The following is a 57,671-nucleotide window of genomic DNA, read 5'->3' as shown; positions in this document are numbered from 1 at the left end:
TGCTCTACAAGGACAAGAAGCTCACCCCGGAAGAGGCCGCGAAGGTCAAGTTCTGGGCGACCGAGCGCGAGTGGGAGGTGCTCGATCTGGGCGTGCAGCTGCACGGCGGCTATGGCTACATGCTCGAGTACCCGATCGCCCGCGCCTGGGCCGACGCCCGCGTGCACCGCATCTACGGCGGCACCAACGAGGTCATGCGCGAGATCGTCGCGCGGCAGGTGACCGGCCGCAAGTAGACCAGCCGATGAGGGATACCGCGGCCGGCCGGCTGCGGCATCCCTCGACTGCCCTGTGCGCGGCGAGCGGGCGGCGCCTTTCGCTGAGTTCTGATCCGGCACAGGAAGAACACTCAGCCGGCACTGGGGAGTCTTTGTCATTACGGAGCGCTTACTTGGGGAAGAAGGTCCCGCAGCGAGAGCGCTGACACAATCCTGGCGCTCGGCGCACGAGCTCAAGCCGGGAGGCTCAGCATGAAAACTCATTCCTCCGGCGCCTGGCGCCGACTCCTGATACCAGGAGTGATCGTCGCCGCCGCATCCATGGCATTGGTCGGGTGTTCAGGCGGATCGGCGAACAACCCGACGTCTGCCCCCAACGCGAACGCACCGGGCAAATCGGCCGACACGATCTCGTGGGCGCTGCCGCCTGGGACCGTGCCGAACTGGATCTGGCCGTTCTCGCCTATCGCCGACTTCTCGGTGACCAATGCCGAGATGCAGTCCATGATGTACCGCACGCTGTACTGGTTCGGAGACAACGGCAAGACCGGTGTCGACGACTCGCTGAGCCTCGCGAACGAGCCGACGTACAGCAACGGCGGCAAGACCGTGACGATCACGCTCAAGCCGTACACCTGGTCCAACGGCGAGAAGCTCACCGCGCAGGACGTGCTGTTCTGGATCAACATGGACAAGGCCGAGAAGGCCAATTACGCCGGCTACGCACCGGGACAGTTCCCCGACAACATCGTCAGCGCGAAGGCGCCGAACGACACGACCGTGGTGCTGACGACCGACAAGGCATACAGCCAGCAGTGGTTCCTGTTCAACCAGCTGAGCCAGATCACCCCGATGCCGGCGGCCTGGGACATGAGCAGCGCCACCACCAAGGGCGATTGCGCGACGAACGTCAGCGGCTGCAAGGCCGTGTTCACGTATCTGACCGCGCAGTCGAAGGACCTGCCGGGCTACGCCACCAGCAAGATCTGGTCGGTCGTGGACGGACCGTGGAAGCTGCAGAGCTTCAACTCGGACGGCCACGTCACGTTCGTGCCGAACCCCACCTACTCCGGCCCGCAGAAGGCGCAGGTCAAGGAGTTCAAGATGGTGCCGTTCACCACGGACACGGCTGAGTTCAACGTGCTGCGCGGCGGCAGCACGCTGGATGTCGGCTACATCCCGACGCAGGACATCGCCAAGGCCAAGCCGGCGAACACCTCGCCCGCCACGCCCGGCCCCAACCCGCTGAGCGCGAACTACGAGCTGCTGCCGTGGTTCCTGTACGGGTTCAACTACTTCCCGATCAACTACAACAACCCCACCGTGGGGCCGATCTTCAAGCAGCTGTACATCCGTCAGGCACTGCAGTCGGTCGTCGATCAGAAGGGCATCATCTCGTCCACCGCGAAGAACTACGGCGTCGAGACGACGGGCCCCGTCCCGCTGTTCCCGGACAGCCCGCTGGTGTCGCAGACCGAGAAGAACAATCCGTATCCGTTCAGCATCGCGGGCGCGACGAAGTACCTGACCGACAACGGCTGGAAGGTCGTACCCGGTGGCGTGACCACGTGTGTCAAGCCGGGCACCGCGTCCGGCGACTGCGGTGCGGGCATCGCCTCCGGAGCCAAGCTGACCTTCGCGCTGCCGTATGCGAGCGGCAACGCGACGATCGACACCGCGATGGCCTCGTTCAAGTCGAACGCGGCGCAAGTCGGCATCACCCTGAACCTGAAGCCGGAGCCGTTCAACACGGTCACCGGCGCGACGGTGCCGTGCTCGGGCAAGACCTGCACGTGGGAGATGGGCAACTGGGGCGGCGGCTGGGTGTACGCACCCGACTTCTATCCGACCGGAGAACTGCTGTTCGCCACCGGTGCCGGATCGAACTCGGGCAGCTACTCCAATCCGCAGCTGGACAAGCTGATCGCTGCGACGAACACGCAGAGCGGCACGGCGGTGATGCAGGCGTATGAGGACTTCATGGCCAAGAACGTTCCGGTCATCTACCAACCGAACTACACGTATTCGCTCACCGAGATCGCCAACGGGCTGAAGGGCTACACGTCCAACAACCCCTATGGCTACATCACCCCGGAGGACTGGCACTACTGATGATGCAGTGACGACGAGAGCACGGACGGGCAGGGGGCGCAGGTGATGGTCGGATACATCGTCCGTCGCCTCCTGCAGGCCGTGCTCGTCGTCTTCGTGGTGACGATCATCGTCTTCCTGCTGCTGCACTCGCTGCCCGGCGGGCCGGCCCGGGCCATCCTCGGGCCGCGCGCGACGGCGCTGCAGGTCCAGCAGTTCAACGTCGCCAACGGCCTGAATCAGCCGCTGGTGGTGCAGTACTTCACGACCGTCGGCGGCTGGCTCCGCGGCGACTTCGGATTCTCCTATGTGCTGAACCAGTCGGTCGGATCGCTCCTGGTCGAGCGACTGCCGAAGACCATCATCCTGGCGGTGTTCGCGCTGATCCTCACGGTCATCGTCGCCATCCCGATCGGCATCTATCAGGCCGTGCGGCGCAACCGCACGTTCGACTACGTCGCGACCGGGCTCTCGTTCATCTTCTACGCGGCCCCGACGTTCTTCCTCGGCCTCATCATGATCGAGGTCTTCTCGTCGTACCTGGGCTGGTTCCCGCCCGAGGCACCCCAGTCCAACGGCGTCGTGCCGATCTTCCAGGACTTCAGCGCCATGGTCCTGCCGATCGTGACCCTCGCCCTGCTGGGGATCGCCGGGTTCTCCCGCTACATGCGCTCCTCGGTGCTCGACAACGTCAGCCAGGACTACGTGCGCACGGCGCGCGCGAAGGGCGCCTCGTCGTCGCGAGTGCTGTGGCGGCACGTGCTGCGCAACGCCCTGATCCCGATCATCACGCTGCTCGGCCTGTCGCTGCCGGCGCTGTTCGCCGGGGCCCTGATCACGGAATCGATCTTCAACTTCCCCGGCATGGGGCTGCTGTTCTGGCAGGCGGCGCAGCAGTCCGACTACCCGGTCGAGATCGGCGTGGTCATCATCACGGCGTTCGCGACCGTGATCGGCAACCTCCTGGCCGACGTCTCGCTGGCGGCGATCGATCCGCGGGTGACTTTGTGAGGATGGCGCCATGACGACACAGGTGGGCGGGATCCCTCCCGCCGAACCGGCACCCGGTGCGGGTGCCGCAGCCGTGCCCGGGGGGGCATCCCTCGCCGCCGGGGGCGCCATCACGGGACGGCCGAAGAGCCTGCTGCGGCTGGGCTTCGAGGTCTTCGTCGAGAACCGGCTGGCGATCGTGGGGCTCGTGGTGGTCGCCCTCGCGGTGCTGTTCTGCTTCGTGGGCCCGCTGATCTACCGCACCGACCAGGTCACCGTCGTCCTCACCTCCGCGAACCTCGCGCCCGGGGCGGGGCATCCCCTCGGCACCGACGGGTCGGGCTACGACGTGCTGGGCCGCCTCATGGTCGGCGGGCAGACCTCGCTCATCGTCGGCTTCGCCGCCGCCGCCATCGCCACGATCGTCGGCACCGTCTGGGGTGCGATCGCCGGCTTCTTCGGCGGCATCGTGGACGGTGTCATGATGCGCATCGTCGACGCCATCCTGGCGATCCCGATCCTGTTCCTGCTGCTGTTCCTGGTCACGATCGTGCGCCCGTCTCTGCCGGTCATGATCTTCGTGATCGGGCTGACGGCGTGGCTCGTGCCCGCCCGGCTCGTGCGCGGCGAATCGCTCACCCTGCGGGTGCGGGAATACGTGCAGGCGGTGCGCGTGATGGGCGGGTCGTCGTGGCGCTCGGTCACTCGGCACATCATGCCGAACGTGATCGGCACCGTGATCGTCAATGCCACCTTCCAGGTCGCCGACGCGATCCTGCTGGTCGCGTACCTCGGCTATCTGGGCCTGGGCATCTCGCCGCCGGCCACCGACTGGGGCGGGATGCTCAGCAACGGGACGCAGTACGTGTTCCTCAACTACTGGTGGTTGATCTACCCGGCCGGGTTCGCCATCATCCTCGTCGTGGTCGCGGTGAACCTGGTCGGTGACGGCCTGCGCGACTCCGTCGAGGTGCGCCTGCAGCGTCGCTGACACGGGCGCATCGCAAGGGGGATGATGAGGACATGGCGCTGTTGGAGATATCCGGCCTGAGCACGGACATCCATCTCAGCAAGAGCGTGGTGCATGCGCTGAACGACGTGTCGTTCTCGGTGGATGCCGGTGAGACCGTCGGGCTCGTCGGCGAGTCCGGGTGCGGCAAGACGATGACGGCGATGTCGATCGAGCGGCTGCTGCCGCCGGGCGGTCACATCGTCGGCGGCAGCGTCGTCTTCGACGGACGGAACCTGGTCACGCTGCCTGAGAGCGCGATGCGCGGGATCCGCGGCGGCGACATCGGCATGATCTTCCAAGACCCGATGACGAGCCTGAACCCGGTGCAGACCATCGAAGAGCAGGTCACCGAGCCGCTGCTGCTGCACCGCGGCATGTCGGCGGGACGGGCCCGCGCCCAGGTGCTCGAGATGCTGGATCTGGTCGGCATCCCGAACCCCGTCCAGCGCATGCGCAGCTACCCGCACCAGCTCTCCGGCGGGCAGCGCCAGCGCGTCATGATCGCGATGGCGCTGATCTGCCGGCCCAAGCTGCTGATCGCCGACGAGCCGACCACGGCGCTGGATGTCACGGTGCAGAAGCAGATCCTCGAGCTGATCGACTCGCTGCGCGAAGAGCTGGGTATGGCCGTCATCCTGGTCACCCATGACCTGGGCGTGATCGCCGGCCGCGCCGACCGGGTGGTCGTGATGTACGCCGGCAAGGTCGCCGAGACCGCCGGCACGCACACGCTGTTCCATGCGCCGCGGCACCGCTACACCGAGGCGCTGTTCGAGGCGCTGCCCGAGCGAGCCGCCGGCACCGGCGAGAGGCTGTACTCGATCCCGGGCCTGCCGCCGGACCTGGTCGATCCGCCGCCGGCGTGCCGGTTCGCCCCGCGCTGCCGGTTCGCGATCGATCGCTGCCGTGGCGAGGTGCCGCAGCTCGAAGACGTTCCCGCCGACGACGGCCCGCACCGGTTCGCCTGCTTCGTGCCGCGCGAGGAGCCGATGCCCGCGCCCGTGCAGATCATCCTGGAGCGCTCGCCGGCCGAACCCGCCGCGCACAGCGACGACCGGGAATGGGTCGCGCCGACCCGGTTCATCCCGGACGACGGCCCGCCGCTGCTGCAGCTGGACAAGCTGGTCAAGGACTTCCCGGTCACCCGGGGTGCGCTGCTGCGGCGCAAGATCGGGGCGGTCAGCGCGGTCGCGTCGGCCAGCTTCACGATCTCGCGCGGCCAGACCGTCGGGCTCGTGGGCGAATCGGGCTGCGGCAAGACGACGCTGGGCCGTCTGATCGTCGGGCTGGAGCTGCCCACCGATGGGCGCATCCTGTTCCGCGGCCGCCCGCTCGCGCATCGGAACCGGGCCGACCGGCGGCAGAACCGGCGCGACGTGCAGTTCATGTTCCAGGACTCGTACGCCTCGCTCGACCCGCGGATGCGGGTGCGGGCCATCCTGCGCGAGCCGCTGGAGATCCAGCATGTGGGCGCCGGGCGCGACCGCGACCGGCGCGTGGACGAGCTGCTCGAAGACGTCGGCCTGCCGCGCCGCGCGGCCGAGCGCTACCCGCACGAGTTCTCGGGCGGGCAGCGCCAGCGCATCGGTCTGGCGCGAGCGCTGGCGCTGCAGCCGGCGCTGATCGTGGCCGACGAGCCGGTCTCGGCGCTGGATGTCTCGGTGCAGGCGCAGGTGCTGAATCTGATGAAGCAGCTGCAGCGCGAGCGCGAGCTGACCTATCTGTTCATCAGCCACGACCTGTCGGTCGTGCGATACCTGTCGGATGTCATCGCCGTGATGTACCTCGGCAAGATCGTCGAGATCGGGCCGGCGGCCGAGGTGTACGCGGCACCCCAGCACCACTACACGCGCGGCCTGATCGACACGATTCCGGTCGCGGATCCCGTCGCCGAGCGGGCCAAGGCCAAGCTCGGCGTGCGCGGCGAGCTGCCGTCGGCGATGAACCCGCCCAGCGGCTGCCGGTTCCGCACCCGCTGCCCTGCGGCGCAGGAGATCTGCGCACAGGTCGAGCCGCGGCTGCGCATCGGCGGCGGCAGCGCGCAGGACGGCCCCGCGGCGCCCCCCGGTGTGCGGCCGCATCTGGTCGCCTGCCACTTCCCGCTGCAGATGGCGGCGGCGGGCCTGACCCCCGGCCGCCCCGCCCTGCCGCTGCCGCCGACCGGGCTCGGGCCGGTGCGCACGACCGGGCACGGGCCGCGCTGAGGCGCGGCGCGGTGCGGCCGCGTGGGATGCAGAGTGCGGGTCGGGCCATCCCCTGCTCGGCGCGCAGCAGTCAGCCGCCGGCGGCGACGCCTCGACGGGGCTCAGGGCCAGAGTGCCCAGAACAGGGCGGCCGACGCGGCCAGCAGCAGTACGACGAACACCATGTCGCGCACCCGCCACGGCACCTGGTGGCGCTCCGTCCGGGTGGGGAACGCGCCGAAGGCGCGGGCATCCATCGCCATCGCCACCCGCTCGGCGTGCCGGATCGCGCCCGCCAGCAGCGGCACCACATAGCCGAGCACCCGCGCGGGTGCGCCGAACGGATTGCGGGGCTCGGCGGCCGAGCGCACCCGGTGCGCCTGCCGGATCGTCTGCAGCTCGCGTCGGAACCGCGGCACGAACCGGAACGACGCGATGGCCGTGTAGCCGATCCGGTAGGGCACCCGCAGCTGCTGCACGAGCGAGCGCGCCAGGTCGGGCCCGGTGGTGGCGACCCCGGCGATCAGGGCGAGCGCGATGATCGCGGCCAGCCGCAGCCCGGTCGCGAAGCCGACCTGCAGGGCTCCGGCATACAGCGTCCATCCACCGATCCGCAGCACCGCGACGGACCGGTCGACGCCGGCCGGGTCGGTCCACAGCGAGAAGCCGAGCCCCATCACGGCGACCAGCACCGGCACCGCGACGAACATCAGCAGCGCGAGACGGCCGGTCATCCGCGCACCCACGAGCACGATCAGACAGGCCAGCGCGAGGAACGCGATCGGTGTCGCGGCGTCGCGCACGAACACCAGCAGCACCATCGCCGGAGCCGGCGCCAGCAGCTTGGCCAGCGGATTCACCCCGTACAGGAACCGCACCGGCGACGCGGGGGCGATCGGCGCGTACGGGTCGACGGGCAGGGATGCCGTGGTCATGCCCCGCCTCCCTCGTCGCGGGTGGGCTGGATGCTGCGGCTCGCCGGGTCGGTGGCGCCGGCGGACGTGGCGTGGGCCGGGCCGGCGGGGTCGGGTGCGTCGTGCGGCAGGTCGGCGAGCCGCGAGATGCCGGCCAGCTCGGGGTGGCCGCGCAGCCCCGACAGCGCCGCGCGCAGCGGCGGCAGGCGCAGCCCCGCAGTATCGATCAGGGTGCGGGCGGCGAAGACCTGGCTGGTCGGGCCATCCGCCAGCACCCGGCCGCCGCCGAGCATGATCGTGCGGCTCGCGTACTCGGTCACCAGCTGCATGTCGTGGGTGACCACGATCACGGTCGTGCCGTGGGCGCCCAGCCGTGCGAGCAGCTCGAGCAGCTCGTCGGCGCGAGCACGGTCCTGCCCGAACGTCGGCTCGTCGAGCACCAGCACCGGCGCACCGGAGACCAGGGCGGTGCCGACCGACAGCCGACGCTTCTGTCCGCCCGACAGCAGGAACGGGTGCACATCCGCCCGACTGGTGAGGCCGAATCGCGCCAGCACGTCGGCGACGCGCGCCTTGGCCTCGCCTGGCGGCAGATGGCGCAGGCCGTGCGCGAGCTCGTCGTGCACGGTGTGCGCGATGAACTGGTGCTCGGGGTTCTGGAACACGAATCCGACCCGTTCGGCCACATGCCGGGCCTTCATCCGCGTGATGTCGACTCCGTCGATGCGCACCGTGCCGCGCGGCGGACGGATCACCCCCGCGATCGCCTGCACCAGGCTCGTCTTGCCGGCCCCGTTCGCGCCGGCCACGGCGATGAACTCGCCGGGGTGGATGTCGAGGTCCACGTCGCGCAGCACCTCGGCGTGACCGTGGCGCAGCGTCAGCCCGCGCACCGTGATCAGGGGGTCGCCGGCCGCGCCGTCGTGAGCCGCCGGCGCGGCGGTGGCAGCCGGCGCGGCGGTGGCAGCAGGAGATCCCGGCGGCGGAAGGAGATCCGGGCGGGAGACCTCCTGCTCTGGCAGGACTCTCCTTCCTTCGCCGAGTGGGGCATTGCGCACGGCTGGGGCAGAGCTCGCGGCCGGGGCGGGCGCCGCCTCGAGCGCGGCGCGCAGCTCGGCGGGGGTCAGCGGCAGCGGGTCGAGCGGGTATCCGGCGCCGCGCAGCCGGAGCGCTGCGAGCGCCGAGGTAGGTAGCCACACTCCCAACGCGTGCAGCTCGGCCGCGCGGCGGCGCAGGATGGCATCGACCGTGCCGTCCGCGACGGTGCGGCCCGCGGCATCCAGCACCACCACCCGGTCGACGAGCCCGATCGCCGCGTCGAGGTTGTGCTCGACGAGCACGATGGCGCGGTCGCCGGATGCCACGACCTCGGCCAGTGCTGCATAGACCTCGTCGATGCCGGCGGGGTCGAGGTTCGCGGTGGGCTCGTCGAGCACCAGCAGCGACGACCCGAGCGCGAGCGCCGCGGCGATCGCGAGGCGCTGCCGGCCGCCGCCCGAGAGGCCGTCGGGGTTCTCGTGGCGCCGGTCCCACAGGCCCACGCGCCGCAGCGCCGCCTCGGTGCGGCCGAGCACCTCGGCGACCGGCAGCCGCATGTTCTCGGGTCCGAACGCGACCTCGTCCAGCACTGTGCCGGTGACCAGCTGCGCGTCGGGGTCCTGGAAGACCATGCCCACCCGCGTCGACAGGACCGAGATGGGCGTGGCCGCGGCATCCAGCCCGTCGACCGTGACCGTGCCGGACACCTCGGCCTCGATGTCGTGTGGAATCAGCCCGTTCAGCGCCCGCGTCAGCGTGGACTTGCCCGACCCGCTGGGGCCCAGCAGCAGCACCACTTCACCGCGGCGCACCTGGAACGACGCGCCGGCGGGGGTGAACGCCATCTCTCCGGCGTAGCGGATCGCGACGTCCCGCACGAGCAGCAGTGGGTCGTTCATCGCCGCCCGATGCCGGCCTGTCGCAGTCCGCTGCCGATCGCGAGGGCGAGGGCCGTCCAGGCGACCGGGCCGAGCACCGACAGCACCAGGTACGAGATCTGCGCCCACGGGGCCAGCGAGCCGAGGTTCACCACCAGCGCCACCACTGCCGCGACGACGAGGCCGATGATCACCGCCGAGATGAAGAACCGCCACGCCCGCCACACGCGGTAGCGGGTGGCCGCCGCCACGAGCTCCTGGATGCCCCCGAACAGCACCGCGGTGCCCAGAAAGCGTCCGGCCCACTGCGGCGCCATCGCGCCGGCCACCAGCGCCGCGAGCACGTGCGACATCAGGGCCACCCACGGCAGGCGCAGCACCTCCTGCGCGATGATGCCGGGGATCACGTGCGCGCCCAGCACGAACCCGTACACGATCGGGATGGTCGCGATCACGACCGGCGTCACCCAGCCGGCGATGCCGCCGACGATCCCTGCCGCGACGCCGATCGCCGCGCACACCAGCAGGGTGCGGGTGGACAGGGCGGCGCGTGCGGGCATCGGCCCAGCTTACCGGGTCAGGTGAGGCCACCCTAAGTCGTTCGGCCGCCCGGCCGGCGTCGCCCACCAGCGCCGCGCGGCGTCCCCCACTTCGTGAGAATCGGCATCCTGGCCGAGACTCCGGGCGACGCCGCGATTCTCGGACGGGTGCCGATTCTCAGTGTGGGCGTTCGTTCTCGGTGAGGGCGCGCGTCTCGGTGGGCGGGTTCGCGGGCTGCCGACCTCAGCGGCTCTCGGGCCAGTCCACCACGAGCCCCGGCACGTCGTGCTCATGCAGGTAGCGCACGACCACGGGGCACAGCGGCACGACCGTCTCGCCGCGGGCGGCCACGTCGGCCATCGCCTCGGCGACGAGGATGCCGGCCAGTCCGCGCCCGCGGAAGCTCGGGATCACCATCGTCTCGGGAAAGCGCAACCGTCCCGGCTGCTCGATGCGGAACTCGGTGAATCCGGCGAGCTCCTCGTCGACGCGCACCTCGTAGCGGTGGTATTCGTCGCTGCGGACGACGGTCACGCCCGAATCGGTCGACATGGCTCAGACCGTCTCGGCCGGCCACTGCACGGCCAGGCCGGGCACGTCGTGCGTGTCGAGGTACCCGTGCACCACCGTGCACAACGGCACGACGATCTCACCACGGGTCGCGACATCCGCCATGGCCCGCTCGACGAGCACGACCGCCAGCCCCTTGCCGCGGAACGCCGGATCGATCACGGTGTGCGGAAACCGCAGCACACCGGGCTCGCGTTCGTGGAACACGGTGTACCCGCCCAGCACGTCGTCGACGTGGATCTCGTAGCGGCGCTCATCGTCGTTACGCGTCACGCGCAGCTGCGGCTCGGGCATGGCATTCCTCTCGTCCCTTGTCTCTAACGTACGGCGCGGACGGTGTGTTCCGCGAGCGCGGCACCCGATGCCGCACCCCGCAGCAGCTCCGCCGTCGGCGGCGCCGATCGCCCGCGTGGGTCGCCGGGGCACAGCCGCCGCCGATGCGGAGCACCGACGTGCGGCAGACTCAGAGGGTGACCGACACCCTGCTCGACCGATTGCACGGCGCGGCCCGTGCCGACCTCGACGCCGTCTACGACGCGTTCGTCGGATGGGCCGAAGGCCTCGGCCTGTCGCTGTACCCGGCGCAGGACGAAGCGGTGATCGAACTGGTCTCGGGCTCGAACGTGGTGCTGTCCACGCCGACCGGCACCGGCAAGTCGCTGGTCGCGGTAGCCGCGCACGCGGCAGCACTGGCCGCCGGCACCCGCAGCTATTACACCGCGCCGATCAAGGCGCTGGTCAGCGAGAAGTTCTTCGCACTGGTCGACACGTTCGGCGCCGAGAACGTCGGCATGGTCACCGGCGACTCGTCGGTCAATCCGGACGCCCCGATCGTGTGCTGCACGGCCGAGATCCTGGCGAACATGGCGCTGCGCCATGGCGCCGACACCCCGGTCGACCAGGTCGTGATGGACGAGTTCCACTACTACGGCGACCCCGACCGCGGCTGGGCCTGGCAGGTGCCGCTGCTGCTCCTTCCGCGTGCGCAGTTCCTGCTCATGTCGGCCACCCTAGGCGACGTCGCCGACATCGCCGCCGACCTGTCCGCCCGCACCGGCCGCGCCACGGCCCTGGTGACCGGAGTGGAGCGGCCCGTCCCGCTGAACTTCGCGTACGAGCGGCGGCCGGTGCACGAGGTGGTCGAGGCGCTGCTGGAGAACACCGAGATCCCGGTCTACATCGTGCACTTCTCCCAGGCCGCCGCCGCCGAACGCGCACAGGCGCTGTCGAGCATGAAGGTCGCCACCCGCGCGCAGCGCGACGAGATCGCCGATGCGATCGGCGGATTCCGCTTCTCGACCGGGTTCGGCAAGACGCTGTCGCGACTCGTGCGCGCGGGCATCGGCATCCATCATGCCGGGATGCTGCCGCGGTACCGCCGCCTCGTCGAGACGCTCGCGCAGCGCGGCCTGCTGCGGGTGATCTGCGGCACCGACACCCTCGGCGTCGGGATCAACGTGCCGATCCGCACGGTCGTGATCACCGAGTTGGCGAAGTTCGACGGCACCCGGATGCGGCAGCTGACCGCTCGCGAGTTCCATCAGGTCGCCGGCCGCGCGGGCCGCGCCGGCTTCGACCCCTACGGCAACGTCGTCGTGATGGCGCCGGAGTGGGAGATCGAGAACGCCGCGGCCCTCGCGAAGGCCGCGGACAACCCCGCCAAGCGCAAGAAGATCGTGCGCAAGAAGGCGCCGGTCGGCGCGATCAACTGGGGGCAGGGCTCGTTCGACCGGCTCGTGGCCGCCGTTCCCGAACCGCTCGTGCCGCAGTTGCCGCTGACGGCGGCCATGCTCATCAACGTGATCGCACGGGGCGGGGATGTCTTCGCGCACGTGCGATCGCTCGTCTTCGACAACCACCAGACACGGCCGCAGCAGTACGCGCTGGCCCGGCGCGCGCTGGCGATCTTCCGCACGCTGCGCGACGCCGGCATCGTCGAGGTCGCGAGCACCGGGGGCATCCGGCTCACGGTCGACCTGCAGCCGAACTTCGCGTTGAACCAGCCGCTGTCGCCGTTCGCGCTGGCGGCGATCGACCTGCTCGACCCGGACGACGCGCCGGATGCTGCGGGCAGCGGCCACTACGCGCTCGACGTCGTGAGCGTGATCGAGGCGACGCTCGACGATCCGCGCGCGATCCTCGCCCAGCAGGAGCACAAGGCGCGCGGCGAGGCCATCGGCGCGATGAAGGCCGAGGGCCTCGACTACGACCAGCGCATGGACGCGCTCGACGAGATCACGTATCCGAAGCCGCTGGACGAGCTGCTGCGCCAGTCGTACGAGGTGTTCGCGTCGAGCCAGCCCTGGGTGCGCGACTTCGAGCTGAGCCCGAAATCGGTCGTGCGCGACATGTTCGAACGGGCGATGTCGTTCGCCGAGTTCGTCTCGTTCTACCAGCTCACCCGCAGTGAAGGGCTCGTGCTGCGGTACCTGTCGGACGCGTATCGGGCGATCCGGCAGACCGTGCCGCTGGAGGCGCGCACGTCTGAGCTGCTGGACGTGATCGAGTGGCTGGGCGAGCTGGTGCGTCAGGTCGACTCGAGCCTGGTCGACGAGTGGGAGGCGCTGATCCATCCGGTCGCCGAGGCGGATGCCCCGGTGGTGCCGCCGGCGCCGACCTCGGTCGTCGCCAACCGGCGCGCGTTCACGGTGCTGGTGCGCAACGAGCTGTTCCGGCGGGTGCAGCTGGCGGCGCGGCAGCGCGACGACGAGCTCGTGGAGCTGGATCCGGATGCCGGCTGGCCGGCCGCGCTGGACGGGTATTTCGCCGAGCACGACTCGATCGGCATCGACGGCCGGGCGCGCTCGCCGCGGCTCTGCGCGATCGACGAGGACGACGCCGCCGGCGTGTGGCGCATCGAGCAGACGATCGACGATCCGGCCGGCGACCACGACTGGCGCATCCGGGCCGAGGTCGACCTGGCCGAGTCGGCGGATGCCGGCACCGCCGTCGTGCGGGTGGCCGAGGTCGTGCGGCTGTAGCCGCTCCGGTGGGGCGGGGTGGGGTGGGGGCGTGGGACGCGACGGCTTAAGTCGTCGCAAATGGTGGCGTGGATGCCGGTGAACCCGCCATATGTGACGACTGAAGGTCGGCACGCGGCTACGCACTGAGTTCAGTCGTCGCAAATGGTGGCGTGGATGCCGATGAACCCGCCATATGTGACGACTGAAGGTCGGCACGCGGCTATGCCCTGGGTTCAGTCGTCGCAAATGGTGGCGTGGATGCCGGTGAACCCGCCATATGTGACGACTGAATGTGGGAGTGGCCATGGCGCGGAGGAATCGATCGCACGTGCTGACAGCACAGCCTAGGGATGCCCGTGGTGGAAGTGTGTATGGAACGGGTAGACCCTCTACCGTGAGCTTGAACATCAAGAACGACGCGGTGCACGCGGCGGTGCGAGAATTGGCGCGCCGCCTCGCCGTCAGCCAGACCTCCGCCGTGGAATTCGCCGTGCGGGCGAAGCTCGCCGAGCTGGGCTCCGGGCAGCAGCGCGAAGACCGGGTGCGTCGCATCCGCGCCGCAGCGACGGCCGCGCAGGAGGCGTTCCGCGGGGTCGATCTGCGTGCCGCCCGAGGCTGACCTCTATGACGAGGCGACCGGGATGCCGCGGTGATCCGACACCTCGGCGCTCATCGCGATACTGCAAGGCGAGACCGCGGCGGCGGATGTGCTGACCGCCCTCGAACGGTCCGAGACCGCCGCGATATCGGCGGCGACGCTGGTCGAGGCATCCATCGTCGCCGGCAGCCGACACGATCCGGTGCGCTCGGCACGGTTCGACGCGCTGGTGGATGCGCTCGACCTCGAGGTCGTGGCGGTCGACGCCACGCAGGCGCAGATCGCGCGGCGCGCCCATCGGGACTACGGGCGCGGGTCGGGGCATCCGGCCCGCCTGAACTTCGGCGACTGCTTCGCCTACGCGCTGGCGACGGCGCGGCGCGCACCGCTGCCTACGTGGGCGACGACTTCGCCCGCACCGACATCCCTTCCGCGCTCGCGGGCGGCTGAGGGCGCTGCAGCGCGCGGATCACCGGAGCGCGGGGCGCGCGGATGACGTCGCATCGTCGGGGCGCGCGGATGTCGCCGCCGCGCGGCACAATGGGCGGATGCCGACCTATCTCGCGTTTCTGCGGGCCGTGAACCTCGGAGCCACGCGCGCCTTCCCGAAGGACGACATCCGCCGCGTCGCAGAGCAGGCCGGCTGCACCGACGTGCAGACGCACATCAACAGCGGCAACGTGCGGCTGCGCTCGCCGTTGCGGTCGCGCGCGAAGATCGAGTGCGCGCTCGAGGGGGCGTTCGCCGCCGATCGCGGCTTCGAGGTGCCGACCGTGGTGTTCGAGGCATCCGAGTTCGCCGCCATCGCGCGTGACGTCGACGAGCTCGCCGTGGCGCACCCCGAGATCGTCCGGCACTACGTCTACCTGCTCAAGGACGAGCTCGATGCCGAAGCGCTCGCCGCGGTGGCGGCGACGAAGTCGGATGCCGGTGAGATGGTCGTGCGCGCACGTGCCGCCCACGCGCTGCTCGGCGCCGGCTACCAACCCGGCGCGGTCGACCCGCTGAACGCCGCGAAGCTGCTCGGGGTGGCCACCAGCCGCAATGCGACCGTCATTCGCGCGATCGCCGCGAAGTGGTGCTGAGGGCCTGCATAGCGCGTCGAGCAGCGGCGGCCGATCGTGGCAACGGTCGTGCTTGCCCCCGCAATTCCATCCGCATGGCTGGACGCAGGGTGGGGGATACTTGATGCCGGAAGGTTCACGTGTCGCCGGAGTATCTTCCGCAGGGGATGGCCTACCCCGAATCCTTTGGGATTCTCATCGATGGCCCAGGCTATCTGCCGTTCGCAACCGGATACGAGAACCTCCAGCGGCTTGCACGCATCCGGAACACTGCCCGGCGTGCTGAGACCGAGGCCGCGATGGTGGCTGTGGGGCTTGATCCGACATTGCGACAGCGCGTGCGGAACTACTCACTGGGCATGAAGCAGCAGCTCGGAATTGCGCAAGCGATCATGGAAGACCAAGAGGTGCTGCTCCTTGATGAGCCGTTCAACGGCCTCGACCGCAGCAGTGTCGCTGAGATGCACGCGCTGCTGAGGCGTCAGCGGTCAGAGGGTCGCACGGTTCTGTTCACAAGCCATATCGGCGCGGATGTCGATGAACTCGCAGACACGGTGTACGAGGTGGATCGAGGAGGGCTCGCCCGCGTGCGCTGACCCCTGGGCTGTGGATGCCGCGGCGTCGGTGGGCGCCATTAGCCTGGAGGGGTGAGCATTCCCGCCGGTGACCCCTACGCAGACGTGCCGTGGGCGAGCACGGATGCTCCGCCGGACGAGTGGGCCCCTCCGGAGGAGGACGAGGGGTGGATGCCGCCGGCCGGTGGGCGGGTTGCCCCGGCATCCCGTTCTCAGCGCGGCGGGCCCGTGGCATCCGATAGGCGTGACTTCATCCCCACGCCCCCTCCACGCGCCGCTGACGCGTCGCGCGGAGCCTCCGGGCGCGTGGGCCCAGGCGCAGACCCGCTGCACGTGCTGCACGAGGTGTACGGGTACGACGCGTTCCGCGGCGATCAGGCCGCGATCGTCGAGCATGTCGTCGCCGGTGGTGACGCGATAGTGCTGATGCCCACCGGCGGCGGCAAGTCGGTCACCTACCAGGTGCCGGCGCTGGTGCGGCCCGGCACGGGACTCGTGGTCAGCCCGTTGATCGCCCTGATGCACGACCAGGTCGACGCGCTCGTCGCCAACGGCGTGCACGCCGGATATCTGAACTCGACGCAGACGCCCACCGATCGGGCCGTCGTGGAGCGGGCCTACCTGGCCGGCGAACTCGACCTGCTCTATGTCGCGCCCGAGCGACTCAACGTCGCCTCGACCACCGCGCTGCTGTCCCGCGGCCGGCTCAGCGTCATTGCGATCGACGAGGCGCACTGCGTGTCGCAATGGGGGCACGACTTCCGTCCCGACTACCTCGCGCTCGGCGACCTGGGGCAGCGCTTCCCCGGCGTGCCGCGGATGGCGCTGACCGCGACGGCCACCCGCGAGACCCACCGTGAGATCACGGAGCGGCTGCGGCTGCAGGACGCGCGGCAGTATGTCGCGAGCTTCGACCGGCCCAACATCCAGTACCGCATCGAGCCGAAGGTCGACGCGCGCCGGCAGCTGGTCGCGTTCATCCGGTCGCAGCCCGAGGGCGCCGCCGGCATCGTCTACACGCTCAGCCGCAAGAGCGTCGAGCAGACCGCCGAGCACCTGCGCACGCAGGGCATCGACGCGCTCGAATACCACGCCGGCCTGCCCGCCGGGGTGCGCGCGCGGCACCAGGCGCGATTCCTGCGCGAGGACGGCGTGGTCATGGTCGCCACGATCGCGTTCGGCATGGGCATCGACAAGCCCGACGTGCGCTTCGTCGCGCACATCGACCTGCCGAAATCGGTCGAGGGCTACTACCAAGAGACCGGCCGGGCCGGCCGCGACGGCGAACCGGCCGTGGCCTGGCTGGCCTACGGCCTGGGCGACGTCGTGCAGCAGCGGCGGTTCATCGACGCATCCGAGGGCGACCGCACCTTCAAGCGACGCCTCGGTCAGCACCTGGATGCGATGCTCGCCCTCTGCGAGACGGTGGGATGCCGCCGCCAGAACCTGCTCGGCTACTTCGGCGAGGCATCCCAGCCCTGCGGCAACTGCGACACGTGTCTGACCCCGCCCGACACGTTCGACGGGCTCGTGCCGGCGCAGAAGCTGCTCTCGACGATCGTGCGGCTGCAGCGTGAGCGCGGGCAGGCGTATGGCGCGGGGCACCTGATCGACATCCTGCGCGGCGCGACGACCGAGCGCATCGTCCGGTTCGGGCACGAGCGGCTGGCGACGTACGGTCTGGGCGCCGACCTGTCCGACCAGGACTGGCGCAGCGTCGTGCGGCAGCTGCTTGCGCGCGGGCTGCTCGTGGCCACGGGGGAGTACGGCACGCTGGCCCTCGGCGAGGGCGCGGCCGGCGTGCTGCGCGGGCAGATGCCGGTGCCGCTGCGTCGGGATGTGCTCGGCCGCACCACCTCGACGAGGGTGCGCAAGTCGTCGGTCTCGGATGCCGTCGACCCGGCCGATCGTGAGCTGTTCGAGGCGCTGCGCGCCTGGCGGTCCGAGCAGGCGCGGGAGCAGGGCGTGCCCGCGTATGTGGTGTTCAACGACGCCACCCTGCGCGCGCTGGCCGAGCACCGGCCCGGCTCGGTGGATGCGCTCGAGGGCATCACCGGCATCGGCGCCAAGAAGCGCGAGGCCTACGGCGCAGCCGTGCTCACGGTGATCGCCCGGGCGTAGCCCGCGCGCAGGCCACGCCGAGGTGGCCCCTTATCCGCCGAGGTGGTGCGCTTCGCGCCGAGAAGGTGCGTTGCGCGCCGAGAGGGTGCGTTGCGCGCCGAGAGGGTGCGTTGCACGCCGAGAAGGTGCGTCGCACGCCGAGAAGGTGCGTCGCGCGGGAGGGACCTTCTCGGCAGAGGAGGGACCCGCTGTTTCGGTTCGGGCACGGGCTCCGCCTGTAGCCCGGGTGCGCCGGTCAGGTCGGGCCGGTCGGCTGTCGGTCGGAGGTGCGCCGGGGGCCGGACGGCGGGCCTGCCGTCTGCTGCGGGTCGCGGACGGGTGTGGCCTGTCGGCAACCGGTTGTCTTATGAAGTGGCGGATCGCTCAGCAGGATCGAGATGCCGTATGGCAATCGGTTGACAAACCTGCTGCGAACGCGGATGATGGACACATGCCGAAGACGTCTCCGGAGCTGGCACTGCTGCCGACCGATCCCCACGTGCGCGATGTCGCGTTCGACCTGTACGGTGAAGTCGCCGATGCGCCGATCATCTCGCCGCACGGTCACGTCGACCCCGGCATTCTGCTGCGCGACGAGCCGTTCACCGATCCGGCCGAGCTGCTCATCACGAAGGATCACTACGTCACCCGGCTGCTGTTCGCCTCGGGCGTGCCGCTGGCAGAGCTCGGCGTCGGACCGGATGCCGCGGCCGACCCGCGCGAGATCTGGCGCGCGCTGGCCGCGAACTGGCACCGCTTCGCGGGCACCGCGTCGGCGTACTGGCTCGGATATGAGCTGCGCACCCTGTTCGACATCTCCGACGAGCCGTCGGCGGACAACTCCGACGACCTCTACGACCGCATCTCGGCGCGACTGCACGAGAGCTCGTTCCGGCCCCGCGCGCTGTTCGACCGGTTCGCGATCGAGGTGCTCGCCACGACCGACGACCCGCTCGACGACCTCGCCGCGCACGCGGCGCTGGCCGCGGACCCGTCGTTCACGGGACGCGTGCTGCCGACGTTCCGTCCGGACGCCTATCTCGACCCCGAGGCAGACGGGTTCGGCGACCGGGTGCAGCGGCTGATCGAGACGACGGGCCAGCCGACATCCTTCGCCGGATATCTGCAGGCGCTGCGCACGCGCCGTGCGCATTTCGTCGGCCACGGTGCGGTCTCCGCCGACCACGGCGTCTACGAGCCGTATACGACCGACCTCGACCCGATTGCCGCCCAGACCCTGTTCCAGGCCGCCCGCACCGGGCGGCTGGACGCCGCCGGAGCCCGCGAGTTCCGCGGCCACATGCTCTACCAGATGGCGAAGATGAGCGTGGATGACGGGCTGGTCATGACCATCCACTCCGGCGTGCGGCGCAACCACCACCGCCCCACGTTCGCGGCGTTCGGCCCCGACACCGGGCACGACATCCCGGTGCGCACCTCCTACACCGAGAACCTGCGGCCCCTGCTCGAGTCCTTCGGCACCGCGCCCGGTCTGCACATCGTGCTGTTCACGGTCGACGAGACCAGCTTCTCCCGCGAGATCGCGCCGTTGGCCGGCTTCTACCCGAGCCTGTACATCGGCGCGCCGTGGTGGTTCCTGGATGCCCCCGACGCGATCACGCGCTTCCGCTCCGCCGTCACCGAAACCGCCGGCTTCTACCGCTCCAGCGGATTCATCGACGACACTCGCGCGTTCCTGTCGATCCCGGCACGCCACGACGTGTCGCGGCGGGTGGATGCCTCGTTCCTGGCCCGTCTGGTCACCGAGGGCCGCGTCTCGCTGCCCACCGCCCGGCGCATCGCCCGGGACCTGGTCGATGCGATCCCCCGCGAGGTGTTCAAACTGTGAGCGACCCAACCGGCGCCCGCCCCCTGACCCGCAGCGCGGTCGGCGCCCCCGCCGCCCCGGTGCGCATCGTGCACCTGGGCCTGGGCGCCTTCCACCGCGCCCACCAGGCCTGGTACACCCAGCGCGCCGGCGACGGCTGGGGCATCGCCGCCTTCACCGGCCGCTCGCCGCGCGCGGCCGAGCCGCTGGCCGCCCAGGACGGCGTGTTCGCGCTCGTCGAGCGCAGCGCGCAGTCGGATGCCGTCGAGGTCATCACCAGCATCAGCGAGGCGCGCGACGGCGCCGATCTGCAGCGCCTCGGCGAGCTTCTCGCCGATCCGCAGGTGGGCGTGGTCACCCTTACCATCACCGAGGCCGGCTATCGGCTCGGACCTGACGGACAGCTCGATCAGGATGACGCGGACGTCGTCGCCGACATCCGCGCCCTGCGCCGGACATCTCTGTCCTCATCCTCGGCTCAGCCGAGGGGATCTCGCGGGGCGAGGACCGAATCGGCCGAATCCGCCCTCGGCTCGGCAGATCTCCTCGCCTCAGCCGAGGGCGTGGCCCCGCCGGAGGGCATGGCCCCGCCCGAGGGCGTGGCCCCGCCCGAGGGCGCAGCCCCGGACGGGGGGATGGGCGAGAAGGATGCCCCGACCACCCCCCTGGGCCGCCTGCTGCTGGCCCTGCAGGCCCGGCGCGCGGCGGGCGCGGGGCCCATCGCCGTGGTCTCGTGCGACAACATCCCCGCCAACGGCGCCGTCACCGCCCGCGCCGTCACGGCCCTCGCCGCCCGGGTCGACGCCGACCTGGCCGCCTGGGTGCGGGAGAACGTGTCGTTCGTCGGCACCAGCGTCGACCGCATCACCCCCGCCCACACCGGCGAGGTCGACGCCGTGATCGAGGCCGGCTGGCACGACCGGGCCACCGTGATCACCGAGCCGTTCACCGACTGGGTGCTGCAGGGCGACTTCCCGGCCGGGCGGCCGGCGTGGGAGCGCGGCGGCGCCCGCTTCGTCGACGAGATCGGCCCGTGGGAGGACCGCAAGCTCTGGCTGCTCAACGGCGCGCACACGATCCTGGCCACCGCCGGCCCGGTCCGCGGGTACGACACCGTCGCCGCGGCCTTCGCCGACCCGGACTGCCGCGCACTCGTCGACGCGTTCTGGGCCGAGGCCGTCACCTGCCTGCCCGCCGGCGTCGAGCACGTCGAGTACCGCCGGCAGCTGGCCGAGCGGTTCGCGAACGCGCGCATTGTGCACCGGCTCGATCAGATCGCCGGCGAGACCACGACGAAGATCCGCTACCGCATCGTCCCGATCGTCACGCGGCTGCGTGCGCGGGGGGAGGATGCCGCGGCCTGCGCCGATGCGCTCGCCGCGTGGATCGCCGTCGCGGCGGACATTCCCGCCGCCGACCGGGAGAGCCAGGCGGTCGCGGCTGCGGCGTCCTCGGCCGATCCGATCGGGGAACTGCTGCGACTGGTGGGCGCCGACATCGACGCCGACTTCGTCGCACGGGTGCGCGGCACCGTCGCTGCGACCGTGTGAAGACGGACAGAAAGGTCACCATGCTCACGCCGAAGATCACCGCCACCCGGGAACTCGTGTCGCTGAACGGGCTGTGGGACTTCGCCGTCGACGACGGCAAGGTCACCGCGCCCTGGACGGGACGGCTCGGCACCCGCCTGCAGGCACCGGTGCCCGCCAGCTACAACGACCTCTTCACCGACCCGTCGATACGCGACCACGTCGGGTGGGTCTGGTACCAGCGCACGGTGCGCGTCCCGCGCGGCTGGGCCGGCGAGCGCGTCATCGTCCGCGTGGATGCCGCAACCCACCACGGCGTCGTCTACGTGAACGACCAGAAAGTGGCCGAGCACGAGGGCGGCTACCTGCCGTTCGAGGCCGACGTCACCGACCTCGTCGACGCCGGAGCGGAGTTCCGTCTCACGATCGGAGTCGACAACCGGCTCACGCCCGACACGATCCCACCGGGCACGGTGACCGTCCGCTCCGACGGGCGTGCGACGCAGACCTACATGCACGACTTCTACAACTACGCCGGCCTCGCCCGGTCGGTGTGGCTCGCCAGTCGCCCGGCCGTGCACGTCGCCGATGTCACGGTCGTCACCGACATCGACGGCGCCACGGGGGTCGTCGACTACCGCGTCGCCGTCGAGGGGGACGCCGACGTGCGCGTGCGCCTCATCGACGAGGACGGCCGCGAGGTCGCCGCATCCGCCGGTGCCAGCGGCGTCCTCCGCGTCGCGGACGCGCACCTGTGGCAGCCCGGTGCCGCCTACCTGTACCGGCTCGACGTCGAGGCCGTCGTCGACGGCGCCGTGGTCGACGAGTACCCGCAGACCGTCGGCATCCGCACCGTCGCCGTCGACGGCGGCCGATTCCTCATCAACGGGGCGCCGTTCTACTTCACCGGGTTCGGCAAGCACGAGGACTCCGCGGTGCGCGGCAAGGGGCACGACGACGCCTACCTCGTGCACGACTTCCAGCTGATCGAGTGGATCGGCGCGAACTCGTTCCGCACCTCGCACTACCCGTACGCCGAAGAGGTCATGGACTTCGCCGACCGGCACGGCATCGTCGTCATCGACGAGACCGCCGCGGTGGGGCTGAACAAGAAGATCGGCGGCGGGATCGCCGACATGCTCGGCGGGGCCGGCGACAAGGACTTCGCCGACGGGTTCGGGCCGGCGATGCAGGACGCGCACCGGCGCGAGATCCGCGGGCTGATCGCCCGCGACAAGAATCACCCGTGCGTCGTGATGTGGTCCATCGCCAACGAGCCCGACACGATGAGCGAGGGCACCGACACGTACTTCGAGCCCCTGTTCGCGCTGGCCCGCGAACTCGACCCGACCCGGCCGGTCACGTTCGTGAATGTCATGATGGCGCCGCCGAACGTCTGCCGCGTCTCGAAGTTCGCCGACGTGCTGTGCCTGAACCGCTACTACGGCTGGTATGTCGACGGCGGTGACCTCGTCGCGGCCGAAGAGCACCTCGAGCAGGAGCTGCGCGGCTGGGAGCAGATGTACGGCAAGCCGATGATCATGACCGAGTACGGCGCCGATACGATCGCCGGCTACCACTCCGTGTGGGATCAGCCCTGGACCGAGGAGTACCAGGCCAAGATGCTCGACGTCTACCACCGCGTGTTCGATCGCGTCGAGACGATGGTCGGTGAGCAGGTGTGGAACTTCGCGGACTTCCAGACGTCGTCCGGATTCTTCCGCGTCGACGGGAACAAGAAGGGCGTGTTCACCCGAGACCGCAAGCCGAAGGCCGCCGCACACGCGCTGCGGGCCCGGTGGACCGCACTGAAGGGCGCAAGAATCGATGCGGACAGGAAGGAACCATCATGATCATCGACAAGGCAGACGTGGTCGTCACGAGCCCCGACCGCAACTTCGTCACCCTCAAGATCACGACCGACGACGGCCTGACCGGCCTGGGCGACGCGACCCTCAACGGCCGCGAGCTGGCCGTGGTCGCCTATCTCACCGAGCACGTCGTGCCGCTTCTGATCGGCTCGGATGCCGCGAAGATCGAAGACACGTGGCAGTTCCTGTACCGCTCGGCGTACTGGCGTCGCGGTCCCGTGACGATGGCCGCGATCGCCGCCGTCGACATGGCGCTGTGGGACATCAAGGGCAAGGCCGCGGGGATGCCGGTCTATCAGCTGCTGGGCGGCGCCAGCCGCACCGGGCTGCTGGCCTACGGGCATGCTTCCGGCAAGGAGCTGCCCGAGCTGTTCGACTCGGTGCGCGAGCATCTAGAGAAGGGCTACCGCGCCATCCGCGTGCAGACCGGTGTGCCCGGGCTCAAGGCCATCTACGGCATCGCCTCGCAGGGCGCCGAGCAGGGCGAGCCCGGAGTGCGCTATGACCATGAGCCCGCACGCCGCGGCGCCCAGCCCGTGCAGGAGGACTGGGACACGCGTGCCTATCTGCGCCACGTGCCCGGCGTGTTCGAGGCCGTGCGCAATGAATTCGGCCCCGAGATCCCGCTGCTGCACGACGGCCACCACCGGATGACGCCCATTCAGGCGGCGAAGCTCGGCAAGTCGCTGGAGCCGTATGACCTGTTCTGGCTCGAGGACTGCACCCCTGCCGAGAACCAGGAGGCGCTCCGGTTGGTGCGCAGCCACACCACGACGCCGCTGGCCATCGGCGAGATCTTCAACACGGTGTGGGACTTCAAGGACATCATCCGCGAGCAGCTGATCGACTACGTGCGCGGTGCGGTCACGCACATGGGCGGCATCTCGCCGCTGAAGAAGACCCTCGACTACGCCGCGATGTATCAGATCAAGTCCGGCATGCACGGTCCGACCGACGTCTCGCCGGTCGGCATGGCCGCCGCGATGCATCTGGGTCTGGCCATCCACAACTTCGGCATCCAGGAGTACATGGAGCACGGTCAGCGCACGAACGAGGTGTTCGAGCAGTCGTTCAGCTGGCAGAACGGGATGCTGCACCCGGGCGACAAGCCGGGCCTGGGCGTCGAGCTGAACCAGGACGAGGCCGGCAAGTACCCGTACGAGCAGGCGTATCTGCCCTACAACCGGCTCGCCGACGGCACCGTCCATGACTGGTGAGCCGCTCCTGACGGGCCCGGTCGGGGATGCCGCATGACCGGGGAGGGCCCGGGCCCGGCGATCGTCGTGATGGGGGTGTCGGCATCCGGGAAGTCATCGGTGGGCGTCGCACTCGCCGACCGATTGGGCATCCGGTTCGTGGATGCCGACGATCTGCACCCGCAGGCCAACGTCGTCAAGATGGCGGCAGGGATGCCGCTGGACGACGCCGACCGGGCGCCCTGGCTGGATGCCGTCGCGACGCGGCTGGCCGCCGGCGGGATCGTGGTGGCATGCTCGGCGCTCAAGCGCGCCTACCGCGACGGGCTGCGCTCATCCGCACCCGATACGGTATTCGTGCACCTCACCGGGTCGGGTGAGCTGCTCGCACAGCGGGCGGCGGCCCGGCACGGCCACTTCATGCCGGCGAGCCTGCTGGCATCGCAATTGGCTACGCTCGAGACTCTGGGCGTGGACGAGCGCGGCTTCAGTATGGATGTCGCGGACTCGGTGCACGAGATAGTCGAACAAGCAGTGGATCGGATCGCATGGGCACGCAGTCGGTGACCGAGCAGGGGGACGACCCCGCCGAGACGATCCTCGCGCGCATTCGCGCCCGGGGCGGCGCCGCCACGATCTATGACATCGCGGAGCTCGCCGAGGTGAACCCGTCCACGGTGTCGCGGGCGCTGGGCAAGCCGGGCCGGATCAGCGCGGCCACGGCCGCGCGGGTGCACGCCGCCGCCGAGCGGCTCGACTTCCGGATCAACCCGATGGCACGGGCGCTGCAGACCGGCAAGACCCGGATGCTGGGGCTCGTGCTGGCCGATATCACCAACCCGTTCGTCTTCGGCATCGTGCGCGGCGCCGAGCTCGAGGCCGCCGCCGCGGGCTACACGCTCGTGATCGCCGAGTCGCAGGAGTCCGGTGAGAACGAGGCGGAGGCGATCGAGCGGCTGCTGCCGAGTGTCGACGGGCTCGTGCTGGCCACGACCCGTCTGGGCGCCGGCGCGATCGGTCGGCTGGCCGCACGCAAACCGGTGGTGCTGATCAACCGCGCCGTCGAAGGCGTGCAAAGCGTGCTGCCCGACGTCGAAGCCGGCGTGGAGGCGCTGATGAGTCACCTGGCAGGGCTCGGCCACCGCTCGGTGGCGTATCTGGCCGGGCCCGACTCGTCGTGGATGAGCGCACGGCGGTGGTCGAGCATTCTGGCCGCCGCCGAGCAGCGCGACATCGCGATCGTCGAGATCGGTCCCGGCGTGCCCACCATCGAGGGCGGCCGCGAGGCGCTGCGGCGGGTGAACGCGGCACGGGTGAGCGCCGTGATCGCCTACAACGACCTGATGGCGCTGGGCCTGATGCAAGAGGCCGCCGCACGCGGTGTCGTGGTGCCCGACCAGCTCAGTGTGGCGGGCTTCGACGACATCTTCGGCACCGAGCTGATCACCCCGCCGCTGACGACGGTGCATGCCGACCTCATCACGGCCGGCCGTCGTGCCGTGCAGGAGCTGCTCGAGCCGGGGACCGCCGTGCAGATCGAGCAATCGGACGACCTGCTGCCCACCCGGCTGATCGTGCGCGGCTCGACCGGCACGGCGTGATCCCGGCCGACCGGACCGGCCGACGGGCGCGCCGCGGTGTGGGAGGCGCACAAACCCGGCGTCACCCAAGCCGCCGCCCGGTTGTGGCAATACCCCAACCGAGTTTCACCTGCGTTGTCGAAGATCTACTGTCGAGGTGACTTCTGCGAAAGGTGAACCATGGCCGACGTCGTCCGCCCCAAGCGACCCGCAACCAGCAGGCACACGCCGGCCGGCGGCGCGCCGACCGCACCGCACTCGGCGGCCGAGGCCGACGAGCCCCGCATCGACGTCGCGCACGTGACCGACATGCTGCTGGGCACCTGGGCCGACACCCGGCGCCGGGTCCGCGAGATGATCAAGGATCCCGCGTACTGGAAGATCGACGGTCACACCGTGGCCGAGCAGCGCGAGCGGGTGCTGGGCCAGCTGCAGCTGCTCGTGGACGGCGGGGTCGCGGGCCGGGCGTTCGCGCCCGAGTACGGCGGCCACAACGACAACGGCGGCAACGTCGCCGGTTTTCAGGAGTTCGTGCTGTCCGACCCCAGCATGCAGATCAAGGCCGGCGTGCAATGGGGGCTGTTCGGCTCGGCCATCGAGCAGCTGGGCACCAAGAAGCACCACGACAGGTGGCTCGACGACGTGCGCACCATGAAGGTCGTCGGCGCGTTCGCGATGACCGAGATGGGGCACGGCTCGGATGTCGCGGCCATCGGCACGACCGCAACGTACGACGCGGCCACCGAGGAGTTCGTCATCCACACGCCCTTCCGGGCGGCCACGAAGGAGTTCCTCGGCAACGCCGCCCTGCACGGCCGCGCGGCGACGGTGTTCGCACAGCTGATCACCGGCGGCGTCAACCACGGCGTGCACTGCTTCTTCGTGCCGATCCGCGACGAGGCCGGCCAGAATCTGCCCGGCGTGACCAGTGAGGACGACGGCGTCAAGGGCGGCCTGAACGGCATCGACAACGGCCGGCTGGCATTCGATCACGTGCGCATCCCGCGCGAGAACCTGCTGAACCGCTATGGCGATGTGGCACCCGACGGCACCTACACCAGCGACATCCCGAGCACCGGCCGCCGGTTCTTCACGATGCTCGGCGCGCTCGTGCAGGGCCGCGTCTCGCTGGACGGCGCGGCGACCACCGGCACGGCCCTGGCCGAGTACATCGCAATCACCTACGGCAACCAGCGCCGCCAGTTCACCTCGGGCGCCGGCACCGACGAAGTGGTGCTGCTGGACTACGGCGCGCACCAGCACCGGCTGCTGCCCCGACTCGCACAGACCTACGCCCAGTTCTTCGCGCACGACCAGCTGCTGACCACGTTCGACGGCGTCTTCAGCGGCGAGCACGACACCCCCGAAGAACGGCAGAACCTCGAGACCCTCGCCGCCGCGTTCAAACCGCTGTCGACGTGGAATGCGCTGGCGACCATCCAGGTCTGCCGCGAGGCGTGCGGGGGCGCCGGCTACATGGCCGAGAACCGGCTGGTCGGGCTGCATCACGACCTGGACGTGTACGCGACGTTCGAGGGCGACAACACGGTGCTGCTGCAGCTGGTCGGCAAGCGACTGCTCAGCGACTACGCCGAGCAGTTCGCCGGCAAGGATGCCGCATCCCTGGCCCGCTATGCCGTGGGCCTGGCGGCGGGCAAGATCTTCCACGGAGCCGGCCTGCGCCGACTCGGGCAGTCGTTCGCCGATTTCGGCTCCACGGCCCGATCGGTCGAGCTGGGCCTGCGCGCCGAGCAGCAGCACGAGCTGCTGGCCGGCCGCGTCGAGCAGATGGTCACCGACCTCGCCACGGCGTTGCGGCCGGCCGCGAAGCTGGAGCCCGCGGAGGCGGCGGCCCTGTTCAACGAGCACCAGTCCGAGCTGATCGAGGCCGCTCGGGCGCACGGCCAGCTGCTGCACTGGGAGGCCTTCGCCGAGGTCGTCCGCACGGTCGCCGACGACGGCACCCGCCAGGTGCTCACCTGGCTGCGCGACCTGTTCGGGCTGTGGCTGATCGAGCAGCACCTGGCCTGGTATCTGATCAACGGCCGGCTCTCGACGCAGCGCGCGGCCTCGGTCACCCGCTACATCGACCGGCTCTGCGGGCGGCTGCGCCCGCACGCGCAGGATCTGGTGGATGCCTTCGGCTTCGCCCCCGAGCACGTCCGGGCCCCGATCGCCTCGGGCGCCGAGAACGATCGCCAGAACGAGGCGCGGGAGTACTACGCCGCGCTGGAGGCATCGGGCCGGGCCCCGATCAGCGAGAAGGCGATGCGCAAACAGCAGAAGCCGGCGTGAGCCCGGCCGTACCCGACCGTGCATCCCAGTTGATTGGAACCATTCGGATCACGAACGTGCCGGCCAAGCGAGAGGGCCGGCTGCGGAGGGGTGGCGATCCATGGCATTCTGGTTGTATAGGTCTAGTGCCTTCAGATCATCGATGAGTTTCGTGATCGGGATTTGATCCATGAGGGCGGTGAACGCCAGTCGGCCACGCGCCGCGGCGGCCGACCTGTCATCGATTGTGCGTAAGGCCTGGGTGCGCATGTGGTCGGTGAGGTCATTGAAGTAGTAGGCGACGGATCCTGAACCGAACGCGGTCGCGACGAGGTCTTGGGCGAAGCCGATGGATGGTTTCCGCCTCTGCGCCCAATACTCGGTGTCGGGCGTGGTCAGAGGGACGTCATTAAGGCGACCGAGGATGTCATAGGCAGCGACGGTCAGGTCCCCGAATGGATCATCACCGCTGTGGCCGCCGAGAATGTCGCCCGCTTGGCCGTGCAGGAGGGCTTCGAGGGCATCGATGTACAGCATCGGTACCTTGTGGGTGTCAAATATGTCGCGGATGACGGGGCTGATGAATAGACCAGCGGGCCCGTGAAGGCTGGTCCATATTATTCGACGGAAGCCTTGGCGAATCAGAGACTCGGACAGCGCGTACAGGTAGTCGATTGACGACCGCACGCTGACCTGGGTGGTGCCGCGACCGGATGCCGTCGCCCCGGCATATAGGTATGGCAGGTTGTGTAGGACGAGGCTGTCGGTTTTATCGGCTAATTGGAGTGCCATTGCCTCAGACAGGACTGATTCGGCGTCTAACGGCAGACCTCCATGCAATTCGGTGACGCCGGCGGCCACGAACAGCACGTCGCTGCGGTCCAGGTAGGCGTCCACTTCGTCATTGGTGCATTTGGACAGGAACCGGGTGCGCATCTGCAAATTCCGTTCAGGCGTGGACATTGTCGATATCAGACAGCGCGAGGCTACTCGTTTCTCGGCCAGACATGGCAGAGATGGCGGCGATGATCGAGCACGCTGCGGCGAAGATTGCCACGGGGATCCATCCCCGCCCGTTGGTGGCGAGGGCCTCCTCGATGGTGGGAGCGAACCCAGCGACGATGAACCCCAGCTGCGTGCCGATCGCGACGCCGGTATAGCGAACACGTGTCGGGAACATTTCCGTGTACATGGACGCACCCACGGCATTAGCACCACCGGCGACCGCACCGAGGACGCTGAAGATGATGATGATGGCGATGAGGCTTCCGACCGTCAGCAGTGCGAAGGCTGGGAACCAGAGGATGGCCGTGAGGGTCATGGTGCCGGCAAAGATCCACCTTCTGCCGATCCGATCCGACAGGGCTCCCCACAGTGGCTGGGCGATGAGCCCGACCACACCGGAGATAATCAGAGCGATCAGGATCATGGAGACGGGGATCTTGTCCGTATTGGCCGCGTAGCCGAGCATATAGACGGACACCGTGCTGCCCGACACGGCTAGCAGGCTGCATAGCACGACTCGCAGTACGCTGCGCCAGTGGAATCGGAACACGTCCACCAGCGGCACCTTGGGTGCCAGCTTCTGCCTCTTGGTCATCAGGAAAGCGTCCGTCTCGTCCACCGACTCTCGGATGAAGAGAGCCACGAGGGTCAGCGGGGCGGATACCAAGAACGGGATTCGCCAGGCCCACCCGAGGAGCACATCGTGGGGCAGAAGGACGATGAAGAGGAACACGGTTGCTGACAGGAGGGTGCCGAATGACGTTCCCTGCATGGTCCAGCTTGCATAGAGGCCACGGCGCTTCTGCGGAGCGTGCTCAATCGTCAGCGAGTTCGACCCACCCTGCTCGCCGCCTGCGGACAGGCCCTGTAGAAGGCGCAGCGCGATCAGAAGGATCGGAGCGGCGATGCCGATGGTCTCATAGGAAGGGATCAGGCCGACAGCGAAGGTAGCGGTGCCCATTAGAACCAGCGTGTATACGAGGGTGCGCACCCGCCCGATTCGGTCCCCCAGCCAACCGAACAGAATCGCACCCAACGGCCGCATGACGTACGCGACACCGAACGTTCCGAACGCCGCAAGCTGGCCGCCTACGGGACCGAGTCCGGCGAAGAACACGGGGCCCAGTATCAAAGCTGACGCCGTGGCGAACAACGTGAAGTCGTAGTACTCCACTGTGCTTCCGAAGAACGCGCTGAGTGCAGCTCGTCTGCCCATTTTCGATGACCTTGAGCTGTTAACTGCGGGCATGTCACCGACCGTTGGCTCTGCCATGCTTATTCCTCCTTGAATTAGTCCAGATGGCAACTGATTGCCATGAGTCATACTACACTGATACATGCAGGCGTGTCACGCAATATCTGAACCGTGATCTTTACGCCTAGAGGCGGGTTTAATCGCGCCCTGTGGCATCGCTGGCCATCGACTGCCGGACTAGTGGGTCGGCTGCTGAGCTAGCGGATCGTGGGCATCGATGGTAGAAGGCGATGCGCAAGCAGCAGAAGCCGGCGTGAGCCCGGCCGGCCGCACCCGTCAGGTCACGAAACGGTAACGATCGCAGGACGGATGTCCGAAATGCGGCCACCGCGGACACTACCTGGGTGAAGGCCCGTCGGGACGGCCTTCCTGAAGGCGTCGTCGGGACCGCCTTCCTGCCGAGGGGCCGATGGGGATCGCGCCCCTCGGCCCCTCTCCTTCCGCCGACGCGGCGCCGCCCGACGCCGGCGCTACCCTGGCGGAATGAGCGATCTGCACCGCGGCCCCGACGGCATCACCCGGTGCGCGTGGCCGGGCGAGGACGACGAATACTGCCGCTATCACGACGAGGAATGGGGTCGGCCGCTGCACGGTGACCGGGCGCTCTTCGAGAAGCTCACGCTGGAGGGCTTTCAGGCGGGCCTGAGCTGGATCACGATCCTGCGCAAGCGGCCCCGGTTCCGCGACGTGTTCGCCGGGTTCGATCCGGCCGCGGTCGCCGCGTTCGGCGATGACGACGTCGAGCGCCTGATGGCCGATGCCGGCATCATCCGCAACCGCAGCAAGATCGCCGCCGCGATCGGCAACGCACGGCTGGTGGCCGAGATGCCCGGCGAGTTCGACGCCTTGATGTGGTCGTTCGCGCCCGTCCGGTCCCGGCCACACCCGACGGCATCGGCCGAGATACCGGCATCCACCGCCGAATCGACGGCGTTGAGCACCGAGCTGCGCCGGCGCGGCTTCCGCTTCGTCGGCCCCACCACGATGTATGCCCTGATGCAGTCGGCCGGCATGGTCGACGATCACATCGCGGGCTGCTGGCGCGCCGACTGAGACAGTGGCGCCGCGGCGCGCGCCGACTAACCTGTACGGGTGCGTTCCGACGGCGGGGCGCAGCCGACGGAGGATTCTGCATGCTGTTCGCCATCCGACGCGCGGTGCGGTGCGTCGGTCAGCTCGTGGCGATCCTCGCGGTGACGGCCGTCCTCGGCGGAACCCTGGCCACCGCCGCGGTCCTCGCCGACCGGTTCATCGACGCCGGCACCGCCGGGCTGGTCGCCGCCGCCGACCCGATCGACCGCAGCGTCGTGGTCGACGGCCCCGCCGACACCACCGAGCGCGCAGTCATCGACGCCGCGATCCGGCAGGCCTGGCACGGGATGCCCCTCGACGTCGTCCGCACGACCGGAGCCACCGTCATCACGGGCGGCCGCACGCTGCTGCTGCGCTCCGACGCCGGCATCGCCGCCCGCGCCGCGCTGGTGTCCGGGGCCTGGCCGGCGGGTGACCACCAGGTCGCGCTCGCCGCGCCGGCCGCCGCACGCCTGGGCCTGGCCACCGGCGACACCGTCGCGATCGGCGACGACCGGGCCACCATCAGCGGGGTGTGGCGGGCCAAGGATGCCGCGGCCACCGCCTGGGCCGGGATGCCGGCCGTCGCCTCGGGCCGGCAGGACGACGCGATCGGTCCGCTGATCGGCTCTGCGGGGCTGGTGGACTCCGCCGGCGCCCGGGCGAGGTGGACGATCAGCGCGGCCGGCCCGGTGACCGCCGCCGAGGTCTCCGGCTACCGGGCCGGACTGGTGCGCCTGCAGGCGAGCCTGGACGGCATCGAGGGCCTCGGCGACCGGGTCACCGGCGGCTGGGACGCCACCCTCGCCCGGGCCGGCGCCGCCGCAGCCGTCGCGCGCAGCATGCTCAGCGTCCCGCTGGCGCTCGTGATCGCCGTCGGGCTGCTGACGCTGGGGGTGCTCGGCCACGCGGCCGGGCGCCGCCGCGCCGCCGACATCCGGCTGCTGCGCGCCCGCGGCGCCTCGCGCACTGCCGTCGCGGCCGAGACGGCCCGCGTCGTGGGAGTCGTGATGGCGGTCGCCGCCGCCCTCGCGGCCGGAGCGGCCGCGGCCGCAGGAGCAGGGCCCGCCGCCGCGATCGGCATCCCCGTCGTCGTCGCCGCCGGCGCCCTCGTGCTCGTCGCGGCGGTCGCCGCCGCGACGTCCCTCGCCTCCCCGCGTGCCCGCGGCGACGTCGGCACGCGCAGCCTTGCGGCGGTCGCCGGCGGACTCGCGCTGACTCTCGTGCTGGCGGTGATCGCGGTGGCGCAGCTGCTCGCGTCGGGGCTGGTGCACGGGGCCGGGGCGGTGGATGCCGCGCCGGCCGCGGCCCCCGCACTCGCCCTCATCGCGGCGGCTCTGGCGGCCGCGCTGCTGGCGGCGCCCGGCGCCGCGATCGCACAGCGGCTGGTGCGCGGCATCCGCTCCCTGGTCCCGGTGCTCGCGCTGCGCCGCATCGCGCGTCAGGCGGCGGTCGTGGTCGCCGGGGTGCTGAGCCTGAGCCTGGCCGCCGGCGGCGTCGCGTTCGCCGTGTCGACGTCCGCGCGCGCCGCCGCGATGGTCTCTGCCGGCGCCACGCGCACCCTGGGCGCCGACGTCCGCGCGGTCTACGACCGATCGTTGATCGCCGATGCCGAGCACCCCTCGCTGTCGGCCGAGTCGGTGCCGGGGCTGGGTGCCTACCCCGTCTTCGCATCGGACGCCACCGTGGGCAGCGTGCCGGTGCGCCTGATCGGACTGCCCGCCGAACGCCTGGGCCCGCAGGTCGGAGTGCCTGCGGCAGATCTCGAGCCGGCGCACCCGCACCCGCTCGACGGCACCCTCGATCTGACCGTGACCGCGGTGCGGGAAGGCGGCGGCGGCTGGCCGGGCGGAACCGTCACCGTGTCGGCCTGGCTGGTCGACGGCGACGGCGCCGCCCGCACACAGCAGATCGGCGTCGTCGGCGCGGACGGCCAGGAGCACCGCCTGCAGGCCCGCGTGCCGGCCGGGCTGTCGCTGATCGCCGTCGACCTGAGCGTGCCGGCGGCACCCGCCCCGGTCAGTGCACAAGTCGTCGTCGGCAGCGACGGGGCGCGGATGCCGCTGTCGATCGGACCCCGCACGACCCGCGCCCGGGCCATGACCGTGACGGGCGGGTCCGGCACCGTGCCGGTCGTGATCACGCGTGCGCTCGCCGAGCAGCTCGCGGTGGCGCCGGATGCCGCGGTCGCGGTCCGCCTCGGCACCCGCGCCCACCCGCTGCGCGCCGATGTCGTCGCGGTGCGCGACCGGCTGCCCGGCGTCGGCACCGGCCCCGGTGTCGCCGTCGACCTCGGCGAGTTCGTCGCGGCCGCGGCCGACGGAGGCGGGTCGGTGCCCGCCGCCGGTGAGCTATGGGCGGACACGACCGACATCCCCGCCGCCTCCGCGCGTCTGCGCGAGGTCGCCACCCAGCCGGTGCGGGTGCTCTCGGTCGCGTCCGTGGGCACCGCCGCAGTGATCACGCCGGTGCTCGCGCTGACCGTCGGCGGCGCGGGCGTCGTCGCGGTGCTGGCGGTCCTGGCCTTCATCGCGGTCGCGCTGCAGGTCGTGCGCGCGCGGCGCGACGAGGCCGTGCCGCTGCGCGCCTTCGGCTTCACGCCGGCGCGGATGCGCGCGGCCACGGCGCTCGAGCTGGGCGGCGCCGGCGTGTTCGCGGTGGCGGCCGGTGTCGCCGCGGGCCTCGCCATCGCGGCCTGGCTCGGGCCGGCGCTGCTGTCGGCGGTCGCGTTCGGGGGAGTGTCGTGAGCGGCCGGGGCGCCGGCGGCATCTGGGTCGCGCTGCGCGCTGCGGTCACGGCACCGGTCGTCTCGACCGTCGTGGTCGTGCTGGTCGCGCTGGTGGCATTCGCCGGCGCGGCGCTGCCGGCACTGCTGCAGGACGCGCGCACCGCCACCGTGCAGCAGGCGCTGACGGCGCTGCGCTCCGACGCGCTCGACCCTGCCACCGAGGTGCGCGGCGCCCCCGACAGCGGCGGCGGGTCGAACGCCGCCGGCCTCGGCGACCTGTCCACGACCTGGGGTGGTGCGGCCACGGCGCTGCGGGCCATCCACGACCGGCTGCCGCAGCCGCTGCGCGGGGTGCTCGGTGATCCGCAGGTGCAGGTCACGTTCGACGGTGCGGCGGCGATCGTGCCGGGTGGGGTGCCGAGTCCGTCGAATCGGGTCGAGCTCACTCTCGACCCGGGATTCGCGTCCCGCCTCCGCATCGTCGCCGGCGCGCTGCCGCAGCGCAGTGTCGACGCGCCCGTGCACCTGGTGCAGATCGTGCTGTCAGACGAGGCGGCCAAGGCCCTCGACTGGCCGGTGGGTCAGCGGCGCACGATCAAGTATCCGTCCCAGCCGATGGACGTCGAGCTGTCCGGCATCTATCAGGCCCGCGACACCGCGGACCCGGCTTGGCAGCACCAGCGCACCGGCGTGCATCCCGACATCGAGCAGATCGGTCTGGGCAGTCCGATCCACCTGGCGCGGGCCTACGCCGCCCCGCAGCTGCTGCCCGACATCGATCCGTGGCTCACCGACGCGCGCACGAACGCGTGGATGCCGCTGCAGGCCGATCGCGTCGACGGCGCACACGCCGCCGACCTGGCCGCCCAGCTGCGCGGCTTCGCCGCCACGCCCCTGGCCTTCGGCATGCGGGTGGGCAGCTGGTACGCGCCGCAGCTGAGCTTCCGCAGCGCGGCGCCGCAGCTGCTGGACGCCGGCGCCGCACGCGGCGACGCGATGGCGGCCATCGTCACGCTCGCGCTGATCGGCCCGCTGACGGTCGCGATCGCCGCCGTCGCGATGACGGGGCGGATGCTGGCATCCCGCCGGATCACGACGGTGCGCCTGGCCCGCGCCCGCGGCGCGTCGACCGCACTGCTGTCGGCGCTGCTGGCCGGCGAAGGACTCGCCCTCGGCGGCATCGGCGCGGCCGCCGGCGCGATCATCGCGGCTGCGATGGCCGGCTGGGCCGGTGCGCCCGCACTCGTCGTGCCGGTGCTGGCCGCTCTCGCCCCCGCAGCGGCCGTCCCGCTGATGGCGCAGCTGTCGGCGCGGCGCACCGCCCGCATCGACCTGGGCATCGCCGATGCGCCCACCCGGCGTCGGCGCCTGTTCATCGAGGCCGGCGTCGTGCTCGCCGCCGGTGCGGTCCTCGTCGCCGCCGTCACGCAGTCCCCGCCCGACCCGACCGGCCCGGTGCTGCTGGCGGCGCCGGTGGCCGTCTTCGCGATCTGCTGCGTGGTCGTGCTGCGGCTGGTCGCGCCGACGATCGGACTGCTCGAACGGCTGCTGCAGCGCGGTCGCGGTGTGATGGCGGTGCTCGGCCCGGCGCGTGCCCGCCGGGGCCGCACGCTGCCGATCATCTCAGTGCTGGCCTCGCTGGTGTGCGTGGCCACGGCGCTGCTGGCAGGCGTCTCGGCAGCGACCGTGGCCGGCGGCATCCAGTCGAGCGCACTGGGCCAGACGGGTGCCGAGCTGCGACTGACCGCCCCGCAGATCGGGGCCGACGCCGTCGCCGCGGTGCGGGACCTGGCGGGAGTGCAGACGGTCGCGCCGGTGTACGCCGACGTGCAGCTGCCGGCGCGCGCCACCGCGAAGTGGCTGACCGTGACGATCCTGGCCGTCGACCCCGGCGAACTGGCCGCCGTGCAGCACGGCGTGCCCGACGCGCTGGCACTGCCCGCGGGCTTCGGCACCGGAGCCGCCGATGAGGTCCAGGCGGTGGCTTCGGATGTCGTGGCCGAAGCCGTCGGCGAGGGCGACCTGCAGATCCACGGCATCGCGGTGCACCTGGTCGCCTCGGCGCCGTCGCCGCCGTTCGCCGCGACCGCCCGATGGATCGTCGTCGACCGCGCCGACGCGGCGCGCCTGGTGGGCCCGGCCACGACGGTGCACACGCTGCTGGTGGCACTGGACCCGGATGCCGAACCGGCCGCAGTGGCGGCTCGGGCGACAGCGGTGCTCGGCACCGGCGCCGCCGCCGTGATCCCGGCGCAGGTGGCTGCGCACATCTCGGCCGACCCCGCACTGCAGACGGTGCGGCTCGCGCTGTGGGCGGCGCTGGCAGCCGTCATCGTGCTGCTCGTGATGACGGCGGCCATGACACTGCTGCGCGGCGCGCCCGAACGCGGTCGCGTGCTCGGGCTGCTGACGGCGATGGGCTATCCGCGCGGGCGCATCCTGCCGCTGGTCGGATGGGAAGTGGGGCCGCCGCTGCTGCTGGCGCTGCCGGTCGGGATCGTCGCCGGGTTCGTGCTGCCGCCGCTGCTGCTGTCGGCGGTGGACCTGACCCGGTTCGTCGGCGGGACCGCGCAGCCCGAGATCATCGTGGCCGGATGGTTGCCGTGGGCCGTCGTCGCCGGTTTCCTGGTGGTCGCGGCGCTGGCCGTGGCCACCGCGGCGGCGGTGGCGGCGCGGGTGACGGCGGCGGGCGCGCTGCGGTGCGTCGATGAGCAGGACGCGATATGAGGAGGAGCCATGACTGACGCACCGGACATCGTCTGCGAGGCGCTCGTGCGCATCTACACGGCGCAGGGCGTCGAGGTGCAGGCGCTGCAGGGGCTCGACCTGACCGTGCAGCGCGGCGAGCTGGTGGCGCTCGTCGGCGCCTCCGGCTCGGGCAAGTCGACGCTGCTGAACATCCTGTCCGGGTCCGATCTGCCCAGTGCCGGTCGTGCCCGCGTGGCCGGCCACGAGCTCGTGGCGATGCGTGGGCGGGAGCGCCTGGACCACCGGCGGCGCCGGGTCGGCTTCGTGTGGCAGCAGTCGGGCCGCAACCTGCTGCCCTATCTGTCGGCGCGGGAGAACATCGCGATGGTGCACGCCGTCGCCGGGGTCATCCCGCGGCGGCAGCGGGCGCAACGGGCCGTCGAGCTGCTCGACGTGCTCGGGGTCGGCGACGTCGCCGACCGGCGCCCCGGCGAGCTGTCCGGCGGGCAGCAGCAGCGGGTCGCGATCGCGGTGGCACTGGCCAACGCGCCCGCCGTGCTGCTGGCCGACGAGCCCACCGGTGAGCTGGACGAGGCCACCAGCGCCGAGGTGCTGGCCGCGATGGAGACGGTCAACCGCGAGCATGCCGTCACGACCCTGATCGTGACGCACGACGTGGCCGTCATCGAGCACGTCGATCGCACCGTGCGCATCCGGGACGGCCGCACCTCGACCGAGACGCTGCGCACGACGCACACCGACGACGCCGGGCGTCGGGTGCGCACCGCCGCCGAGTACGCCGTGCTCGACCGATCGGGGCGGATGCAGCTGCCGGCGGACTATGTCGACGCGCTCGGGCTGCGCGAGCGGGTGCGGCTGTCGCTCGAACCCGACCGCATCGAGGTGCGGGGCGGGCACGACCCGGCGCCGGATCCGGCGTCCGCCGAAGAACCCACGGGGGAGCAACCATGAGCGTGCTGCAGGCGACCGGTCTGGTGCGCACCTACCGCGCGGCCGGCGGCGACGTGACCGCGGTGCGCGGCATCGATCTCGCCGTATCGGCCGGCGAGCTCGTCGCCATTCGCGGCCGGTCGGGGGCGGGCAAGACGACGCTGCTGACGATGCTCGGCGGGCTGGATGCCCCGACGGCGGGCACGGTGCGCATCGACGGGATCGATCTGTATGGGCGCGGCGGCGACGCGCTGCTCGGCGTGCGCGTCGCGTCGGTGTTCCAGGGATTCGGACTCGTGCCGATCCTCTCGGCGGCCGAGAACGTCGAGGTGCCGCTGCGCATCCGGCGCACCCCCGCCGCCGAGCGCACCCGCCGGGTCGCCGCGGCACTGGATGCCGTGGGCCTGGCCGAGCACGCCGCCCAGCGCCCCGCTGAGCTCTCCGGCGGGCAGCAGCAGCGGGTCGGCCTGGCCCGCGCACTGGTGGCGGGACCGGCGGTGCTGCTGGCCGACGAGCCGACCGGGCAGCTGGACTCCGAGACGGGCGCGCAGATCATGGCCCTGATCGCCCGGCTCGTGCACGAGCAGGGCACCGCCGCACTGGTCGCCACGCACGACGCGACGCTGCTGGCGCGCGCCGACCGGGTGCTCGAACTGCACGACGGCCGGCTGCGACCCGCGGCGACCGGCCCTGAGCCCGCACCGGCATCCGCCGCGACATAGGCTCCCGTCCGGCGGCGTCACATGCCGACGGCGCCGGAATACCCTCCCGCCCGGCACGGTTGCCGCCACCGGAGGATCACATGGATTACGGGCACTCACTGCAGTTCGGCGCGTTCGTCACACCGACCGCCGCCGACCCGCAGCAGCCGGTCGCACTGGCGCAGCTGGCCGAGCAGGCCGGCCTCGATCTGGTGACCTTCCAGGACCACCCCTACCAGCCGGCGTTCCTGGACACCTGGACGCTGCTCTCGTTCGTCGCGGCGCAGACGAGCCGCATCCACATCGCCCCGAACGTGCTGAACGTGCCGCTGCGGCCCCCGCTGGTCGTCGCCCGTGCGGCGGCGAGCCTCGATCTGCTCTCCGGCGGCCGGCTCGACCTGGGGCTGGGGTCGGGCGGGTTCTGGGATGCGATCGCGGCGATGGGCAGTCCGCGCCGCACCCCCGGTGAGGCCGTCGGCGCACTCGAAGAGGCGATCGGGCTGATGCGTCAGGTGTGGGATGCCTCCACCCGCGGCGGCATCTTCGCCGACGGCACCTACTACCAGGCCCACGGTGCACAGCGCGGCCCGCGGCCGGCGCACGAGATCCCGATCTGGGTCGGCGCCTACAAGCCGCGGATGCTGTCGTTGACCGGGCGGCTCGCCGACGGCTGGCTGCCCTCGCAGGGGTACATGCGGCCGGGCGACTACGCGGCCGGCAACGCGCGCATCGACAAGGCCGCGCGCTCGGTCGGCCGTGACCCGCGCGAGATCCGCCGGATGCTGAACATCGGCGGACCGACCGGCGATGCGCGCGCGTGGGCGCAGCAGCTCGCCGAACTCGTGCTGACCGACGGCGTCGGCACGTTCATCCTGGCCGGCGACGACCCGCGGCTGATGCAGGTCTTCGGCGAGGAGGTCGCCCCGGCGGTGCGTGAACTCGTCGCCCGCGAGCGGGCCGAAGCCGGCGTCGCGCAGGCACCGGCTCGATCTTCGGCGGCGCTGGCCGCCCGGGTGCCGGGGATCGCCTACGACGCCGTGCCGCAGGGGGTGCACGCCATCGAGCCCGGCGACTTCGACTTCCCCGACGTGCAGTCGACCTACCTGCGCGGCGGCCGGCCCGGCATCGTGCTGCAGCCCGACTCGGCCCAGCACGTGGCCGACGCGATCGCCTTCGCGCGCGACCACTCGCATCTGCCGCTGTCGGTGCGCAGCGGCGGCCACGGCGTCTCGGGCCGCAGCACGAACGACGGCGGCTTGGTCATCGACCTGCGCCGGCTGAACCGGATCGAGGTGCTCGATCTTGCCCAGCGCCTGGTGCGCGTCGGCCCCGGCGCGCGCTGGACGGAGGTCGCCGAGGCCCTCGGCGAGCGCGGCTGGGCGCTCAGCTCGGGCGATTACGGCGGCGTCGGGGTCGGCGGCCTCGCCACCGCCGGCGGCATCGGCTGGCTGGCACGGTCGCACGGGCTGACCATCGACCACGTGCGCGCGGTCGAGATGGTCCTCGCCGACGGCACGATCACGCGGGTGGACGCGGCATCCGACCCCGACCTGTTCTGGGCGGTGCGCGGGGCCGGCGGCAACATGGGCATCGTCACCTCGTTCGATTTCACGGTCGACGAAGTCGGACAGCTGGGCTTCGCGCAGCTCGTGTTCGAGGCATCCGACCCCGCAGAATTCCTCGTCCAGTGGGGTGCTCTCGTGCAGGCCGCACCCCGCGAGCTGACCAGTTTTCTGATCATGGGGGCGCCCCGGGGCGACCGCCCGCCGACGGCACAGGTGATGGTGACCGTCCAGCGCGACACGCCCGACGGCATCCTCGAACTGCTGCAGCCGTTCGCCCAGCTCGGCCCGCTCCTGCAGCAGCAGGTGCAGCTGACCACCTACCCGCAGATCATGGCGAATGCGGACCTCGGGCCGCAGCGCGGACTCGGCGAGCCGGTCGCGCGGTCGGCGCAGCTGGATGCGATCACGCCCGCCTTCGCCGCGGCGGCGCAGCGGATGCTGGCGGCCGGCGACTCGTACTTCTTCCAGATCCGCTCCACCGGCGGCGCCGTCGCCGACGTGGCCGACGACGCGACCGCCTACGCCCACCGGCAGGCGAACTTCTCGGTGGTCGCGTTCGGCGCGAACCTGACCGGCTTTCCGCGAGCCTGGCAGCAGCTGGCCGAGCACTCCCGCGGCGTGTACCTGAGCTTCGACAGCTCGGACCGTCCGGAGCGGATCGGCGAGGCGTTCCCGCCGGCGACGCTGGAGCGGCTGCGCCGAGTGAAGGCGCGCGTGGACCCGGACGGCATCTTCCGCGACAACTTCGCGATCCCGCCCGCCCAGGCCCTCGCCGGCTGAGCCGTGCCGGGCGATGGGGAAGGTTACCCATCGCGATTCTCAGCAAGGTCACTTATTCTTCTCAGGGTCGGCCGTCGGGCCGGCATCGAATGAGGACCGCGTGCGCCCCCTTCGGATCAGGGGCTCGTCACCCTGGCACCGGGCGGGCGCTCCCGCGGCGGGCAGTCGGGTGCCCGCCGCGAGACCCGGAGGGAACCACTACCGCATGAGCATGGCGTCATGGCTGCGTGCCCGCCCGCGAACCTTCGCTGCCGCCGGCGTGGTCACCGCGGGCGCGGTGGCGATCACGACGCTGGCATTCGTGTACCAGGGCAACCCGACCACCGAAGTCGACCTCAACGACGGCAGCGTCTGGGTCACCAATCAGTCCAGCCTCATGGTCGGCCACTTCAACTACCAGTCCGGCGTGCTCGACGGCGGACTGCGCACAGCGGCCGCGTCCTACGACGTGCTGCAGTCCGGTGGCAACGTCGTGATGCACGACGTCAGCGACAGCGCCATCTCGTCGGTCGACCCGGCGACGGTCGCCCTCACCGGATCGACCAAGGTGCCCACCGGTGCGCAGGTCGCGCTCGGGGCCAGCACGATCGCGGTTCTCGACGTCGCGAAGGGCGCCCTGTGGGTGCTGCCGGCCGGTGGCCTGGCGGCGTTCAACGCGGCGACCACCAAGCCCGTCGCGACCCTGGGCGCGGGCGCCGCGGTGACCGTGGGCACCGACGGGACGGCCTATGCGGTCTCGGCCGCCCGGGGCACGCTGACCACCGTGCCCGTCGACGCCGAAGGCGCACCGGGCGAGGCCAAGACGCAGCGGCTGGATGCGCTCGGAGTCCACGCCCAGGTCTCGATCACGGCGGTCGGGTCCACGCCGGTCGTGCTCGAGGCGAGCACCGGCACGCTGGTGACGGCATCCGGCCTGAGCGAGAAGCTCCCGACGGCCGGCGATGCCGTCCTGCAGCAGCCTTCGGCCGCCGATGCCGCCGTGACCGTGGCCACCGGCACCGCCCTGCTGCGCGTGCCGCTGGACGGCTCGAAGCCCGCAGCGACGGACGCCGGCGGGACCGGCACCCCGGCCGCGCCGGTCTGGCTCAACGGCTGCGCCTACGGCGCCTGGTCGGGCTCGGGCCGCTTCATCCGCGACTGCACCGGCACGGCATCCGACCTGGCCACCGCCATCGGCGGCATCGACACGAAGGCCCAGCTGACCTTTCGCCAGAACCGCGATGTCGTGGTCCTCAACGACATCGCCGGCGGCAGCACCTGGATGGCCAGCGACAGCATGCAGCAGGTCGACAACTGGGATCAGCTGACCCCGCCCAAGGGCCAGTCCGAAGACAACGAGACCACCGTCACGGAAGACACCATCCAGTCGACGCTCCCCAAGCGCTCCGCGCAGAACACGCCGCCGATCGCGAATCCCGACGACTTCGGCGTGCGCCCCGGCCGCACCACAGCCCTGCCGGTGCTCGAGAACGACACCGACGCCGACGGCGACGTGCTCACCGTCAGCGTGCCCCAAGCCGGTCCGCGCATCGGCACGCTCGAGTCGATCAACAACGGGTCCGGCCTGCAGATCGTGGTGCCCGCCGACGCCACCGGCTCCGACGGCTTCACGTATCGGGTCGATGACGGTCGCGGCGGCACCGACACCGGCTCGGTGCGGCTGACGCTGCACCCGTGGTCGGCGCCCGACCAGGCGCCGAAGCAGGTGCGCAGCACGGCGTTGACGATGGAGGCGGGCGGCGTGCTCACCTACAACGTGCTGCCGGACTGGCGCGACCCCGACGGTGACAACATCTACCTCGCCAGCGCGACCCCGGCCACCGGCGACGAACTGTCGGTGACCCCGGACGGCCGCCTCACGTACCGCGCCGTGTCGGGCACCCTCGGTCGCAAGGACATCACGATCGTCGTCTCGGACGGCACGAAGGCCACCACGGGCACGCTGCGGCTGGACGTGCGGCCCCGCGGCGCCACCGACCCGGTGGCCACTGCCGACCATGTCGTCACCCACGTCGGCCAGGTCGCCACCGTCTCGCCGCTCGTCAACGATTACAGCGCCAGCAGTCAGGAGCTGCGCCTGACCCGCGTCGACGACGTCGCCGGGGCCAAGGTCACCCCCGACTTCGGCAACCGCCAGTTCTCGTTCGTCGCAGACGCCGTCGGCACCTACTACGTGCAGTATCTGGTGGCCGCCGGCACCGCCACTGCACCGGGCATCGTGCGGGTCGACGTCAAGGCGACCGGCGATACGGATGCCCCGCCCGTCGCGGTGCAGGACGTCGCGCTGCTGCCGGTCGGCGGCGACACCCTGGTGAACGTGCTCGCCAACGACGCCGACCCCGCCGGCGGCATCCTGGTCGTGCAGTCGGTGCAGGTCCCCGACGGCGACGGCGTGTCCGTGGCCGTGCTCGGCCACCAGACGCTGCGGGTCACCGACCAGGGCGCCCTGACGCAGCAGGTCACGATCGGCTACACGATCTCCAACGGCATGCACAGCGCGACCGGCCAGGTCGTGGTCATCCCGGTGCCGGCGCCGTCGGTCATCCGCCCGCCCGTGGCGGCCGACGATCAGGCCGTCGTGCGCGCCGGCGACGTCGTGACGATCCCGGTGCTGGCCAATGACTCCGACCCCAACGGCGGGCGGCTGCACGTCGCCCCCGACCTGGTCGCACCCCTGGTCAGCCCGAAGGACGGCGAGGCCTTCGTCTCGCAGGACACCGTGCGGTTCAGGGCCGGCGCCACGCCCGGCACCGTCTACCTCACCTATGAGGCCGTCGACGCCAGCGGCCAGAAGGACGCCGGCTACGTCACGATCCAGGTGCTGGCCCCCGACCTGAAGACGAACCAGGCACCGCGCCCGCGCGACGTCACCGCGCGGGTGCTCTCCGGCGCGACGGTGCGCATCCCGATACCACTGGACGGCATCGACCCGGACGGCGACTCGGTGCAGCTGACCGGTCTGGCATCGGCTCCCGGCAAGGGGCGCGTGGTCGCCGTCGGTGCCGACTACATCGACTATCAGGCGGTCGGCGACGAGACCGGCTCGGACTCGTTCACCTATCGGGTGCGCGACCGCCTCGGCAAGGACGCGACGGCCACGATCCGGGTGGGCATCGCCCCCGCCCCGTCGACGAACCAGGCGCCCTACGCCGTGAAGGACGCCGTCTCGATGCGACCGGGCCGGATCATCGCCGTGCCGGTGCTGACCAATGACTCCGACCCCGAAGGCGACGCGTTCGGACTGGTCCCGAACGGCCTGGTCCTGCCCGATGTTCCCGGCCTCGCCGCGACCGTGCAGGGCGGCCGCGTCGTGGTGACGGCACCGGATACGCCGATCGAGAGGTCGCTGCAGTACACGATCCGCGACGCGCACGGCGCCGAGGCGGTGGGCGTGCTGCAGATCTCGGTGCGCCCGGATGTGCCGCTGATCGCGCCGATCGCGCGCGACGACCAGGTGCAGGCCGACCAGATCGAGGACGGGCGCGCCAAGCTGAATGTGCTCGCCAACGACGAGGACCCGGACGGCACGATCGACGCGCTGAAGGTGCACGTGGGCGGCGACGCCGCCGCGGTGCAGGCGGACGGCACGGTGAGCATCGCCCTGGGCGATACCGAGCAGGTGCTGCCGTACACGATCACCGATCAGGACGCTCTGACGGCATCCGCGTTCATCTGGGTTCCGGCGATCACGACGCTGCCGCCGGCGCTGACCTCGACCACGGGCGTCACCGTCAAGAGCGGTGCCACCATCGAACTGCCCCTGCCCGACTACGTGCGGGTCGGCCGCGGCAGCGGCGCGGTCATCACCGAGGCGGGCAACGTCTCGGCGCTGCACGGCAACGGCGACAGTCTGATCAAGGATCAGCGCACGCTGGTCTACACCTCGGCCGACCGCTACTTCGGGCAGGATGCCATCACCTTCGAGGTCACCGACGGTACTGGCCCCGACGACCCCCAGGGCAACAAGGCGACGCTGGTGCTGCCGATCACGGTGCTGCCCCCCGACAATCAGCCGCCGACGTTCACCGACTCGCAGCTGAAGGTGGCGCCCGGTGAAGCGGCATCCACCCTCGACCTGCGCGCCCTGACCGCCGACATCGACGAGGGCGACCTCGCGGGCATGACCTACCGCATCGCCGGCGACGTGCCCCGCGGCTTCACCGCGGCCGTCGAGGGGCAGAGCCTGCAGGTGGGCGCGGACGCGTCCACGCCCAAGGGCACCACCGCGAGCATCGAACTGCAGGTCTCGGACGGCCACACGCCGCCGATCACCGGCACCGTGACGGTGGCGGTGACCGCCTCGACGCGGCCGCTGCCGACCGCGAACGACGACGTGGTGCCGCAGGCCGACCAGGGCAAGACGATCCGGGTGGACGTGCTGGCCAACGACTTCAACCCGTTCCCGGACACGCCGCTGAAGATCGTGGACGTCGCCACCGAGGCCGGCGACGGCGTGCCCGAGATCGCCGGCGACCACATCCAGATCACCCCCGCCGCGGACTTCGTCGGCCGGCTGACCTTGCGCTATCGCATCCGGGACGCCACCGGCGACCCCGATCGCACGGTCGACGGCCACATCATCGTCACGGTGCAGGGCGTGCCGCAGACGCCCGGCACGCCGACCGTCTCGAGCGTGCAGGACCGCACCGTCGTGCTGTCGTGGACGCCGCCGGTGGACAACGGCGCGCCGATCACGCAGTACACCGTCTCGGCGGTCGGCGGCGGAGACAGCCGCGTGTGCCAGGCGACCACGTGCACCCTGGACGGCCTGACCAACAACGTCGAATACAACTTCACGGTCGTCGCCACCAACCGCATCGGCGACTCACCCGCCTCGCCGGCATCCGAGACCGCGCGCCCCGACGCGCGGCCGGACACCCCGCAGGCGCCGACCCTGGCCTACGGCGACGGCAGCCTGAAAGTGGCCTGGACGACGCCGCCCACGCCCGGCTCACCGGTCGAGAGCTACAACCTGCAGATCTCACCGGCGCCGCCGTCGGGCATCGCGCAGAAGACCAAGGTGACCGGCAACACGCTGACCTGGACCGGGCTGGAGAACGGCACCGCGTACCAGGTGCGGGTGCAGGCGGTCAACCGCGCCCCCGAGCCCTCGAGCTGGAGCAGCTGGTCGGCGACCGAGATCCCTGCGCGGGCACCGGATGCCCCGGGCCGGCCGACGACGTCGATGCTGAGCCCGGTCGGGTCGCAGGCGCAGATGAAGGTGTCCTGGTCGGCCCCGGCGAACAACGGCGACGCGGTGTCGGGCTACCAGCTCGCCGTGATGCGCGGCTCCTCCACGCTCCGGACCATCTCGGTCTCCGGCGGCGTGACGTCGCAGGCCGTGGTCGTGGACACCAACACGACCGACTACACCTTCAAGGTGCGCGCGCAGAACAAGGCCGGCTGGGGGGCGTTCAGCGCCGTGTCGGCGCCCCGACGCGGTGTCATCCCGCCCGGTGCGCCGACCGGGGTGAAGGCCACGGCCGGCGACAAGAAGCTGTCCGTCAGCTTCACCGCCGCCACCGGCAATGGTGCCAAGAGCACCGAAGTGCGTTACCAGTACAGCCTCAACGGCGGCGGGTGGACCGGCAGCTGGACCGCGACATCGGGCACGATCGGAGGACTGAACAACGGCACCTCGTACACCGTGCGCATGCGCGCGGTGGCCACCGTCGACGGGGCCACCTACACCGGCGCAGCCTCGGCGGCATCGGATGCCGTCGTCCCCTACGGCCTGCCCGGCACCCCGGCTGTGCGGGCATCGGCCAGCGGCACGAGCATCACCTTCTCGTGGACGGCGCCCTCGACGGGCGGCGCCACGATCGACCAGATGCGGGTCCGCTACGACGGCGGCAGCTGGCAGAGCGTCGGCCTCAGCGGCTCGGTCACGAAGAGCTACGGCTACTCCCAGACGCACAAGATCGAGGTGCAGGCGCACAACAAGGCGGGATGGGGTGCGATCGGCTCGGCCAGCGCGAAGACGGGTGCCAAACCGCAACCGCCCACTGCCGGCGCCAAGACGGTCAAGGGCGCATCCCACACCAGCAGCACTTGTACGACGTGGTCCTGCGCGTACATGAACTTCTCGGTGTCGAACTTCCCGGCCGGCACCTACAGCGTCTCGTGCAACGCCACCGGCCCATGGGGCGGCACACCGTTCGCCAGCGGCTACAGCGTCTACATCCCGGCCAACGGCACGGTCAACCTGAACCGGTGCTACTTCGGCGACCCGGGTCAGGAGGCCTGGATCCACATCGGCGGCTGGGGCGACGCCGCGCACATCACCTGGTGACAGGCAGAGAAGAGGAACGACACCGATGACCATGACACCCGAGCAGGCAGCCTGGTTCCAGGGCACCTTCGCCCGCCTCGTCGACAACATCGACAAGGCGGTGATGGGCAAGCGCGAGGTCGTCGCCCTGGTGCTGTCGGCCATGCTGGCCGAGGGGCATGTGCTGCTGGAGGACGCTCCCGGCACCGGCAAGACGAGCCTCGCCAAGGCACTGGCCGCGACCGTGCAGGGCACCTCCAGCCGCATCCAGTTCACCCCCGACCTGCTCCCCTCGGACGTGACCGGCGTCACCATCTACGACCAGGGCACCCGCACCTTCGAGTTCCACCGCGGACCGGTGTTCGCCTCGATCGTGCTGGCCGACGAGATCAACCGCGCCTCGCCGAAGACGCAGTCGGCGCTGCTGGAGGTCATGGAGGAGTCCCGGGTGACCGTGGACGGCGCCGCGCACGAGGTCGGCCGCCCGTTCCTGGTCATCGCGACGCAGAATCCGATCGAGCAGGCCGGCACCTACAAGCTGCCTGAGGTGCAGCTGGACCGCTTCCTGATCAAGACGTCGATCGGCTACCCCGACATCGCCGTGGCCGAGCGGATCCTGGCCGGTGCGGCCGACCGCAACCCCGCCGCGCACCTGTCGCCGATCATCACGACCAGCGCCGTCGCCGACATGGCCGACCTGGCCGCGACCGTGCACGTCGAACAGGCCGTGCTGCGCTATGCCGCGCAACTGTCCGAGGCCAGCCGCACCGATCCGTCGTCCCGGCTGGGCGTCTCGGTGCGCGGATCGCTGTCGATGGTCCGGATGGCGAAGGTCTGGGCGGCCGCGCAGGGGCGGCACTACGTCATCCCGGAAGACATCAAGGCGCTCGCCGCCCCGGTGTGGACGCACCGGATCGTGCTCGACCCCGAGGCCGAGTTCGCCGGCCACACCGCCGAGACCATCATCACCCGCGTGCTGGAGAGCGTGCCCGCACCTCAGGCCAGATCCGCCGCCTGATGGCCTCCTCGACGATCAGCGCACCCGCGCGCACCGGGGCCGACCGCACGCCCTGGACGGCGGTCGCCCTCCGGGCGCGGTCCGCGGTGCGCGCGGGAGCACGCGAGACCGCTCGGGTGATCCGGCCCGTCACCTGGGTGCTGATCGCCGTGACGGCGGGACTGTGGATCGCCGGCGAGCTGCTGGGCTGGTGGGAGCTGGTGGTCGCGGCGGTGGTGCTGTCGGTCATCCTGGTCGTCTGCGCGCTGATGCTGATCGGCCGCACCGCCTACGAGATCGGCCTGGACCTGACCCGCGACCGGGTCGTGGTGGGCGAGCGCGCGGTCGGCGCGCTGACCCTGACCAATGCCGGCGGCCGCGCCATCCGGCCCTCTCGGGTCGTGCTGCCGGTCGGCGCCGGCCGGGGCGTCTTCGACGTGCCCCGGCTGGGCGCCGAGCAGTCCGTGGAAGAGCTGTTCGCCATCCCCACCTCACGCCGCGGCGTGCTGCCGGTCGGCCCGGTCAGCGTGGTGCGCGGCGATCCGCTCGGCCTGTTCGAGCGGGTGGCCCGCCGGGACGAGCCGGTGGACCTGTTCGTGCACCCGAAGACCGTCACCTTCGGCGGGCAGACCCTCGGGTTCATGCGCGACCTGGACGGCCTGCCCACCGCCGACCTCGCGCCCGACGACGTGTCCTTCCACGCTTTGCGCGAATACCAGCCCGGCGACGACCTGCGGCATGTGCACTGGCGCTCCACCGCGCGCACCGGGCAGATGATGGTGCGGCAGTACGAGCAGACGCGCCGCTCGCACTTCGTGATCGGCCTGTCCACCCTGGCCGCCGACTACCGGGTGCCCGACGAGTTCGAACTGGCGATTTCGGTGGCCGGATCCCTCGGCCTGCGGGCGCTGCGCGACTCGCGCCAGGTCGATGTGCACGTGCCCGGGCGCACGTTGCCGGCGGCCACCGGCAAACGGCTCCTCGACAGCCTCGCCGCGCTCGGCCACTCGCGCGCTCGCGACGGGCGCGTGGAAGACCTCGCCGGCGCCGTCGCCGCCGCGGTCCCGCTGGCCAGTGTGGTGGTGCTGGTGTGCGGGTCGAGCGTGGATGCCGCACGCCTGCGCGCCGCGTGCGCGCGGCTGCCGTTCGGCACCCGCGTGCTGGCCGTGCGGGCGCAGGACGGCGCAGCCCCCGCGATGAACCGGATCGGCGATGCGTCGGTGGTCACCGTCGGCGCCCTCGAGCAGGTGGCACCGGCACTGGCGAAGGTGCTCTCGTGAGCGGCAGCCTGCCCCGCCGCCGGTGGATCCTCGACATCGCGGCCACCGCACTCCTGCTGCTGGTGCCCGTGATCGGGTTCTGGCCGACCTTCGGCGGCCCCGGCTATCTGCTGCCCGCGCTCGGCGGCCTGGCACTGGGCATCGCGATCGCCGCCGTCGGCGCGCGGCTGCGCTGGGGCATCCTGATCGTGGCGGCCGTCACGATCGGCGCCTACTTCGTGCTCGGCACGGCCCTCGCCGCCCCGCAGAGCGCAATCGCCGGGGTCATCCCGAGCCTGCGCTCGCTGCAGAGCCTCGCGGCCGGCGTGATCACCTCTTGGAAGTCGCTGCTGACCACGGTCGCGCCGGTCGCGACAGCCGACGGCTTCGGCATCGTCCCGTTCCTGCTGCTGCTGACGGCGGGCGTGCTGACCGCCGGTCTCGCGCTGCGGCTGCGCCGACCCGGCTGGGCGCTGCTCCCGGCCGGGGCGACCCTGATCGTCCAGATCGCGCTGGGCACCTCGCGGCCGGCCGCCGCGGTCATCGAGGGCGTGCTGTTCGCCGTCGTCGTGGTGGTGTGGCTCGCCTTGCGTCAGGCCTGGCAGCCCGGCGCCGCCGTCATCTCCCTGGCCGAGACCGGCGCGGCTGCCGGCGCCGGCACCCGCCGCCGGGTCGTCGCGGGCGCCGGGATCATCGTGCTCGCGGTGCTCGCCGGCGTCGCCACGAGCGGTTTCTCGGCGCCGGCATCCCCGCGCTACGTGCTGCGCGACGTCGTGATCCCGCCGTTCGACATCCACGACTATGCGAGCCCGATGCAGTCGTTCCGACGGTACGTGCGCGATGACCGTTCGACCACGCTGTTCACCGTCACCGGCATGCCGCCGGGCGCACGCGTGCGCCTGGCCGTGATGGACGCGTACAGCGGCACGGTCTATAACGTGTCGGACACCGGATACGGCTCGTCCAGCGCGTTCTCGCCGGTGCGCGCGAACATGTCCGCCGGTGCCGTGGGCACCGCGGCGCGGGTGCGGGTGGACATCGGCGCGTTCACCGGGGTATGGATGCCCGAGGTCGGCGCCGTGCAGTCCGTCAGGTTCGCCGGCGCGCGCGCCGACCAGCTGGCCGCCGGCGCGCAGTACAACGACGCCACCTCGTCGGGGCTCGTGGCGGCGGGGCTGAACAAGGGCGACGCGTACGAGCTGACCACGGTCGTCGCGGCGCAGCCGACCGACAAGGCCCTGGCCAAGACACCCATCGCCCCGGTGAAGATCCCGGCGCAGCTCGGGGTGCCGGCGGAACTGGCCGTGATCGCCGGCAAGGCCACCGCCGAGGCGAAGACCCCGATCGAGCAGGTGCGCGAGCTGCAGAAGTACCTCGCCGACGGCGGCTTCTTCAGCCACGGGCTGGAAGGCGAGCCGTGGTCGCTGCCCGGCCATGGCGCCGCCCGCATCGCCGCGCTGCTGGGCTCGAAGCAGATGGTCGGCGACGATGAGCAGTACGCGACCGCGATGGCGCTGATGGCCGGCCAGCTCGGCATCCCCGCGCGGGTCGTGATGGGCTTCTACCCGGGGCCTGACGCAGCCGCCGGCGCCCGGTTCGCCGCCACCGGCGACGATTTGCACGCCTGGGTCGAGGTGCCGTTCACCGGCGTCGGCTGGGTCGCGTTCGACCCCACCCCGCCGAAGGACCACATCCCCACCGACCAGGCCACCAAGCCGCGCTCCGAGCCCAAGCCGCAGGTGCTGCAGCCGCCGCCGCCCGAGCAGCAGGCCGTCGACGCGCCGCCGACGGTGGCCGCCGATCACGGCAAGAAGAAGCCGGACCCGGCGGCCGCGAACGGCCTGATCGCCGTCCTGATCGCCACCGGCATCGGGGCCGGCGTGCTGGCCGTGCTGGCGTCTCCGCTGTTCATTATCGGTGCGCTGAAGGCCTCCCGGCGCAGACGGCGCCGTCAGGCGCCGCGGCCTGCGGACCGGATCAGCGGCGGCTGGGATGAGCTGATCGACCGCGCCGTCGACTACGGCACACCGGTGCAGCCCGGTCGCACGCGCGGCGAGGACGCCGCTGCCGTCAGTGCGGCCTTCGGCGGGCCCGCCGTGGCCGTGCTGGGCCGGGATGCCGACGCGCAGGTGTGGGGTCCGGGCGAAGCCAGCGACGCCGAGGTCGAGACGTTCTGGCAGCAGGTCGACTCGGTCGTGAAGGATGTCGGCCGGCAGCGCGGCTTCTGGCGCCGGCTCGGTGCGCGGCTGTCGCTGCGGTCGCTGCTGGCCGGCACCGCCGCGGCGACGTGGCTGCCGCGGCCGCGGGCACAGGCCGCGCCGGTCGAGCACGACGGCAGCGCGGCAACGGCCCGCCCCGCACCGAAGGAGAGCGCATGAGCACACTGCAGCTGTCTGCGCCCGGGCAGGCGCCCGGCCCGATGCCGGCCGCTCTGCTGGTGTGGGATGACGGCACCAGCGTCGCCGTGTACGGGCGTACGCTGTTCGGGCGAAATCCCGTCCGTGCCGACGGCGTGGTCGTCGTGGCGGTGCGGGACGAGACGCTCTCGCTGTCGAAGACGCATTTCGAGGTGGGCGGCGACGCCGAGGGCGCCTGGGTCATCGACCACGACTCCACCAACGGCGTCGTGCTCGTGCGCCGTGGTCGCCGGGCCACCCTGACGCCGGGGCAGCGCACCCCGGTGCGCCCGGGAGACCGGCTCGAGATCGGCGATCGCAGCGTGAGCGTGCAGGTGCCGGCATGAACGCCGAAAGCGCCCCCCGACGGGCATCGACCATCGCCGTGGTGTGCGGTGCGGCCAGCGACACCGGGCTGCGTCGCCGACTGAACGAAGACGCCTACCTCGCGGCATCCCCCCTCTTCCTGGTGGCCGACGGCATGGGCGGCCACCAGGCCGGCGAGGTCGCCAGCGCGACGGTCATCGCCGAGTTCGCCCAGCTCGTGGGCCGGCCGGCGGTCTCGATCGCCGAGCTGCGGGCGACGTTCGCCCGCGCCCGCGGCCTGGTCGACGACCTGCCCAGCGGCGCCGGAGCCGGAGCCGGGACGACCCTCACCGGCGTGGCGATCGCCGATGTGGACGGCGACGGCTACTGGCTGGCCGTCAACATCGGCGACTCGCGCACCTACCGGCTCAGCGACGGTGTGCTCGAGCAGATCAGCGTGGACCACTCCGTCGTGCAGGAGCTCATCGACAGCGGCGAGCTGGACCAGGCCCAGGCCTTCGGCGATGCGCGCCGCAACATGATCACCCGCGCCATCGGCGCCGGCAACGACGGCGAGCCCGACTACTGGCTGATCCCCGCCGAGGAGGGCGACCGCATCCTGGTGTGCTCCGACGGCCTCACCGGTGAGCTGGCGCCCGAGCGCATCGACCAGATCCTGCGCGAGGAGGGGCACCCGCAGGCCGCAGCCACCCGGCTGGTGCACGAGGCCATGCTGCACGGCGGTCGCGACAACATCACCGTGCTCGTCGTCGATGCGCTCAGCGTCGGCGACGGCGGGCACCACGCGCGCGACGGGCGCGGCACGCAGCCGGTGCGGCCCGATGACGACGAGCTGGATGCCGACACCCGGCCTCGCGAGCCGCGCCTGACCGAAGGAGCCCGCTGATGGTCACCCTGCGCTATGTCCCCGGACGCGCCCACCTGGTCGCCACCGCCGACACGGTGGTGCTGATCGATGCCGACATCCCCGCCGACCTGCTCGGCCGCATCTGGCGAGAAGTCGAGCACGGCCGCGGCATCGCGGCCGTGCTCGAGGCGCTCACCGGCGCCTTCGGCACGTCGCTGACCACGATCCCGCCGTTCCTGGTCGCGATCGCCGAGCCCGGCGGCGTGCGGTTCGCGGTGCGCGGCGACATCTCGATCACCGCGCTCGGCGGTCCGGAACCGGTGCAGATCAGCGGAACCGGCGTCACGACGTGGTCGGAGCAGGTGGTGCGCGCGGTGACCCGCACCGAGATCCGCATCGCCGCCGATGCCGCCGATGCCGCCGATGCCGCCGACCTGCCGCTGCGCGACGGCGTCGTGCGTGCCGGCGGCGCGGTGGTCGATTGGACTGCGCACGCGGACGCGCCGGTTCGCCCAGCCGCGGCGCCCGGCGTCGCGCAGCCGGATGCGCCATCCCGCCCGGCGCCGGCAGTCGAAGCGGCGCCTGCGGCCGCACCGCCGGCTCAGCCGCTCGAGGCGCCGCACCCTGCGGCGGGCGAGGGCCCTGCGCTGATCGATTCGTCCGCCGTGCTGACCCTCAGCGGTGCCGACACCTGGCTGCCGCAGCATACGGTGCTGCGCCCCGACTCCGACGCACCGGAGGTTGCGTCGGAGGAGGCGACCGATACAGTGGCATCCGTGCGCATCCGGGGGGATCACGATGGCGAGACCGTCACCGTCGCGCACGCGCGCGCGCTGCGCGACGGTCTCGGCACCAGCGCCGCCCCGGCCGGCGACGTCGAGCCGCTCGCGCCGCCCCGGCCTGCCGCGCCCGGAGCGCTGCGACTGTCCACCGGTCAGACCGTCCGGCTCGATCGCACCGTCGTGATCGGCCGCAGGCCCCGCTCCACCCGCGTGACCGGAACCGATCTGCCGCACCTGATCGCCGTCGACAGCCCCGACCAGGACATCTCGCGCAGTCATCTGGAAGTGCGCGTGGAAGGCGACAGCATTCTCGCCACCGATCTGAACACCACCAACGGCACGACGCTGCGACGCGTCGGCGCCGACCCGGTGCGGCTGCACCCGGGGGAGCGCAACGTGGTCGTGGTGGGCGACGTGCTCGATCTCGGGGACGGTGTCACCGTCACCGTCGTGGAGAACGCATGAGTCCTCGCCGCACACCGGCCGCCCCGCCCGACCTGCCCGGCTTCAGCTACGTCGAGCTGCTCGGGTCGGGCGGATTCGCCGACGTGTACCTGTATGAGCAGCAGCTGCCGCGCCGCCGGGTCGCGGTGAAGGTGCTGCTGACCGAGCGGATGTCGAGCGGGTCGGCGGCGGAGTTCACCGACGAGGCCAACGTGATGGCGATGCTGTCCACACATCCGGCGATCGTCACGATCTACCAGGCGGGCGTGGCCGGCGACGGCCGCCCGTATCTGGTGATGGAGTACTGTCCGAAGCCGAACCTGCAGGTGCGCTACCGGCGCGAGCCGTTCTCGGTCGCCGAGTCGCTGCGGGTGGGCGTGCAGGTCGCCGCCGCCGTCGAGACCGCGCACCGCGCCGGGGTGCTGCATCGCGACATCAAACCGGCGAACATCCTCGTCACCGAGTACAACCGGCCGGCGCTGACCGATTTCGGCATCGCCTCGACCACGACCGCCGCCGCCGAGTCGGCCGGGCTGTCGATTCCGTGGTCGCCCCCGGAGTCGTTCGCCGACACCCCGCACAGCGACGTCCGCTCGGACGTGTACGCGCTCGGTGCCACGGTCTACACGTTGCTGGCCGGCCGCTCGCCGTTCGAGCTGCCCGGCCAGCGCAACACCGCCGCCGACCTGATCGGGCGCATCGAGTCCACCGCCCTGCCGCCGTTGGGGCGAGCGGACACGCCGCTGTCGCTGCAGCAGGGCCTGGAACGGGCGATGGCCAAGCTCTCGGCCGCGCGGCAGCCGACGGCGCTGGAATTCGCGCGGATGCTGCAGAAGGTGCAGATCGAGCTGTCTCTGGCGGTCACCCCGATCGACATCCTCGACGACGGTGCGGCGGACGACCTCGTCGACGACGAGGACGACGGGCTCACCCGGGTGCGCGGTGTCGTGAGCATCGATCCGCAGACGGCGCCGGCCGCGGGCCTGACCCGCCCGGCGGATGTGACGGCGGCGGCGACAGACCCGACCCGGGCCCGCTCGATGCGGCCCGGCCCGACGGTGCCCGATCCGACCTCGGCTGCGCAGACCCGGCCGCGCAGCGGGTCGGTGCCGATGGCGCCGCCGCCGCCGGTCGCGCCGCCGACGTGGGCGTACCCCGATGCCGAGGTGCCCGATGACACCGTCATCCGCGCTGCCGCGCCGCCGCCGGAACCGGTATATGCCGAACCGGGCATCCAGTCGACCCGCGCGCGGATTCTGGACGTGCCGAACGCGGTGCCGGACGAGGCGCCGACGGCTGGGCGGCGCCCGAGGGCGGGGCTGTTCACCTGGATCGGCGCGGCCGTGGTCGTGGTCGCGCTGGTGGTCGTGGCCCTGGTCGCATTGCCGCAGCTGCTGGGCGATGCCGCGGCGCCGCAGAACACGGCATCCGCGGGGCCGCCCCAGCCCGTCGACCCGCTGCCTCCTGTGGTCGCATCGCCGACGAAGCTGCACGGCGCCGTGCAGGGGTCTGCGGTCGTGTGGACCTGGCAGAGCGCCGACACCGATGCCGACGGCGTGTTCCTGTGGCAGGACGTGTCGCGCCCCGATGCTCCGGGCAAGACGCAGCGGGTCGACCAGGCCACCGTGACGCAGCCGGTGGATGCGTCGGGCCGCACCTGCATCCAGGTGCGCACGCTGCGACCCGACGGCGCCAGTTCCGACCCCGTCACGGGCTGCGTCCCGTGACGGCCGAGGCTCTGCCGGTCACCGTCGAGTTCGCCGGCGAGCTGTTCCCGGTGCACCCGGGTGACGTGTTCACGGTCGGCCGTGAAGGCGACCTGGCCATCGAGGACAACCTGTTCCTGCACCGGCACTTCCTGTCCATCCACTGCGCGGACGGTCTCTGGCTGCTGTCCAACGTCGGATCACGGCTGGCGGCGACCGTGACCGATTCGGGCGGGCGTGTGCAGGCGTGGCTGGCGCCGGGGGCGCGGCTGCCGCTCGTGTTCGAGACGACGACGGTGGTCTTCAGCGCCGGCCCCACCACCTACGAGATCATCGTGCACGCCGCCGAACCTACGTTTCGCGAGGTCGCGCGATTCGACGACGACGCCGGGCAGAGCACGATCGGCGAGGTCCCGCTCACGCCGAGCCAGAAGGTGATGATCCTCGCCCTGGCCGAGCCCGTGCTGCGCCGCGAGGGCGCCGGCATGAGCGAGCTGCCCACCTCGGCGCAGGCGTCGGCACGACTGGGTTGGACACTGACCCGCTTCAATCGCAAGCTCGACAACGTGTGCGACAAGCTCGACCGGATGGGCGTGCCCGGCATGCGCGGCGGCGTGCGCTCCTATGCGACGGGACGGCGGGTGCGCCTGGTCGAGCACGCCATCTCGGCACGCCTGGTCACGCGCGAGGACCTGCCGCTGCTGGACGCCGAGGCCGCCCCCGACGACTGAGCCGGGTCGGCTCAGCGTCCCGCGTCGAACAGGTGCCGGCCATTGTGATCGAGCACCTTCACGACGACGCCGCGGCGGCGCAGTTCGGCGACCGTGCGGGTCTCCTCGTCGATGTCCCGGCCCAGCGCATGGATGCTGGCGACCACGAGCACGTCGCCGCGGCGCAGCGTGCCGAACAGTCGCACCAGGCGCTGTTCCCAGGACTCCATCGTCTCGGGGGCGGGATGGCGGAAGCCTTCGATCGGCACGCCGAACAGCGCCAGGTCGTCGCGCTGTTGCTTGATCGAGGGCATGTCTTCGCGGCCCACGACCAGGCCGACCAGTCGTGCCCCTTCGGGCCGCGCCTGCCACCAGTCGCGATCGCGCTGCAGCTGAACGAAGCACTCCGGACAGACGGCTGCGTCGTGCGGCAGCGGAAGCGGAGACGTGTGCGGCATGCCGCTATTGTCTCTCGTCCGGCCGGGAAGACGTCATTCGTCCTCCAACCGCAGCCGCAGGCTCAGCTCGTCGGCATCGAGCTCGGCCAGCGCGCGCCGCAGCATCGCAGTGCCGAAGGTGCCCTCGTGCGAGAGGTCGTGCAGCCGGTGGCGCATGGCAGCGATGGCGATCAGGCGCAGCTCGAGCCGGTCGCGGTGCGCATTCGACTGGTCGTCGTCGGGCGGATCGGTCAGGTGCTCGCCCAACCGGTCCGCCAGTCCCTCGGTGAATGCGGTGCCGTCGCGGCGCGCGAGGCCCTCCGATCCGAGGGCGGATGCCGCGGCCTGCCGCAGCTCGCCGTCCAGGCGCGCCTTCTCGGTGCGGTCGACGCTCTCATCGCCGGTGCCGCCGATCTTCAGGATGCGCACCACCGCCGGCAGTGTGAAGCCCTGCAGCATCAGGCTGACCAGCGCCACCAGGAACGCGACGAACACCAGCAGCGCACGATGCTCGATGCCCTCCCGGGGCAGCGTCTGAGCCGCCGCCAGGGTCACGACGCCCCGCATCCCCGCCCAGACGATGATCGAGCCGTGCCGTGCGCCCAGCGGCGTCGCCTGGTAGTAGTCGATGTCAGCGAGGCCCCGGGCCACGCGGCCGCGCATCGCGTCCAGCCAGCGCTGCGGGTCGGCGACGCGGCGCGGGCCGCGGTGCGCCCGTGTGGGCAGCGAGATGCGGCCG

General features: G+C 71.5%; 43 protein-coding genes (2 of these 43 cut by a window edge). 33 read left to right on the top strand and 10 right to left on the bottom strand.

The window, feature by feature from the left end; all coding sequences use genetic code 11:
• Positions 1 to 236: the final stretch of an acyl-CoA dehydrogenase family protein gene (locus ABD705_RS00450; protein WP_344779410.1), read on the top strand. 928 nt of this gene lie to the left of the window's left edge; only the last 236 of its 1,164 coding nucleotides appear in the window; its start codon lies beyond the left edge, outside the window; it ends in the stop codon at positions 234 to 236.
• 242 nt (positions 237 to 478) lie between these two features.
• Here the strand turns inward: ABD705_RS00450 and ABD705_RS00445 are convergent, their stop codons facing one another.
• Positions 479 to 736: a hypothetical protein gene (locus ABD705_RS00445; RefSeq protein ID WP_344779408.1), complete on the bottom strand. Its 258-nt coding sequence runs from the start codon at positions 734 to 736 to the stop codon at positions 479 to 481.
• On the opposite strand from ABD705_RS00445, the gene ABD705_RS00440 reads away from it, so the two are divergent.
• From ABD705_RS00440 to ABD705_RS00425, 4 genes are read left to right on the top strand one after another with little or no spacing between them, the layout of a single operon-like run.
• Complete coding sequence (locus ABD705_RS00440; protein ID WP_344779406.1) at positions 723 to 2,330, top strand: ABC transporter substrate-binding protein; 1,608 nt, start codon at positions 723 to 725, stop codon at positions 2,328 to 2,330. The two genes, ABD705_RS00445 and ABD705_RS00440, sit on opposite strands and share 14 nt — an antisense overlap.
• Before the next feature lie 45 nt (positions 2,331 to 2,375).
• Positions 2,376 to 3,320 (top strand): ABC transporter permease, encoded by a 945-nt coding sequence (locus tag ABD705_RS00435; RefSeq protein WP_344779404.1) that lies wholly within the window; start codon positions 2,376 to 2,378, stop codon positions 3,318 to 3,320.
• 10 nt (positions 3,321 to 3,330) lie between these two features.
• Positions 3,331 to 4,290 carry an ABC transporter permease gene (locus ABD705_RS00430; RefSeq protein WP_344779402.1) on the top strand — a complete coding sequence of 320 codons (960 nt, stop codon included), beginning with the start codon at positions 3,331 to 3,333 and terminating at the stop codon, positions 4,288 to 4,290.
• Between the two features lie 32 nt (positions 4,291 to 4,322).
• Complete coding sequence (locus ABD705_RS00425; protein WP_344779400.1) at positions 4,323 to 6,515, top strand: ABC transporter ATP-binding protein; 2,193 nt, start codon at positions 4,323 to 4,325, stop codon at positions 6,513 to 6,515.
• Between the two features lie 101 nt (positions 6,516 to 6,616).
• On the opposite strand, the gene ABD705_RS00420 is transcribed toward ABD705_RS00425, so the two are convergent.
• The 5 genes from ABD705_RS00420 to ABD705_RS00400 all read right to left on the bottom strand — a co-directional run bounded on the left by ABD705_RS00420 (position 6,617) and on the right by ABD705_RS00400 (position 10,728).
• Positions 6,617 to 7,429 carry an energy-coupling factor transporter transmembrane component T gene (locus ABD705_RS00420; protein ID WP_344779398.1) on the bottom strand — a complete coding sequence of 271 codons (813 nt, stop codon included), beginning with the start codon at positions 7,427 to 7,429 and terminating at the stop codon, positions 6,617 to 6,619.
• Positions 7,426 to 9,345 (bottom strand): ABC transporter ATP-binding protein, encoded by a 1,920-nt coding sequence (locus ABD705_RS00415; protein ID WP_344779396.1) that lies wholly within the window; start codon positions 9,343 to 9,345, stop codon positions 7,426 to 7,428. Before ABD705_RS00415 ends, ABD705_RS00420 begins: the two co-directional genes overlap by 4 nt.
• Positions 9,342 to 9,884, bottom strand: a complete 543-nt coding sequence (locus tag ABD705_RS00410; RefSeq protein ID WP_344779394.1) for an ECF transporter S component — start codon at positions 9,882 to 9,884, stop codon at positions 9,342 to 9,344. Before ABD705_RS00410 ends, ABD705_RS00415 begins: the two co-directional genes overlap by 4 nt.
• Before the next feature lie 223 nt (positions 9,885 to 10,107).
• On the bottom strand, positions 10,108 to 10,416 hold the full coding sequence (locus tag ABD705_RS00405; protein ID WP_344779392.1) for a GNAT family N-acetyltransferase: 309 nt from the start codon (positions 10,414 to 10,416) through the stop codon (positions 10,108 to 10,110).
• A gap of 3 nt (positions 10,417 to 10,419) precedes the next feature.
• A complete protein-coding gene (locus ABD705_RS00400; RefSeq protein ID WP_344779390.1) occupies positions 10,420 to 10,728 on the bottom strand; it encodes a GNAT family N-acetyltransferase in 309 nt (102 codons plus the stop codon).
• 176 nt (positions 10,729 to 10,904) lie between these two features.
• Between ABD705_RS00400 and ABD705_RS00395 the strand changes: the two genes are divergently transcribed.
• From ABD705_RS00395 to ABD705_RS00335, 13 genes are all read left to right on the top strand, one after another.
• Positions 10,905 to 13,415 (top strand): DEAD/DEAH box helicase, encoded by a 2,511-nt coding sequence (locus tag ABD705_RS00395; protein WP_344779388.1) that lies wholly within the window; start codon positions 10,905 to 10,907, stop codon positions 13,413 to 13,415.
• A 376-nt stretch (positions 13,416 to 13,791) separates the two neighbouring features.
• Positions 13,792 to 14,016 carry a type II toxin-antitoxin system VapB family antitoxin gene (locus ABD705_RS00390; RefSeq protein ID WP_344779386.1) on the top strand — a complete coding sequence of 75 codons (225 nt, stop codon included), beginning with the start codon at positions 13,792 to 13,794 and terminating at the stop codon, positions 14,014 to 14,016.
• 88 nt (positions 14,017 to 14,104) lie between these two features.
• The gene (locus tag ABD705_RS00385; RefSeq protein ID WP_344779384.1) at positions 14,105 to 14,491 is read left to right on the top strand and encodes a PIN domain-containing protein; all 387 of its coding nucleotides are present in this window, start codon (positions 14,105 to 14,107) and stop codon (positions 14,489 to 14,491) included.
• A 52-nt stretch (positions 14,492 to 14,543) separates the two neighbouring features.
• On the top strand, positions 14,544 to 15,080 hold the full coding sequence (locus ABD705_RS00380) for a DUF1697 domain-containing protein (protein WP_344779382.1): 537 nt from the start codon (positions 14,544 to 14,546) through the stop codon (positions 15,078 to 15,080).
• A 146-nt stretch (positions 15,081 to 15,226) separates the two neighbouring features.
• Complete coding sequence (locus ABD705_RS00375; protein ID WP_344779380.1) at positions 15,227 to 15,655, top strand: ATP-binding cassette domain-containing protein; 429 nt, start codon at positions 15,227 to 15,229, stop codon at positions 15,653 to 15,655.
• 150 nt (positions 15,656 to 15,805) lie between these two features.
• On the top strand, positions 15,806 to 17,755 hold the full coding sequence (gene recQ, locus ABD705_RS00370; protein WP_344780398.1) for a DNA helicase RecQ: 1,950 nt from the start codon (positions 15,806 to 15,808) through the stop codon (positions 17,753 to 17,755).
• A gap of 430 nt (positions 17,756 to 18,185) precedes the next feature.
• Positions 18,186 to 19,583, top strand: a complete 1,398-nt coding sequence (gene uxaC, locus ABD705_RS00365; protein WP_344779378.1) for a glucuronate isomerase — start codon at positions 18,186 to 18,188, stop codon at positions 19,581 to 19,583.
• Positions 19,580 to 21,112, top strand: coding sequence for a mannitol dehydrogenase family protein (locus tag ABD705_RS00360; protein ID WP_344779376.1), 1,533 nt, complete (start codon positions 19,580 to 19,582; stop codon positions 21,110 to 21,112). The genes uxaC and ABD705_RS00360 overlap by 4 nt, the downstream gene beginning before the upstream one ends.
• Before the next feature lie 20 nt (positions 21,113 to 21,132).
• Complete coding sequence (gene uidA, locus ABD705_RS00355; protein WP_344779374.1) at positions 21,133 to 22,944, top strand: beta-glucuronidase; 1,812 nt, start codon at positions 21,133 to 21,135, stop codon at positions 22,942 to 22,944.
• Positions 22,941 to 24,179: a D-mannonate dehydratase ManD gene (manD, locus tag ABD705_RS00350; RefSeq protein WP_344779372.1), complete on the top strand. Its 1,239-nt coding sequence runs from the start codon at positions 22,941 to 22,943 to the stop codon at positions 24,177 to 24,179. Before uidA ends, manD begins: the two co-directional genes overlap by 4 nt.
• Positions 24,180 to 24,212: 33 nt before the next feature.
• Complete coding sequence (locus tag ABD705_RS00345) at positions 24,213 to 24,725, top strand: gluconokinase (RefSeq protein ID WP_344779370.1); 513 nt, start codon at positions 24,213 to 24,215, stop codon at positions 24,723 to 24,725.
• Positions 24,707 to 25,759, top strand: a complete 1,053-nt coding sequence (locus ABD705_RS00340) for a LacI family DNA-binding transcriptional regulator (protein ID WP_344779368.1) — start codon at positions 24,707 to 24,709, stop codon at positions 25,757 to 25,759. The genes ABD705_RS00345 and ABD705_RS00340 overlap by 19 nt, the downstream gene beginning before the upstream one ends.
• 159 nt (positions 25,760 to 25,918) lie before the next feature.
• The gene (locus ABD705_RS00335; RefSeq protein ID WP_344779366.1) at positions 25,919 to 28,033 is read left to right on the top strand and encodes an acyl-CoA dehydrogenase family protein; all 2,115 of its coding nucleotides are present in this window, start codon (positions 25,919 to 25,921) and stop codon (positions 28,031 to 28,033) included.
• A 48-nt stretch (positions 28,034 to 28,081) separates the two neighbouring features.
• On the opposite strand, the gene ABD705_RS00330 is transcribed toward ABD705_RS00335, so the two are convergent.
• Entirely contained in the window at positions 28,082 to 28,975 is an 894-nt protein-coding gene (locus ABD705_RS00330; protein WP_344779364.1) for a creatininase family protein, read from the bottom strand.
• On the bottom strand, positions 28,962 to 30,290 hold the full coding sequence (locus ABD705_RS00325; RefSeq protein ID WP_344779362.1) for an MFS transporter: 1,329 nt from the start codon (positions 30,288 to 30,290) through the stop codon (positions 28,962 to 28,964). Before ABD705_RS00325 ends, ABD705_RS00330 begins: the two co-directional genes overlap by 14 nt.
• A 465-nt stretch (positions 30,291 to 30,755) precedes the next feature.
• Here ABD705_RS00325 and ABD705_RS00320 point away from each other — a divergent pair, with 465 nt between their 5' ends.
• The 15 genes from ABD705_RS00320 to ABD705_RS00250 all read left to right on the top strand — a co-directional run bounded on the left by ABD705_RS00320 (position 30,756) and on the right by ABD705_RS00250 (position 56,516).
• The gene (locus ABD705_RS00320; RefSeq protein ID WP_344779360.1) at positions 30,756 to 31,325 is read left to right on the top strand and encodes a DNA-3-methyladenine glycosylase I; all 570 of its coding nucleotides are present in this window, start codon (positions 30,756 to 30,758) and stop codon (positions 31,323 to 31,325) included.
• A gap of 80 nt (positions 31,326 to 31,405) precedes the next feature.
• Positions 31,406 to 34,090 carry an FtsX-like permease family protein gene (locus tag ABD705_RS00315; protein WP_344779358.1) on the top strand — a complete coding sequence of 895 codons (2,685 nt, stop codon included), beginning with the start codon at positions 31,406 to 31,408 and terminating at the stop codon, positions 34,088 to 34,090.
• On the top strand, positions 34,087 to 36,798 hold the full coding sequence (locus ABD705_RS00310) for an FtsX-like permease family protein (protein ID WP_344779356.1): 2,712 nt from the start codon (positions 34,087 to 34,089) through the stop codon (positions 36,796 to 36,798). Before ABD705_RS00315 ends, ABD705_RS00310 begins: the two co-directional genes overlap by 4 nt.
• Positions 36,799 to 36,807: 9 nt before the next feature.
• Positions 36,808 to 37,731 (top strand): ATP-binding cassette domain-containing protein, encoded by a 924-nt coding sequence (locus ABD705_RS00305; protein WP_344779354.1) that lies wholly within the window; start codon positions 36,808 to 36,810, stop codon positions 37,729 to 37,731.
• Positions 37,728 to 38,432: an ABC transporter ATP-binding protein gene (locus ABD705_RS00300; RefSeq protein ID WP_344779352.1), complete on the top strand. Its 705-nt coding sequence runs from the start codon at positions 37,728 to 37,730 to the stop codon at positions 38,430 to 38,432. The genes ABD705_RS00305 and ABD705_RS00300 overlap by 4 nt, the downstream gene beginning before the upstream one ends.
• A gap of 80 nt (positions 38,433 to 38,512) precedes the next feature.
• Positions 38,513 to 40,756 carry an LLM class flavin-dependent oxidoreductase gene (locus ABD705_RS00295; protein WP_344779350.1) on the top strand — a complete coding sequence of 748 codons (2,244 nt, stop codon included), beginning with the start codon at positions 38,513 to 38,515 and terminating at the stop codon, positions 40,754 to 40,756.
• Positions 40,757 to 40,961: 205 nt separating this feature from the next.
• Entirely contained in the window at positions 40,962 to 47,048 is a 6,087-nt protein-coding gene (locus tag ABD705_RS00290) for an Ig-like domain-containing protein (protein ID WP_344779348.1), read from the top strand.
• Between the two features lie 25 nt (positions 47,049 to 47,073).
• Complete coding sequence (locus tag ABD705_RS00285; protein WP_344779346.1) at positions 47,074 to 48,045, top strand: AAA family ATPase; 972 nt, start codon at positions 47,074 to 47,076, stop codon at positions 48,043 to 48,045.
• Complete coding sequence (locus tag ABD705_RS00280; protein WP_344779344.1) at positions 48,045 to 49,304, top strand: DUF58 domain-containing protein; 1,260 nt, start codon at positions 48,045 to 48,047, stop codon at positions 49,302 to 49,304. The genes ABD705_RS00285 and ABD705_RS00280 overlap by 1 nt, the downstream gene beginning before the upstream one ends.
• Positions 49,301 to 51,661, top strand: a complete 2,361-nt coding sequence (locus ABD705_RS00275) for a transglutaminase-like domain-containing protein (RefSeq protein WP_344779342.1) — start codon at positions 49,301 to 49,303, stop codon at positions 51,659 to 51,661. The genes ABD705_RS00280 and ABD705_RS00275 overlap by 4 nt, the downstream gene beginning before the upstream one ends.
• Positions 51,658 to 52,026, top strand: coding sequence for an FHA domain-containing protein (locus tag ABD705_RS00270; RefSeq protein ID WP_344779340.1), 369 nt, complete (start codon positions 51,658 to 51,660; stop codon positions 52,024 to 52,026). The genes ABD705_RS00275 and ABD705_RS00270 overlap by 4 nt, the downstream gene beginning before the upstream one ends.
• Positions 52,023 to 52,892, top strand: coding sequence for a PP2C family protein-serine/threonine phosphatase (locus ABD705_RS00265; protein ID WP_344779338.1), 870 nt, complete (start codon positions 52,023 to 52,025; stop codon positions 52,890 to 52,892). The genes ABD705_RS00270 and ABD705_RS00265 overlap by 4 nt, the downstream gene beginning before the upstream one ends.
• Positions 52,892 to 54,100: an FHA domain-containing protein gene (locus ABD705_RS00260; protein WP_344779336.1), complete on the top strand. Its 1,209-nt coding sequence runs from the start codon at positions 52,892 to 52,894 to the stop codon at positions 54,098 to 54,100. Before ABD705_RS00265 ends, ABD705_RS00260 begins: the two co-directional genes overlap by 1 nt.
• Positions 54,097 to 55,806 (top strand): serine/threonine-protein kinase, encoded by a 1,710-nt coding sequence (locus tag ABD705_RS00255; protein ID WP_344779334.1) that lies wholly within the window; start codon positions 54,097 to 54,099, stop codon positions 55,804 to 55,806. The genes ABD705_RS00260 and ABD705_RS00255 overlap by 4 nt, the downstream gene beginning before the upstream one ends.
• Positions 55,794 to 56,516, top strand: coding sequence for a hypothetical protein (locus ABD705_RS00250; protein ID WP_425562018.1), 723 nt, complete (start codon positions 55,794 to 55,796; stop codon positions 56,514 to 56,516). The genes ABD705_RS00255 and ABD705_RS00250 overlap by 13 nt, the downstream gene beginning before the upstream one ends.
• 11 nt (positions 56,517 to 56,527) lie before the next feature.
• Here ABD705_RS00250 and ABD705_RS00245 read toward each other — a convergent pair whose 3' ends face one another.
• Positions 56,528 to 56,953 carry a recombinase family protein gene (locus ABD705_RS00245; protein ID WP_344779330.1) on the bottom strand — a complete coding sequence of 142 codons (426 nt, stop codon included), beginning with the start codon at positions 56,951 to 56,953 and terminating at the stop codon, positions 56,528 to 56,530.
• 33 nt (positions 56,954 to 56,986) lie between these two features.
• Positions 56,987 to 57,671 carry the 3' portion of a cation:proton antiporter gene (locus tag ABD705_RS00240; RefSeq protein ID WP_344779328.1) on the bottom strand. Its footprint extends 1,061 nt past the window's final position, so only the last 685 of its 1,746 coding nucleotides appear in the window; its start codon lies off the right edge, out of view; its stop codon occupies positions 56,987 to 56,989.

Origin of the sequence: Microbacterium kribbense, assembly GCF_039537285.1 — a bacterium.
Lineage (GTDB): Bacteria > Actinomycetota > Actinomycetes > Actinomycetales > Microbacteriaceae > Microbacterium > Microbacterium kribbense.
The sequence above is the reverse complement of the archived record's forward strand: the minus strand, read 5'-3'. Positions and strand labels throughout refer to the sequence as shown.

What these genes read in the sequence shown, in the direction of transcription:
- uxaC (WP_344779378.1), top strand. Translation starts at nt 18,186, where the DNA reads ATGCCGAAGACGTCTCCGGAGCTGGCACTGCTGCCGACCGATCCCCAC.
- ABD705_RS00345 (WP_344779370.1), top strand. Translation starts at nt 24,213, where the DNA reads ATGACCGGGGAGGGCCCGGGCCCGGCGATCGTCGTGATGGGGGTGTCG.
- ABD705_RS00280 (WP_344779344.1), top strand. Translation starts at nt 48,045, where the DNA reads ATGGCCTCCTCGACGATCAGCGCACCCGCGCGCACCGGGGCCGACCGC.
- ABD705_RS00425 (WP_344779400.1), top strand. Translation starts at nt 4,323, where the DNA reads ATGGCGCTGTTGGAGATATCCGGCCTGAGCACGGACATCCATCTCAGC.
- ABD705_RS00410 (WP_344779394.1), bottom strand. Translation starts at nt 9,884, where the DNA reads ATGCCCGCACGCGCCGCCCTGTCCACCCGCACCCTGCTGGTGTGCGCG.
- ABD705_RS00405 (WP_344779392.1), bottom strand. Translation starts at nt 10,416, where the DNA reads ATGTCGACCGATTCGGGCGTGACCGTCGTCCGCAGCGACGAATACCAC.
- manD (WP_344779372.1), top strand. Translation starts at nt 22,941, where the DNA reads ATGATCATCGACAAGGCAGACGTGGTCGTCACGAGCCCCGACCGCAAC.
- ABD705_RS00285 (WP_344779346.1), top strand. Translation starts at nt 47,074, where the DNA reads ATGACCATGACACCCGAGCAGGCAGCCTGGTTCCAGGGCACCTTCGCC.
- ABD705_RS00245 (WP_344779330.1), bottom strand. Translation starts at nt 56,953, where the DNA reads ATGCCGCACACGTCTCCGCTTCCGCTGCCGCACGACGCAGCCGTCTGT.
- ABD705_RS00300 (WP_344779352.1), top strand. Translation starts at nt 37,728, where the DNA reads ATGAGCGTGCTGCAGGCGACCGGTCTGGTGCGCACCTACCGCGCGGCC.
- ABD705_RS00340 (WP_344779368.1), top strand. Translation starts at nt 24,707, where the DNA reads ATGGGCACGCAGTCGGTGACCGAGCAGGGGGACGACCCCGCCGAGACG.
- ABD705_RS00375 (WP_344779380.1), top strand. Translation starts at nt 15,227, where the DNA reads ATGGCCTACCCCGAATCCTTTGGGATTCTCATCGATGGCCCAGGCTAT.
- ABD705_RS00305 (WP_344779354.1), top strand. Translation starts at nt 36,808, where the DNA reads ATGACTGACGCACCGGACATCGTCTGCGAGGCGCTCGTGCGCATCTAC.
- recQ (WP_344780398.1), top strand. Translation starts at nt 15,806, where the DNA reads ATGCCGCCGGCCGGTGGGCGGGTTGCCCCGGCATCCCGTTCTCAGCGC.
- ABD705_RS00295 (WP_344779350.1), top strand. Translation starts at nt 38,513, where the DNA reads ATGGATTACGGGCACTCACTGCAGTTCGGCGCGTTCGTCACACCGACC.
- ABD705_RS00325 (WP_344779362.1), bottom strand. Translation starts at nt 30,290, where the DNA reads ATGGCAGAGCCAACGGTCGGTGACATGCCCGCAGTTAACAGCTCAAGG.
- ABD705_RS00335 (WP_344779366.1), top strand. Translation starts at nt 25,919, where the DNA reads ATGGCCGACGTCGTCCGCCCCAAGCGACCCGCAACCAGCAGGCACACG.
- ABD705_RS00330 (WP_344779364.1), bottom strand. Translation starts at nt 28,975, where the DNA reads ATGTCCACGCCTGAACGGAATTTGCAGATGCGCACCCGGTTCCTGTCC.
- ABD705_RS00320 (WP_344779360.1), top strand. Translation starts at nt 30,756, where the DNA reads ATGAGCGATCTGCACCGCGGCCCCGACGGCATCACCCGGTGCGCGTGG.
- ABD705_RS00265 (WP_344779338.1), top strand. Translation starts at nt 52,023, where the DNA reads ATGAACGCCGAAAGCGCCCCCCGACGGGCATCGACCATCGCCGTGGTG.
- uidA (WP_344779374.1), top strand. Translation starts at nt 21,133, where the DNA reads ATGCTCACGCCGAAGATCACCGCCACCCGGGAACTCGTGTCGCTGAAC.
- ABD705_RS00440 (WP_344779406.1), top strand. Translation starts at nt 723, where the DNA reads ATGATGTACCGCACGCTGTACTGGTTCGGAGACAACGGCAAGACCGGT.
- ABD705_RS00290 (WP_344779348.1), top strand. Translation starts at nt 40,962, where the DNA reads ATGAGCATGGCGTCATGGCTGCGTGCCCGCCCGCGAACCTTCGCTGCC.
- ABD705_RS00380 (WP_344779382.1), top strand. Translation starts at nt 14,544, where the DNA reads ATGCCGACCTATCTCGCGTTTCTGCGGGCCGTGAACCTCGGAGCCACG.
- ABD705_RS00420 (WP_344779398.1), bottom strand. Translation starts at nt 7,429, where the DNA reads ATGACCACGGCATCCCTGCCCGTCGACCCGTACGCGCCGATCGCCCCC.
- ABD705_RS00270 (WP_344779340.1), top strand. Translation starts at nt 51,658, where the DNA reads ATGAGCACACTGCAGCTGTCTGCGCCCGGGCAGGCGCCCGGCCCGATG.
- ABD705_RS00430 (WP_344779402.1), top strand. Translation starts at nt 3,331, where the DNA reads ATGACGACACAGGTGGGCGGGATCCCTCCCGCCGAACCGGCACCCGGT.
- ABD705_RS00260 (WP_344779336.1), top strand. Translation starts at nt 52,892, where the DNA reads ATGGTCACCCTGCGCTATGTCCCCGGACGCGCCCACCTGGTCGCCACC.
- ABD705_RS00255 (WP_344779334.1), top strand. Translation starts at nt 54,097, where the DNA reads ATGAGTCCTCGCCGCACACCGGCCGCCCCGCCCGACCTGCCCGGCTTC.
- ABD705_RS00315 (WP_344779358.1), top strand. Translation starts at nt 31,406, where the DNA reads ATGCTGTTCGCCATCCGACGCGCGGTGCGGTGCGTCGGTCAGCTCGTG.
- ABD705_RS00415 (WP_344779396.1), bottom strand. Translation starts at nt 9,345, where the DNA reads ATGAACGACCCACTGCTGCTCGTGCGGGACGTCGCGATCCGCTACGCC.
- ABD705_RS00435 (WP_344779404.1), top strand. Translation starts at nt 2,376, where the DNA reads ATGGTCGGATACATCGTCCGTCGCCTCCTGCAGGCCGTGCTCGTCGTC.
- ABD705_RS00400 (WP_344779390.1), bottom strand. Translation starts at nt 10,728, where the DNA reads ATGCCCGAGCCGCAGCTGCGCGTGACGCGTAACGACGATGAGCGCCGC.